This window comes from Winogradskyella sp. PC-19, assembly GCF_002163855.1.
In the GTDB taxonomy this organism is placed as follows: Bacteria; Bacteroidota; Bacteroidia; order Flavobacteriales; family Flavobacteriaceae; genus Winogradskyella.
Genome location: NZ_CP019332.1, coordinates 2,856,991 through 2,914,661 on the forward strand (window position 1 = coordinate 2,856,991; position 57,671 = coordinate 2,914,661).

The window sequence follows — 57,671 nt, forward strand, 5'->3', positions numbered from 1 at the left end:
TTGTTTCAAAAAGTGCAGCTTGAGTTTTTGCGGGCGCACGATTAATCTCATCAATCAGAACAATATTGGAGAAGATAGGACCTTTTTTAAATTCAAATTCCGATGATTTCATATTTAAAACAGAAGTTCCTAAAACATCACTAGGCATTAAATCTGGTGTAAACTGAATACGACTAAAGTCTGTTTTTAAAACTTTGGCAAATAGTTTTGCAGTCACTGTTTTTGCAATTCCGGGTACGCCTTCAATTAAAACATGTCCGTCAGCTAATAACGCAACGATAAGGAGTTCTACAAAATTATCTTGACCAATGATAACTTTTCGAAGTTCAGATTTTATGCCATCTACTGCGTTTTTTAAGCCTTCTAAAGAAATTCTGTTATTAAAATCTAAATTGTTATTTTGTGTTTCGTTTATTTCTTCGTTTTCCATTGGTTATGGGATTTAAAAGTTTCTATTAAGGTATTTAGCCTTTCTAATTGTATGTTGTTTATTGCTGATTGTTGCTGAAGACTTTCTATATAACTAAAAAGTTGCTCGGTATCTTCAACTGAGTTATTACTTCTAGCAGCAAGATTTTTTATGAATTCTGGATTTATTTCAGAGGTCATTAAAAACATATGATTTCTGATGTATTCCAAAAAATGCTGAATTTTATGCTCTGCAATTTCTTTGTGTTTGCTGCTTTCATAATACATGTTTGCAATAGTTCGTGTAAAATCTATGGATTGATTTTTTAAAGGTTTTATAATGGGAATGGCGCGTTGTTTTCGTTTTCCTTCAAAAATTATATATACCAAGACGCCTATTAAAACTAGGTAATAAGCCCATTTAAGCTCTTTGGTGTTCAAAAATAAATACATAGGTGACGTGTAGAATTTTTTTCCAGATTTATAGTGTTGGTCTACATAAATTGGTTGATTAGTATCCAAATAAGATAACAGTCCTGCAGTGTAATTCTGGTTAGGAGCTTCTAATATAAAATAGTTTGTAAAGGTCTGCGGAAAAGTACTTAGAATAATTTGTCCATCACCAAAAGGCTGCTTTATAACGTTTATTAAAGGCGTATTTGCGGAGTCTTTTTCTATTCCAAATTTTTCTATAACGCCAATCACTTTCGTATTAAGTGTATCAATCTTTGTAAAATGAAATAGCGTAGAAGCTTTGCTGACCTTATACTTATTATCACTTAAATTTGAATTTACATGTTGGAGTTGAAACTTGTTTTCAAAATTATTAAAAATGTTAACTGATTCTGTTTCTAGATTTAGGGTGTCTAGTAATTTATACTCAAAATCTACGGCAGAGACAAGTAGTGTATTCCCTTCTGAAGTCCAGTCGAGAAGACTTTCTAATTCTGCTTCGCCAAAGTTTATGCCGCCGTTATAAAAAAGATAAGTACCTTTAATATTATTTTTTTTTAGATATTCATATGGAGGTCTATCTATAGTAACAACTAAGTCTGAAATTTTTTTTAATTGCTCTGTAAACACATAACTACCATAAGGAATTTTATGATGTGTTGCATACGACGGAAACCAATTAATGTCTTTGGGTTTTGTCATCTCAAAAACTACAAGTGCAACAACTGTAAGTAGAATTAGACCGATATATATTTTTCCGCGTTTACCCAATTGTTATAGTTTTGTTTAAAGATTCAAATGGCAATTTTAAGCTTTCAAATTTTACGGCATCAATATTAAACTCACCATACCAAACATAATCGTAGATTTTAGTAATATTTTCAAAATCTGGTTTATAATATGTATTGTCGAGCTCGGTAATATAATCTTCATTAGTTTTTTGTGGTTGCCATTCTATATTATCTGTTTCTGTTAGCTTTTTTAGAGCTAATAAATAGTAGTATCTAATGGCGAGTCTATAGTTTTTTTGTTTGATTGCTTGATGAATTAGAGCATCTATATCTTCGTTTTTAATGATTTGCTCTTCTTCGGAATAGGATATCTGCCCTTTTTCTTGTTGCTTACCAATAATATTATTCGAGTTTACTTTTAAAAAAAATCTTATTAATAAATAAATTAAAATTGCAAGAAGTAAATACGGTAAAACTCTAAAAATAAAATATAAGAATCCAGTTACTGAGCCTATACCAAATATAGATTCCCAGAATTGGCGTAATAAATTTCTTAGCCAACGTACAAACTTGTCAAAAATGTTTTCTTCTTTTTTAACTTCGGTATAGTTAAACTCTTCATCTGCTTTATAGGTTTCTAAATCCTTTTCAGAGATAGTTTGCTTTTCTATATTAGAATCATCATAATAGTCAGGTCGAATTTCCTCTTGGGAGAATGCCAAAAAGTTAATTGAAAACAAAAAAACTATTATAATTATATAGCGCATTTACTCTTCTATTTGTCCAATATTACTTATGCGCTGGTAAGTGCCTGTGAAATTTCTTTTTTCGTTAAGATGAAAGTAAAGAAACGCACTAGCTACGATAAGAACAAGATTCAATAATATTGAAAATAAATTTGAAATCACATTTATCAAAATATACACTGGGTCTTGAAATGTATTAAGGCTTTCCGGATCAATTTCACCTGATAAGATACCAGTTTTTAAATAAGTATATATTGCAGCCGGAACCGAAAAAACCATACTCAAAACATATATGAGTATAAAGAGAACTATTATAGTTCCAATTGATAGCCAAAAATCTTCATTTATCAAATCGTAGCCATAACTGTATGAGCTAGATGCGCCACGTCTACCTTCAAAAACATATATACTAAACACAATAAACATAGGCACCATGACATACAAAACTGGGAAAAAACAGAGCAGCATGGCAACAAAAAGCGTCAAGTATTTTAAAAAACCAAGCCCGAGATAACCCCAAAACGTTTTTGATACATTGTGCTTTATCTCTTGTACATTAACTTCACCAGAGTTTTTGATGTAAGATTTTATGTAATGTAAAGCAGAAGAGCTTACAAATATTAGAGCTATAACCATGGATACCATGTAAGCTAGCGCAGCTAAAAGTAAAAAACCAAGATTGTTAAATCCAAAATCAGTACCACCATAAACATCAAAACTAAGTATGTCACCAGCATAATATGTGTATGTAGACATTGCCACGAGAAATAATACTAATGCAGGTCCAGAGATAGTTAAAATTGTCTTTAGAAATGGCTTAAATTCATTTCGTATAAAACCAAAAGTATCTGATAATAACAATCCAAAATCGCGTTGTTTTTTAAATTCTATATAGTTTTTATTCATTAGTCTTTAATTAATTGATTCTAGCTGAATTTCGTTTTTGTTAATACTAACTTGGTCTAATCTTCGCTGTAATTTTATAGGATAAAAAACGTAATACCATAAGATTAGAGCAAGTGAACCTCCGATTATGAGTATGGCTAGCCAATCTGGCATCTCAGTATGTCTCGTTACAAAACCTTCCAGAAAACCAGCAATAATAAAAAACGGGATGGTACTTATTAAAATTTTAAGTCCGTTTTTTACGCCACGTTTGAAAGATTCAAGGCGTGTGTAAGTACCTGTGAATAATATGCCATTACCTAAAACCAAACCGGCACAACCTGCTATTACAATTACTGAGATTTCAATAGTACCGTGAATCCAAATAGTACGTGCAGATTCCCAAAGTAATCCTTGGTCGTAAAAGAAGTACTGAAAACTTCCAAGCATTATACCATTTCGCATCATAATGAAAAGGCTACCAATACCAAACATAATTCCGTAAGCAAAAGCAAAAAGTGCTACTTTAATATTGTTAAGTGTAATACCAAGAAACATATTAAACTCACCTTGTTCTTTGTAAACTGCCATTGGATCACCCTTTTCAATATTTTCGAGTGTCATATTTACATAACCATCGCTTAGCCCAAAGGTTCTTACAAAATCACCGTCACTAGCAGTAGAATATGCGCCAACAAAAACGAAAAAGGAAAAGGTTAAAAAAGCTATTAGTAATTCGCGATGATGCTGACGAAACATCAATGGAAATTCTGTTTTAAAAAATGAGAATAATCTATTTTTAGACTCCTTTTTTGTTTTATATATCAGTTGATGAGCCTTTGAACCCAACTGGTTTAGATAGCGTTCTGTATTACTGTTTTTATAGAAAGTCTTTGCATAACTGAGATGGTCAGTAATCTCAATGTATATATCAGAAAGCAAATCTGGGTCAATATTGGTTTTATTTGAAATAACATTTTCAAATTCTAACCATTTATCTTTATTTTGCTTTACAAAAGCAGCTTCGCGCATGCAGTCATTCTTTAGGCTACCAAAGAAAAGAAAATATGAATGAATTTCAAATAGAAACTGCCCAAAATGTAGGCATTAATCAAAACGTCGCACATATAGGTGACCGTATGCTTGCTTATCTTTTAGATAGTATTGTAATATTAGCTTACACAATATCGATTTATTTGTTATTGGCTGCGTTAGATTTAGATTTTGGTGACCTATGGGCAATCTATCTATTGGTTTCATTACCAGCGTTTTTGTATTACGTATTACTTGAAACTTTTTGGGATGGAAAAACTGTTGGAAAATTCGTTATGAAAACTCGTGTCGTTAAAATTAATGGATCTAAACCTAGTTTTGCAAATTATTTTGTGCGTTGGATTTTGAGAATTATTGATGTAGTAATGACTTTAGGTGGTTTAGCAACCTTAATGATATTAATAAAAGGAAATGGACAGCGTATTGGAGATATTGCAGCCGGTACAACAGTTATTAGTGAAAAAGTAAAAGTATCTATTGATGATACTATAATGAAAGATTTGCCACTAGATTACATGCCAACTTACAGTCAGGTTACTGTGTTTAACGATACAGATATACAAACTGTAAAAAACTTATACGACGAAGCTATTTATAAAGGCAACCACAATATTGTATTAAATATTAGTGCTAGACTTCAAAAGGTGATGCAGGTTGAAACTAAAGAAACTCCAATTAATTTTATAGCTACTGTAATAAAAGACTATAATTACTACACTCAAAACATGTAATCTATGTTTATCCAAGCCATAGACATCTTAGGAACTATAGCTTTTGCTATATCTGGTGTATTAGTAGCCATGAATAAAAAAATGGATGCTTTTGGCGTATTTATTATTGCGTTTGTCACTGCTGTTGGTGGTGGTACGTTAAGAGATGTTCTTATAGGTGCAACACCTGTTTTTTGGATGACGGATATGACATTTATAACAGTTATTTCTGCAGCTGCATTTTTTGCTGTGGTCTTCAGAAAGTATATCAGACACTTACGTAGATCTTTATTTTTATTCGATACTATTGGTATAGGGTTATATACGGTTATTGGCATCGAAAAAGGCCTAGCTGCAGACTTAAATCCAGTAATTTGTATTGCTTTAGGGACAATGTCAGCTTGTTTTGGTGGTGTTATACGAGATATTTTGTGTAACGAAATACCTGTAATTTTCCGAAAAGAAGTCTATGCATCGGCATGTATCATAGGTGGTTTGACGTATTTTTTAATGCTTCAATTTTTAGAAGAACGAAACTATTTGTTTTTGATTGCTGGAGCAGTTGTTATTATTGTACGCTTACTGGCCGTAATTTTCAAAGTAAGCTTACCCAGTTTGTATAAATCAAAAACTTAGCCTAGACACTTTCTCCAAAAGTCAATAAATTACTATCTGGGTCTAATATGGCAAACTCCTTTTGTCCCCAAGGTTTGGTTTGCAAAGACCCATTTGGATGAATAGTAATATTATTATCTAATAACGATTTGTAGTAATCTTCAATATTTTCTACTCGTATGTAGATTTGTCCATAATTCTCTTTTGGATTTAGTGTTTTAAATTCAAAAAAATGGAGTTCTATATTGTCTTTTTTTAGCATCAAATATTCCTTGTAATCAACGTCTCCTAATTCTTTAAAACCAAGTTTGTTTATATAATAATCTTTGGTTATTGCTTTATTACGCATTGGTAATTTCGGGTGAATATCTGCTAGCATAGATAACGTGTTCGTGTATGGTTTCGTTGCGTGGTTAAGTAACTAATTTAGCAAACAAATCACAGATAGAAAATTCCAGCGAAATTTTAGTAATTCGCTAGTGACTTAGAAATAAACTATTATGCTTTGTAGTGACAAAAGTCATGAAAAAATAATACCAAGTTGAGTAAATTTAATAAATATAAAAGCAAAAAAAATGTGGAAATATATATTAGCTTGGTTTCCAATGATTCTCGTTGCGATTGTCAACGGATTGTTTCGTGAGAAATTTTTAAAAGACCATTTGAATGAATTACAAGCTCATCAGATGTCTACCGCCAGTATGATTGTATTATTTGGTATATATGTTTGGGTATTGTTTAAGATATGGTTGCCAATATCGGTCAATCAAGCAGTTACTATAGGCGTGATATGGTTGGTTCTCACAATAATTTTTGAGTTTTTATTTGGGCATTACATTGCAGGACACAGTTGGGACAAGCTTTTACATGATTACAATCTTTTTCAGGGACGTGTTTGGATATTAGTCCTCATTTGGATATCTATTGTGCCGTATGTAATTTATCAACTGCAAAGGTAAAGGTGAGGAGTATTTGCAAAACGCGATTCTACGTGCCGCAGGCAATTACTCACCAACGGTTTTGTATATGACTCGTAGCTTGTAAATTAGAAAATTATTTTCAGATTAAGCACAAGCCAGATTTTTAAATTTTACTATTAGTCTTTTTTAAAAATTTGGCGACTTTACAAATATGCTATAACTTCGATTAAGCAACTGAATAGCTATGAGTTATATACTGTGTTACCCACCGTTTTTTACAGAAGCTTGTTAGTTTTTCGTAATGCATGAACTTCAATTATTTCGGTGATTAGTAAAGGCAATATATCAATTTTTCTTCTCTCTTTTTTCATTAAGAATATTTAGCCAACTAAAAAAAATGAAATATTTTGTGCTTTTTTAAAGTAAGTATATACTAATAGAGTATAGCGAATAATTTATGACACAAGAAAACAAATTTGTAGAAGTAATTCAAGACAATGAGGGAATCCTATACAAAATGACAAGGTTATATGCCAATGATAAGGATGACCAAAAGGACTTATATCAAGATATCGTATATCAGTTATGGAAATCTTTTAACACATTTAAAGGTGATGCAAAACTAAGTACTTGGATATATCGCATCGCACTAAATACATCGCTGTTATTTCTAAAGAATAAGAAAAGAAAAGGATACAAAACATCACTTGATGATTTAGCACTGATAGATGAAAATTACGACCCAGTTCTTGAAGAACGTCTTAAAATATTATACGCTCACATTAGAGAACTCGGTGAGGTTGATAAAGGAATTGTTTTTCTTTTTTTAGAGGGAAAAAAGTATGAAGAAATATCTGAAATAACAGGTATGTCTACCAGTAATGTTGGAACACGTATGGCAAGGATAAAAGAAAAATTGAACAAACAAATAATAAAAAAATAAAATTATGGAACTCGAAGAAATGCAAGCGACTTGGTCTCAAATGAGCAACCAACTTGATAATCAAAAAAAACTTACCGATAAGTTAATCATGGAAATGACCAAAGAACGTTATAAAAATAAAATAGGTATACTATCAAAGTATGAAGGAATAGGTGCTATCATCTGTTTTATAATGGCTATTCTCCTCATTTCGCGGTTTTCTGTGTTGAATACGTGGTATTTATTGGCTTCTGGTATTTTTACTGTTTGTTATTTAATTGTTCTTCCAGTTATAGTGTTGCTTTCTATTAGAAGTATGAAAAGTATAGACTTAACGAATAACAATTACAAGCAAACTATTATAGCTTTTGCTGAAAAGAAAAGACATTTCCTGTTAACACAAAAAGTTGGTATCTACCTTAATTTTATTCTTATGGTAGTTAGTTTACCCGTTATTATTAAAGTATTTAAAGGAAAGGATATATTTATTACAAACATCAATTTGATTTACTGGTACATTCCCATAATGGCAGTTTTTCTAATTCTATTTTCCATTTGGGGATATGGAAAATACAAAAAGGTAACGTCTTCCGCTTCTCATATTCTGGAAGAGCTTGAAGATACATCTTCTTAAACACCATTCACAGACTAATTTCATTAAAAAATTAACTTCAAAATTATGCTGAAAAATTTCAGCAAGGAATTTCTTACACTAATTTTTAAAATCAAAACTATGAAAACAAATATAATCACAATCTGCTTATTTTTTCTAACACTGACCGTAGTTTCACAGAATATCACAGGTATTTGGAATGGCGCTATTGAAGTGGATAAAGACACGAAATTCAATTTCATATTTAGCATTAAAGAAGATGGAAAAGCGTATCAAACCACCATCGATATTCCAACACAAAGAGTCAATGGAATAAAAGCAATAAAGACCTTGGTTAAAGGTGATAGCCTGATAATCGATTTGTCAAATGTAGGAATGAAGTATAGTGGAAAACTGAATGCTAATCACACCTCAATAAAAGGTAAAATGGTTGAAGGCTTAAATTCTTTCACCCTAAATCTTTTAAGGAATTCGGTGTTAGAAACACCAAAAGTGAATAGACCTCAAGAGCCTATAAAACCCTATTCCTATTTTGAAGAAAATGTAAGTTTCACCAATAAGGATGCCAATATAACACTGGCTGGTACATTTACTCGTCCTAATGGGAATAAAAAATATCCCGTAGCAATATTGATAAGTGGTAGTGGTCCGCAGGACAGAGACGAAACCATATCACAGCACAAACCTTTTCTGATTTTGGCAGATTACCTTACAAAACAAGGTATTGCCGTACTGCGCTATGACGATAGAGGATTTGGTGAATCAACTGGTAATCATTCTAAAGCGACTACTTACGATTTTGCTTTAGACGTTATTAGTGCTATGGATTATTTAAGAACAAGGGACGACGTTGATGTAAATAAAATTGGTTTGATAGGGCATAGTGAAGGTGGCATCATTGCTCCTTTAGTAGCCAATAAAGCCAAAGATGTTGCTTTTATCATTTCTCTTGCTGGAACGGGAATTTCTGGAACAGAACTTTCGGTCATGCAGTCCAAAACGATGCGTCCATTCCCTGTTCCTGATGAGGCAGTTTACGAAAAGGCAATTAGAGAAGCAATTGAAATTGCAAAACAGAATAAGGATGTTTCTGAAATAAAACCTGAATTAAAAGCACATTACAACGAAACTATTGCTCCCATACTCAAAAATCTTGGTGTGCCAGATGGTAAAATGAATGAAATTATTACGAGTTTGGTAGAGATGCGAACGACAAAATGGGTGCGGTATTTTTATGATTATAATCCAGCAAATGAATACGAAAAAGTGAATTGTCCTGTCCTTTCATTAAATGGTAGCTTAGATACACAAGTAGAAGCAAAGATTAACCAAGATGGTCTGCGCGAAGCATTAGTTAAAGGAAAAAATAAAGATTATGAAATCATTGAAATCAAAGGTCTTAATCATTTGTTCCAAAACGCCAAAACTGGTAAAATGGATGAATATTCTGATATTGAAGAGACGTTCTCTCCAAAAGTTCTTAATTTAATTTCTGATTGGATTTTGAAACGTGTATAAGCACAATGAACTGTTTTTGTATGATAAATGCTTATACTATTGGATAAAACATAAGATAATTCGTGTTCGGGATTTTTTTTCAAATGGTGAGTAACTTCCACTGTTTATGGCGAGTGAGGTGCGCCTCACGAGAAGCCATAATCGCGCCTCATTTGTTATACATACAGTTGTGTGTAGTTTCGTGAGGATTTCTCGTAGACTTGACTAAATATACAATAAAATTGGTAGGCGAGATTAACAGTTGACGTTGGTGAGTAATTAGTAGAAAGGGAGCGTTTGCAAAACGCGATTCTACGTGCCGCAGGCAATTACTCACCAACGTGTTTGTGTATGGTTAGTTGCGTGTTTAAGCAACTAATTTAGTAAACAAAAACGGACGCGAGAAAATTCCGAAGGAATTTTCCAAGTAGGCAACGACCAAAGCAATTAATTATACACGGTGTTATATGCAGGCTTTTTATTCTGTATTAAATCAGATATAGCATTCCAAAGTTCAATTCGTTTTTCTAATGATTGTTTCGCTACATTTAGTGTTTCTTTCCATTTTTGCTCATCATCTTTACATAATTCACAAATCATCTCAAGAGATAGAGGACCGTGTTCATCTCCGTCAAGTTCAATATGTCGTTCGAGATAGTAATTTATTTTGCTGTATAGTTTGTTTTCAGAATCTGAATTTTTAAGAATTTCGATAAACATATCTGGAATAACGTCTTCTCGCCCAAACGTAAATGCAGAAGCTACTAGGTGTGGCTTATTTGTTTCAATAATCGAAAATGTGAATTTAACAAAATCAGCTACTCTGTTATCGACATTAACTTGACTAAAACAATAGTTAACTGAATTTCCTAATTCAATAAGTTTAATAAAATCATTGATTTCATTCGTATTTCCATTTACTTGGAACATTGCATCTAAATACATCTCAAAATGACTCTTTGGTTCTCCCAATTCATTAATGTCACTTTCTTCTCCATGAACGATTTCATTTATAAATCTTGATAGTTTTGGGTTTTTTGGTGGTGTCCAGGGTGTTTGAACTTTAGTGAGGTTTAATTGAAGATTTTTTAAAAGAGACATAAAATCCCATACTGCAAATACGTGATTTTCCATAAAAATTTTCACGTCATTAATGTTATGTAAATTTTCATAAAGTTTATGATTTTTCAATTCATTCCTTAATTCAGAAATCTCATTTTCTATATACTCTATTTTATTCATTTTTTAATTTATCTATTAACTCTAAATGGTGTATATCGCAAATTTAATGCTAGAAAATGAAAATGTATTTAATCATAAATAAATATAATAAATGATTAAATAGCTAAAAGTTTTAGTAATCAAGAAAAGTATTTAGCTCTCGGTTGGTTGTTAGTGGGCTTGCATATAACGTCCACTGTGTATGGCGTAGTGAGGCGCGCCTCATGGAAAGCCATTGTTGCGCCTCATTAGCTATACACGCTGTTGTATGTAGTTTCGTGTGTAGTTCACGTAGACTTGACTAAATATACATAAAATCGGCGAGGTGCGACAAACAGTGGACGTTGGTATGTAATTAGTAGAAAGGAAGCGTTTGCAAAACGCGATTCTACGTGCCGCAGGCAATTACATACCAACGGTTCAGTATAAGAGCAGTTGCGGATTCAAATTTGCTTACCTTTAATACTGCAAGATACTTATTTAAACGTAAAAACGGTCTGAGGAAGCCCTCAAACCGCTATTGCTCTTATACAATGTTGTAAGTAGTTTTTTCTAGTTAAAAGAAAACCCAAATAATCTATGATTAAGTAGGAACACTTGACACCGTATTATTATTATTATTATTATTATTATTATTGAATTATAAATATGGATGAATGGATTAAATTATAGTTACTACTTAATCATTATTTAAAGGGGTTACTAACTCTATTTCTTGTTGTTTCCCTTTTAGAGTAATATTACCAGCAGACTTAAATTCTGTATCTAGAAATTTTTGATCAATTTGTTTCATTAAATTATTAGATATTAATATATCAGTGTTCATTTCGTTACAAAGTGATTGTATCCTAGAAGCCGTGTTTAAAACATCCCCAGAATACACAATTTCTCTTTTTACAATTCCCATTTCACCAGTAATAACATAACCAAAATGCAAGCCAGCTTTAAACTGAGGTTGTGCGTTATATTTTTCATCGAAATAATTAGATTTATCTTTTAGTAGCGCTGTCATTTTATAAAAACAACTAATACAATGTGCTCTATTAATTCCGTTCTGTGTCAACCAAGTAATCACAATTTCATCACCAACGTATTGATAAATTTCTCCCTGAGCATCTAATATTCCTGGAGTCGCTATACTAAAGGTGTCATTCAGAAAATTGAAATAGCGCTCCTCACCAAGTCGTTCAGCAATAGTAGTAGACGACTTTAAATCCATAAACATGAAAATACGTTCTTCGCGTTTTGGTCTTAAGTATTTTCCTTTTAGAAAATTGACGAAGGTAATAGGGCCAAACTTATCTCTGATAAATAAGAATAAAATGGTCATAAAAGTAATAACAAGCCAATAGATATAGTTCGTCAAAAAAACCAGATTAAATACTTCTTTAAATTTAAGCGCAAGGACCTCTACATCCATGGTTTGATTTGTGTTACTCAGCTTAATCATTCCTTGTTCTAAAGTGAATAAAATAAAAAACATCAAGGTGTAAAACACCATAATGAAAAACATGGCTTTGAAGTAAGTCATTCTTCTCAGCCAACGCTCCCAAAGAAATACTAAACTGACTCCAACAAATAAACCTGCAACAATTATAATAAGAATACTCGATACTATCCCTTCATTAAATTCTATAGAATCCTTATTGCTGGCATAGGTTTCAAAAAATCTAAATAATCGTATTAAAGTCCAGATTAAGGTTATCCATAAAACGGTTGTTATTTTTCCTTTAATGCTATAATGAGAAATTTTTTGTCTTAGGCTTGCGAATATATTCATGGATGATTTTTATTGATTTGTTATGTCCATTTATTACATTAATGAAAGTCAATGTTATTTTAATTACTAGTTTTCTGTGAAAACAACTACCTAAAACAAATAATAAGATGATTAAATACCTGTAAATTAATTCACATTACTTACAACGTCCACTGTGTATGGCGAGTGAGGCGCGCCTCACGAGAAGCCATAATCGCGTCTCATTTGTTATACATACAGTTGTATGTAGTTTCGTGTGTAGTTCACGTAGACTTGACTAAATATACATAAAATCGGCGAGGTGCGACAAACAGTGGACGTTGGTATGTAATTAGTAGAAAGGAAGCGTTTGCAAAACGCGATTCTACGTGCCGCAGGCAATTACATACCAACGGTTAGTATATGAAAAGTAGGCGATTTCGAAGAACTAAACTCTGCGTAAAGTACAAAGTTTGATACGATCCAAAGGCATTGATTTTACTAATATTTCGCCTATTTTTTTTATATTTTGTTAGCAGCTTTTAATTGTTTTCCAATGGGATAATCCAAGCATTATTCTTTTCATCAATTGTTCCGTTCAATTCCTCCATTACAACTCTTTCAGTTATTGTTATACCTATTTTGCTCATTTCCTCAAACGTGATTATACCATTATTTGGAAAGTTTTGTCTCGTCCTGTGGATATTAAATCGATTTGAAAATTTTCTGTCAAATGCCTTTTCTATACCTTCTTTTCCAATCATAAAACCAATTAGTCCTCCCCAAGTGGCAGTAGGATTATCAGAATCCCAACCTGCAAGAGTTCCTATTTTTATTGTTTCTTTTAAGTCGCCCTCTCCGTAAAAAAGACTTACTAAACTTGCAGCAAAATTTATTCCTGCTGCAAAACAGCCATTACAATATAAATTTCTTGATGTTATGTTATAGCCGTCTTTTTGGTTAACCTGATATCTGTAGTAAAGTGAATCTCTTGTTTGTTCCCAAGGAATACCTGACTTATATAAGAGTCTAGTATAATCATACATTTTTGCTGGATAGGAATCATTTGGCAGTTTTTCTCTTGATTTACTCGACATCCAAAGCAGTTTTTCTTTCATGCTACTATTAGAATTTGTGGCATACACAAGCGAATACATAGACACATAAAATTTTGAAATATCCTCTGCTTCTTGTCTAGCGGTCGTTTGTATAGGCAATTCTGCTATTTTTAATGCTATATCTGGTCTTGTAGGTGAAAATAGTCCAAATATTTCCGTGGTTAATTGGGCATCAATCATATCATAATGTTCATTAAGTTTTGGGTTCCCTGTTTCGGGCGGAAGAACACCAGCTTTCATTAAATCGAATGCTTTTTGATTAGAAACCCATAAATAGTTTTCCTCTTCAGGCTTTATATGTTTTAACCAACCATTTTGTATTTGCTTTGGGGTAAGTATATTAACTTTATTTGTGTATAGAAGATGTTGATACATAAATTCTATATCTGTATCATCATCTGAGCCCCAAATTTCATCACTTTTTTTAAATACAAAATCTATGGTAGACGATAAATCGCTGGGAACTCCTTCGCCCCAAATGCTTGGTTGGTCGGGTTTTCCCCAATCGTCTCTAGTGTAAAAATCGCCTGTTTTTATTTCCCCAAGATTACCAATTTTATCCATTTCTGTAACCAAACCAGACCAGTTAGCAATGCATTGACCTAGCCAAAACCCGTATAATTGGTTTTGGTACTTATCTTTTAAAATACTAATAGTTTGTGTTTTATTCTCAATATGAATAGTTTTTTTTACACTTTTTGAAATGCAAGAATTCAAAAGGAATAAACAAAGTAATATAGAAATAAAGTTTCTCATAATTGCTGCTAACGTCCACTGTGTATGGCGAGTGAGGCGCGCCTCACGAGAAGCCATAATCGCGTCTCATTTGTTATACATACAGTTGTGTGTAGTTTCGTGAGGAGTTCTCGTAGACTTGACTAAATATACAATAAAATTGGGAGGCGAGATTAACAGTGGACGTTGGTGAGTAATTAGTAGAAAGGGAGCGTTTGCAAAACGCGATTCTACGTGCCGCAGGCAATTACTCACCAACGTGTTTGTGTATGGTTAGTTGCGTGGTTAAGCAACTAAGTTAACAAACAAATCACAGATAAAAAATTCAAGCGGAATTTTCGTAAGTCGGCAGTGACCAAGCAATTAATTATACACGGTGTTGGCAATAGTTATTTTTTATAAACAGAAACATTTAAATGTACATTTTTTTATTTGAAATTTAAAAAAGTGTCATTCTTATTTTGAAGTGTTAGGCTAGAACTAGATTTTGATTAAAATTGATGTATAAAAATGATTATGTGTTCAGTAAGACTATATTGGGAAAATCTAATATGTATTAAAGATGTTGGCATTGCCTTTTATGGTATCAACAATTTTTCGGGATTTCTCGATATAGATATTTTAATCTATTTAGTTCGTCTAAAACTTTTATTGCCTTATATTCGGCAATATCACTTAAAGCAGAATCAATTTGGCGCAAATTATAAACCTGCTCAACAAGATGTTTGTAGCGCTCATTGAGTTTTAGCTGATAAGTTTTTATTGAATCATTTGATTTCATTTACTTCGCTTTTAAATAGATAATCCTTGTTATAAAGATTCTAAGACTAAAAATTATATTCTTTCCATTTTCTTGAGCCTTTAAATTATTTTTTATAGACTAGAAAGCCTTTATAATCAATAGATTAAGTAGTCTCATTCGAAGTGATTTAGGTGTTGTTAATTAGTTTGAATGAAGTGATGGAGCGTTCTTTTTTAATATTAAGATAAACTTGCGCCTTCCAAACTTCACCATTCTCTAATAGTATTTCGAATTTGTAATTTTTTCCACTTACCACTTGTGATGCAGCATTAAAAACTTTATTTATTGGTGACTTTATGTTGTTTTCAGAGATTACGTAATCAGCTAATTCTTTGACAGTATCTGTAACTTCTATCGATTTCCAGCCACCAACTAGATTCTTTTGTTTTCTATCCATTATCGTCTCTTTATGCTTTGGTAGAGATGTTTTAGTCTTTTCTTTACATTGTACAAATACCATTAATGCTACAGCGATAAATAATAGTAGAATTACTTTTTTAATCATATTTTATGTTTTAAAAAATGACTGATATGTTTTAAAATTGAATATGAGTGGTTGAAAGGAGGGTAGCCATTCAATGTCGTTTTCTTTTTTTTGTGAAGGAATTATAAAAGCCGTATTTCTTCCAATATGTTCCCAATAAATATGCTTGTTGTCTTTTCTCACTTTTATATACAAATAAACACAGCAACCATCAGCACAACCATACAATGGGGCAATGTTGGTTGCTCCTCCCTCTGGAATTGGTGATTTTAAAAACTCTTCTTTACTATGGTATATATCTATCAGTTTTTCCCCAAGTAAAGCACAAAGAAATGTTTAAACCGTCCTTTCGAAAATAATACTTTATGACTTTTCTTTAACGTTTCTTGTAGCGAATGCCCATCGATAAAAACCTCATCAACAGACACCTGAGCGTATGCTATTGTAGTGGTTACTTTTTCTCGTGTTATGTTGTTGATATTTGCGCCCATAATGCTTTAAAGGGCTTACTTTCCATTTTGGAATGAAAGCCTTATTTTATTTTTTATAAACAGAGACACCTTCTTTAATTGTTTCTAAAACAACGATATCTTTAATATTTTCTTCTTTAACCTTTAATGGGTTTTTGTCTAAAATAACTAAGTCTGCTAATTTTCCAGTTTCTATAGTTCCTTTGTTATTTTCTTCAAAATGTTGATACGCCGACCAATCTGTAATACCTTTTAAAGCTTCATAAGGCGTTAATTTTTCTCCTTCGCCAATCAATTTTCCAGATCTAGATTTACGTTCAACGGTTATACCAACCATTCGCATTAAATTGGGTAAAGCAACAGGAGCGTCTGTATGTATTGTGACTCTTAATCCCTTATTTAAGGCGGTTCTTGTTGGACTGATTTTGTTACCTAACTCATCTCCAATAATTTCCTTATGCCAGTCTCCCCAATAAAAAGTATGTAGCGGAAACAAAGAGGCAATAACATCTAATTCTTTATACGCATCTAATTGGTCTTCTCTAACATATTGACCATGAATCAAAACATTTCTTCTGTCTTTTTTTTCAAACTCATTTGAAACCTTACGCATTGTTCTAATCATTTGATCCATAGCTGCATCACCATTGGCATGTGTCTGAACTTGCCAATTGTTTGCAAAAGCTTTTCTATATAATGACTCTAGAACACTATCTTCAGGTATTGCTGGATATCCTAAATAACCTTCTTTAGCACCATCTGGCGGTAATAAGTAGGGCTGAGTTCTCCATGCCGTTCTACCTTGAGGAGAACCGTCTAACGTTAATTTCATGCCTCCAATACGATATTTTTTATTGTATTTTCTAGAATTCCATTTTGTATTCATAAGCGTATCTACGAACAAATAATCCACATAACTCACTACGTCAAGTTTTAGTTTGTTTTCCTCTGCTTTACCAGCTAAGAAGGCATGATTTTCAAGCATTGCTCTTCCTTCTTGTGCTGTTGTATACCCAAATGATAAAGCCATATCTTGTCCAGATTCGAAAAAAGTTTCTGAAGCCTGTTTAGTTTGTGGTGTTAACGCTTTTGCATAATAAGGTATTGCAGCAAGTTCTTCTAAAACACCATTAGGTTCATTTCCGTTTTCTCTTCTAATAAGACCTCCTTCAGGATCTTTTGTTTCTGAATTAATATTTAAAAGCTCTAAACCTTTAGAATTTACAACTGCAAAATGTCCTGAAATATGTATAATCATTATTGGGAATTCAGTCGACACTTGATCAAGATCATGCTTTGTTGGAAAACGTTTTTCTTCAAGTACACTATCATCAAATCCTGCACCAAAAATCCATCCTGTTAATGCACGATTTTCAGTTGTATTCCACGCTGTTAATATGTTAATAATCGCAGCCATATTATTGGCACCAGCATCTGGTGGCGGTAATATTTGTGCTCCAATAGCTTGTGATGAGAAGTTTGAAAAGTGTGCATGAGCATCTATAAAGCCTGGTAGCATAGTTTTTCCTTGTAAATCAACTTGTTCGGCCTTACCTTCAAATCGAGAAAGAGCATCGGCTTTACTTCCCGTAAAAATAATTTTACCTTCCCGCTGCACTACTGCTTCAACGTAAGTAGGTGTTTCACCTGCCATAGTAATTATGTCACCCCCGTAATATAATGTTTGTTGCAGTTTATAGGGCTCAGCGACCGCTGTTCCTTCTATTGCCTCTGTTGCGTTCTCTTTAGTCTCTTTGCAACTTGTTAGTATGATTACTAACAGTAGTAATAATTTTGATACATGTCTCATTGTTTATCTTAATTTTAGTTATTGTTATAAATAGTAGCACCTTTTTTTATGCTTTTCATAATTTCAATATTATTTATTTCAATTTCAGGTGTTACTAATGGTGCTTTGTCTAGAATCACTAGATCTGCATTTTTTTCCAACTTCTAGTGAACCATTCATATTCGCTTCAACACATTGTTCGACTAATTACGATATTATTTTCCACCCTTGAGATTGTTAGATTTAACAATATTGAATCCTCCTTCAAATATAGTTGCTAGGACCTTAATGTTTTTTATCTCCATAGGATCTACAGAGAATGGACTTTCGTTTAGAATCACAAGATTAGCTCTTTTCCCTTCAGCAATAGAACCTATTTGTTTTTCTAAATTTAAGGTTCTTGCTGCGTCTATGGTAATCGCCTTCATTGCTTCGAACACAGGTATTTTCTGATCTTGTGAAAAGGAGTTTTTCTCTGAGGTAACTCTATTAATCGCTGTCCATGCAATCGTTAATGGTTCCATTGGAGCCATTGAGAAGTCGGAATGAAATGAGACCGGAATGTCCCTTTTTACTAAACTATTGATTCTGACTAAATTTTCGCCTCTTTCTTTTCCTAGTCCATTTTCACTATACTTATCAGCTAGCGCCCATAAGTAATATGGGTTAACTGAAGCTTCGACTCCTAGTTCTTTAATTTCTTGTGCCATATCATCCGTATAATATCCCATATGGTGAAGGGTAAACCTATGGTTCTTTCTAGCATTTCGTTTTTGATCTAATTCAAGAAAATCCAATACTTGCTGAATTCCTTTGTCTCCGTTAGAATGTACATGAATCTTATAGTCATTATCCCAATACATACTAATTTGCTCTTGAAATAAATCTAAAGGCGTCATCCATTCTCCATGGTGCCCATCCGTATAATCATCTTTCATTTGCATGAGTTGAGAATAAATAGCTCCATCAGAAAATAACTTCACTTGTTTTGGTAAAAAATGAATATTATCTGTGTTGTAGGTGTCACTTAATGTTTCCATAAAGGCCATAGCTTCCTCATTACCACCTTTCATTCCAAATAATTGTGTACCACTCGGAATAAGGTAAACATCATAAGGTGGTTCTTTAGCCATTTCTTTTTTTAATAGTGCTATCTCACCATCAAAATCTGCACTAGGAAATCCAGGTTCTGCAACCGTTGTAATTCCATTTTGTTGAATCAATTGGGTCATCATGCCTAGTCCCTCCATATAACGTGTTGGTTCTAGCATGATGGGAGCCATTTTCGGAACTAGTGCAAGCCAACCACCTTCGTAGAAATGTCCTTTATCCCATTCTACTTGAGAATTCCCTTTAAAATCATTTTCAGTAATACCCAATAATTCAATGGCAGCATCATTCAAATAAATTTCATGAAAGGAACGGTGTATTATTCCCACAGGTTTGTCTTTGGTAATGGTATTAATCATGTCTCGAGATAACTCCCCATGCCACAATTGATGATAGCCCCAAATGAAGTACATTTCTCCATCTTTAGCATTTTCAGTAATTGATTTTGTAATAGCATCAATATACGCATCATGTCCTGAAACCCCTTTTTTAGTCCCAGTAGGTAGAACCCAATCGTAGGGGGCTATAATTTCATTTGGAAGCATTGTTGCTGCTAGGGAAGGATGCACATGCGGCTCTACAAAACCTGGCATGAGAGTATTTCCTTTAAGGTTGTGCTTTTTTGAGTTTGGAAATTCCTTTTCGGCACCCGCTAGAGCTCCAACAAATACAATTTCATCGTCTTGGGTAACGATAGCCTCGGCCATTTCAAGACTATTGCCGTCCATAGTGACAATATCACCACCCATGTAGAGCACTGATGAAATTTTTGGATTTGTTTCTACTTGATTATCCTTATTACTATTATTCATCTTGCATCCAATAATAAGGATACTAATAAAAAGACTAAGTGTTATTTTTAGTTTCATGAGTAGATTTTAATTAATATAAATTATTTAATTGATGTTTGTATACTAGTCAACCTTTTTTAAACCAATTAGTAGCTCATTATCTCTGTCAAAAAAAAGCAATTCTAAACCATTATGTTTATAATACTTGACTTGGCTTAAAGCTGAATTAAAATTATTTGGGGTCGTCATTTCTGCACATAGTTTTTTTGTACCCATTAGAGGTCCAAAACTAATTTTTCCTTCTTTTAAAGTTTCTAATTTTCCCCTAAAACGATTACAACCATTAGATCCCATTATGCTCCTGGTATTTGTATTAAGTTCTATTGTAGGTATGGATTTTAAAGCGATATCTTTTAAGTTGTCAATTCCTTTTAATTGGGTAATCATCCAAATATCATTTAGAGGTAAAAAGGGGTCCGTGTCTTTGGATAGTATTTCGATCAGCTTATACTCTAAAAAAGACTTATCAGCAGGTAAATTACTTCTATCTAAAGTATCCACTGAAACTTTTAATTTATAGATATATCCTGGCTCAAAATTAAAACCCTTAATTTCTTGGTAGAAGTTCGTCCAGTCTTCACTTTCGCTATTTTTAACGTTAAAGCATTGCATAGGGCCAACACCTACACAATCTACTTTTGCACTATTAATCCAAATGGTTTGTTCATTGATATTTGTTTCACACGACATAATTAATAAGGCTGGTATTATTAAACATAAATACTTTTTAATATTGGAAGTTTTTAAATTCGCGTTCATTAGTTTAGTGTTTAGCATTGTGTTAATTTTTAGTTATTAAACCTAATACTTCCACTTTAACTCTTTTAGTGAGGAGCATATTACCGTAACCTTCGTAATGGATTTCAACTTTTTTGACAGATTCTTTTTTTTCTGTTTTTATAGGTATTGAAGAAGTACCCTTAGTTAATACACCCGTTCCTTTCGGTGTGTGTTCTTGTTTATCAGACGAACTATAGATAAATATGTTTTTTTTTATCTTTAATGAACCTTGTTTACACCGCAACTTAATTTTTCTTATGTCTCGATTATTACCTAATAAGTTGATAATGTCTTTATCTGCTTTGTAGCTAACATCTTTTTTAGCTAGTACAACCCAACTATCATCATTTTGAGCCATGAAAAAACTCGAATTTATCATGAACAGTGCAAGAAGAATTATATTTCTCATAATTGCTTTTTATATTTATTATAAAAATTAATCATTTATTGATGTTTAGTATTCTGTTTCCTTTTTATTAATGTTTCTTTTTTTGCCATATTTTTACTTACTGTCAATGCGAGTCCCCAAGAATTATAGTAGTTCCATTTAGCGTCCCAAACTAAAGCGGCACCAATTTCCCAATTACCAGGTAGGTGAAAACCATATTCAGCCCCTAATCGTGTCATCATGAGGGTGCTTTCCTTTGCAAATTCGGCACCGACTCCAGCTATTAGAATGAGTCGTTTTCCAGGCTTATATTATAATACAGGAACGCTCGCAATAGGATAGGACCGCTCTAATAATTCTTCATCTCCGTGTTCAATAATAAATGATTCTAAAATAAGGTCATTCTGAAGCCCAATGGCTAATTTATCAGAAAACCAATAATCATAATTTAAGGACCACGAGGCTAATGCCAGCCATTTCGTATCACCATCAATTTTACCTTCAGAAACATGTGTATGACCTAAGCCAATAGTCAGTCTGCTAGCACCCTTATTATCTTTATATTCTTGTTCTTTTAAAACAGAATTATTGTTTTGAGAATAGCCTATTGTATACACCATAAGAACGAAAAACGTCAATAAACTAATCTTCATTGTAATTTTTTATTAATCTAATTTTCCTTCTTTAGCATCACTTTTCATTTCCTCATTCAGTCTAGAGTTTTAATTATTGCCAACGTTTTTGTGTAATGAAAAGTTGCTGTTTTTGTGAACGGCTAATTTTCCGAAGGAAAATTAAAGTTTGTAAAAAATATAGCAACTTTCTTTGAGCTAAAAGTAAGCAATTTTTGATAATTCTTTTTCTAAGTTATTTCTTTCAGATTTTAGGTTCTTAAAAAACTCAGAAAAAAGAACTTTTTCTATATTCTCATATTCATAATCTTTCCAATCGCAATATCGGTCAATTTTTAATGTATCTAAATCTCTAATTATTGTGTAATCTTGAATTGAAGAGCTCCAATATTTTTCCTCACAAGAATCTTTGAATTTAAGTACTTGATTCCAAAACTCATTTAGAAGTTTAATCTTTTCAGAGTTTAATTCTGAGTCTCCTGAAATGGTAGTTCTTTCACTAATTTTATATTCAGGTCGTATTATTTTTCCAAATACTTTATTTCCTTTTTTAGTGAATTCAATTCTTTTATTGACATAAGCTTCGTCTCCAGTCCAATAATCGATTATTAATTTCTCAAATTCTGGATTTTGGGTATTTTCTTTTTTTCCGCTACAAGAACAGAATAAAATTAAAATCAGAATGATAGATGTTATTACTGTCCTCATTTGTCAAATGCACTACAACGTCCACTGTGTATGGCGAGTGAGGTGCGCCTCACGAGAAGCCATAATCGCGTCTCATTTGTTATACATACAGTTGTGTGTAGTTTTGTGAGGAGTTCTCGTAGACTTGACTAAATATACATAAAATTGGGAGGCGAGATTAACAGTGGACGTTGGTGAGTAATTAGTAGAAAGGGAGCGTTTGCAAAACGCGATTCTACGTGCCGCAGGCAATTACTCACCAACGGTCTTGTATATGAAAAGTAGCAGATTTATATGTGCCAATTTTCGATTTAAACAAAGATAGCAGAAAAGAACCGAACTTAAGGTTTGCTCTTAACTGCTATTTTTTATATACGTTGTTGTGCTTAGTATTATATTTAGATGAATTTTTTAGTTTAATTCATCTATTAATTAGAGCATCTTTCCAGATGTTTTAGCTTGAGCATCTTTGCTACGCCCCATAATTGAACCAATTACCATTCCTCCAATTAAACCTAGAGAAATACCTAACGAGCGTTCTAGGTTAGATAAAATTGCAACTCCAAATAGTAAACCAAATACTAATCCTAATCCACCATAAAAAGTTGTGTAATATCCTTTGGTGGTTAAGGAAAATGTGTCTTTTAAATATTTTTGAAAATCACTAAGCGCTTTCTTAAAATATTTTTTTCTCCTCAAAGGATTTGACCTTAAATTTAAACTATCCAATTCCGTTTCTATAGATAGAATTTCATTTTCAGATAAACCTTTCTTTTCTAAATTCGTTATAATTTGAATAAATTCTTGGTAAACCTTCATCTCAGATTTTCTACTTGTCTCAGCTTCTAAACTTTCAAAAAAGTTAATTGCATTTTTTAGTGTCATAATTTTTACTGTTTTCTTGGTTAGTGGCTTAATACAAAAAATATTACACTTAAAACTTTTTTTTTGAAAACATTTAAAAAGTAATATAATCAAGACCTATTACGAAGTTTTCAGTTCCTTAAACTTTCTATGTCAGTCATTAATTCTTCTAGTTTTCTAAATACTCTTCCATAAACAATGTTTAAATCCCATTTATAAATCCGATCTCCAAAATACGCCAGTAACATTAAAATTATGAATACAATAACAATTCCTATTAGTGGGATTCCAAATATTAAATAGATATCAGGAAAACCTATGAGAACTTCATTTACTAATCTTTCTCCTAAAGGCATACCCTCTGCATCTTTAAACCAAAACCCTAAAATCATTGAGATAAATATCAATGGATACAAAAATCTTGAGAATTTCTTATTTACCGAGATTTGTTTATTTTTCCATTGGTTAAATGCCTTTAAGTATTGATAACTACTAACACCCAAATCTATTTGCTCTAAATCATTTAATAGCTTCTTATTGAAATATACAAGAACCGAAAGCATAACAAAAAATATGATACCTGTTATTGGTATTCCTATAAAATATGAGACTAATAAGAAAACAAATGAGAATACAACAATCGCAATCAAGTTGATTCTAAACATACGTTTAAATTTATCAATGATATGAATTGATTTTTGGTTGTAAAGATTGTTAATTTTTGGTGCTACTAAAGCATCACTCTTAAGAAAACCTTCTTTCCAAATATTTTCAATTGATCTTTCCATCTAATATTTTTTTTAATCTAATTTTAATTCTTTTAACACGCACACCAATATTATTTGGGTTAGTACCTATAATTTCTGCAATTTCCTTTTGCGATTTTTCTTCTAAATAAAGCATAATGATTGCTCTATCGATTTCCGATAGTTTTTTAATACCATCGTATAATAAATTGAGAGATTCGTCTGAAAACGCGAAGTTGTCTTCGGTTTCTTCAACAGTTATAGAATCCGATACAAAATGTTGAACATTATTTTTCTTTTTCTTAAGTAATGTTAAACAAACGTTTAATGAAATCCGATACACCCAAGTGCTCCATTGAGATTCTTCACGAAAGTTGTCTTTACTCCTCCAAATTTGTAAACACACTTCTTGGTAATAATCTTCAAAATCTTCTTGCGAGTTGGAATACGCTCGACATAATTTGATAATTATTCCTGCAAATGGTAAAATAGATGTTTTATAAAAATCGCTACTCAATAGTGTTCTTTTTATTGGTTAGTGGCTAAAATTTGGAATTATTACAGACAAATGGCAAAATTGTAAATGAATATTTTTTGAGAGATATTAAGCACAACGTTGTTGTATATGGTTTGTTGCGGATAAATCCGCGAGGATTTTCCGCTATATTGATTTGTCTTAAAGGTAGGAATTTTTCTTTGTTTTAACCAGCTGAGCAATTTACTATACACGTTGTTGTGCTTTCGTTATTCGCTGTTAGAAGCTAAAAGATTTAAAACCAATTCGGTTTGTTGCAATACATTGTCTGTTAATTCTATATACCTTGAAATGGTGTAACGTTCTTGTATCAAATGATTCACTAAATCTTTTGGTAAATCATTTACTTTTACATTTTTCCACAAGAGTTTGTGTGTAGCATTATTATCTAAAGGATTTCCAATGGTTGGATATTTACTTCCAAGGTTTAGCATAAAGTCTAAGAGGAGACCTTTATTACCATTTTGTACAGTTTTTTCAGTTGTTTGAAGTCGATTTAATTCCATAAGTTCTTTTCTTAGGTCTTTATCGAACAAATCTATTTTTCCACTAGATATGAGTAAATTGAAACTATTGGTATTGTAAACATTGGTGACTCTAATTCCAACAAATTCATTATTGTAGAGTTTATAATAACTTTCTAGATTATTAAAATGCCCATTTTCGATACTATCACCAAGTGAGTTAATCCTTTCAATTCTGAGATTGTTTCTTAAAAGACGAGCATTAATTTGAATTGTATCTTTTGTGTAATCATTAATTAAGGCTGTTTTGTATTCGTTTTTTAGAGTTTCTTTTTTTCTGTTTTCATTCCAATTATTAATCTGTAATGCAATCAGAATACCAATTACAACAAGTACAATTTCGCCAATTGCATACTTAAAATACTTTCCAGTTTTGTTTTCCATTAGCAAGTTTTGTCTTATTCTTCTAAAGAATTTTATCATTGGTTATTGGTTGGTTATAATGAAGCATAAACGTTGTTGTGCTTTCGTTATTTTAATTCATTATTTATTAAATCAATCAAATCGAGCGTTCTTTCTTTGTCTTCTTTAAACCATTGAATTATAGCTTGAGTTGAGAGTAATTTTACTTTAATAATATTAACAGTTTCGAAAAGTATATCTTTTTGTAACAAGTTAATGTTTGTTTGCTCTAGTTGTCTTGGGTAAGTTTCATTCATTTTAAAACTCTTAGTTATACTTGGATATGTTAAGTCAATGTTTTTAAGGAAAATTGGATTTATAACTAAATCTTTTACATCGTTATTTTTTTGAACTACCAATTCTCTTCGTTCAATATGTTGGTAATACTTTACAATTTCATCTCGAATTTCTCCATTATTAATGATTCCAATATCACCAGTTGATAATAATTGCGTGTAAGTTGTACGATTAGCTAAAAATGTAGTTCTGTCAAATACACTTCCAAAATAATTAAGAGTTGTGTCATTTAAATCGAACCTTTTATTTTTATTGTAAATTGATACTAGTTTTTGAATATCAAATAGATTCTCATTTTCCTCATTTAAATGATAATCTAAATTGATTAATTGTTGATTTAAATCGTTTACTATGCTTTCTAAATATTTCTCTTGTTTGGCATTATTAACCTGCTTTCCATACCAACTATTTATTTGAAGAGCAATCAAAATTCCAATAACCACGAGAACAATTTCTCCAATTGCGTATTTAAAATACTTTCCATTTTTATTTTCCATAAGCAAGTTTTGGCGGATTTTTCTAAAGAATTTTATCATTGGTTAAAGATTGGTTATAATGAAGCACAACGCAGCGCTATGTGCAGTTCTGCGTTTGGATTTAGTTTTTGTGTATCGAAGATACGATAAAAAGTAAATACAATAGAGCAGACCAAATTGCATTTAGCGACCTGATATGTACAGTTTTCCTCGATGGCACGTAAAAGTGATAATAAGCTATATGCCTAACGCCTACACCTAATGCAATTTGACATAGCGCTGCGATGATGTACATATCTCAAAGGGCGGGAATCGAGGAACGAGATGTAGCAATTTGAGTTCACTTTTGGGTGAATTGTACATCATCGGTTTTGTATATGTTTTGTTGCGTGGTTTAAGCACCGAATTTAGCAAATAAAAACCGAATAGAAAATCCGCGAGGATTTTCGTAAGTAGGCTAGAACTAGCAATAAATTATACACGTTGTTGTGCTTTCGTTTTTTTAATTTACGATTTAATCATTAACTATTCTAATTTAATTGTTTGTCAATCATATCCATAATTTCTACAAACTCATTTCTTAAAGCAGGACCTTCTTCAAAAATCCCTTGTAATGCAAAGCCTATATAAATCATTTGATTTTGAAATTCCCTAGACGGAATAACTTTTAAATAATTGATACTGTCCTTAACACGTTCTTCCTTTGTTCTGGGACGTTTATAAAATGAAAATGTTTTAACAAAATAAGGTTCCACATTTTGAGTAGTGTAATCTAGAGCAAACTGTTCATCATCTAAATAATCAACAATTACATCTTTTAATTTAGCAATTCTAATTTTTAGCTCATAATTACTTATGAGTTCAATTTTACCAGAATTAATTATTGAATTATAAATACCGCTACTGGGATTAAATGTCCAACTCCAATCTGCTTTATTGATTAAAGAATCTTGACTATCGAAACTTTCAAATCTTGGATCTAAATCTATTAACCTATTTAATATACTATCTCTTACTATATGATAGGTGTAGATACTATCAAATTTCACAATGTTTTCTTCTAACTCGGAGCGTAAACTTTGAAGCATTTTTTGCTCTTCGGAATCAATGTTTTGTTGCTGATTCCAATTATTGATTTGCAATGCGATTAGAATTCCAATCACGACAAGAATGATTTCTCCAATGGCGTATTTAAAGTATTTGCCAGTTTTGTTTTCCATAAGCAAGTTCTGTCTAATTTTCCGAAAGAATTTTATCATTGGTTAGTGGTTAGTGGTATGTAATTAGTAGAAAAGGAGCGTTTGCAAAACGCGATTCTACGTGCCGCAGGCAATTACATACCAACGGTCTCGTATAACCGGCAGTTACGGGTTTATATGCATTATTTTTCGGTTTAGGACTGACGTTCGCAATTCCGAGTGGATTCGGATGTAGTCGAATCCGCCGTAATTGCGGTTATACATTGTTGTAGGTAGTTTTCAATTAGTGATTCATTCATTACTACAATATATCAATGTCTATCAAATTCAACAGATTTTACTTTGTTTATAACCTCTGCACTTATCCAATATATGTTTGATAAACCACCTTCTTCGTCATATCTACTGAAAAATAAATATTTACCATCTGGAGTAAGACTCGGACACGTTTCAGCGAATTTAGAATTTACAGCGTCCCCAAGGTTGATTGGTTTTGACCATGTTCCGTCTTTATCCTTAAAACAAACATGAATATCTCTGTCTTTTGTCTCTTCATTTTCTTTTTGAGCATCTACTAGTATAAAGTCTTGAGAAGGGGAAATAAAACCGTGACCTCCATATTCAATTCCAACTTCATGTACTTCGGGAAATTCACCATTCTTATTTGGAGCATAATACATCTTCCATTGTGAAATACTCGTATAAAATAAGTCACCATTCTCAGAGGTATTTGAGTAAAAAACAATGTCATCATTAATTGGTGAATCAAGTTTTATCGCTTCACTCCAAGAATTCTCTAAACGGTTTACATACCAAATATTCTCATCTGAAAAAATTGAGTCATATGCAGTGAAAAAAATCTTTTCACCATTGAGACTAACGAAACCTTCAAGTTCATTTTTTTTCTTTCCTTTTGTAAAGTTTGCTATTTTAGGAGTAGACCATTTTTCGTCTTTGAGTCTTGAGAAATATACAACTTGAGGCTTCTCTTCTTTATTCCCAGAAAAATACATTTCATTCATATCAGGAGAAAACGAAACTGCATATTCATATCTTCCATTTACCGAAACAATTTCAGGAGCGAAAATTTCAGCAGTCGTTCCAGGTGGTTTTTGCCCAAAATATGAAACTTCTATAATTTTTGAATCTGAACTTTTAGATTGATTCTTTTTATTGCAAGCATTAAAAAAAACTACTATTGTAATTGATAAGAGAGATATTTGAAAATTTCGCATGATGTTTAAATTACCTACAACGATTTGTGTAAAATGCGTTTTAATGCATTTTTACACTTTGTTGTAAAACGTTACTTCAATATTTTTCTTTCGTTGACAACCTTGTCAATATTAATTTTAACTTCAGATTTTTGATTCATTGAGAAATCAATTTCATCTACAAAACCGAGGTGCTGTATAATATAGTCCTCTTCTAAAAAAGATCTTTGGCCTCTCATAAAACCCCAAGTATCATATTTATAATTTGATCGATACCTAATCGTTTTATTTGGTTTGATTTCTGCAACTTTATGTGCAGACCTTTCTGGTGACGGTATTTCTAAGAACGATACATTTTTTGAAGAAATTACGTGTATTTCAAATAACGAGTCTTTAATTCTTCTAATTTTTAATGAACCTAATTTCAGAAATAGATGATTTTTAGGATACATTGAAATATAAGATTTGTCTTCCCTGTTATCTTCACTTATAACAATTAAGCCAATTGATTTATTTAGTATGATTTCGGGTTTTAATTCTTTTAATAAGAAAAGTCTGTTTTCAATCTTTAATGCACAAGAAGAATGAGATTCATTCGCCCAGTTATTAAGTAACTTCTATACCCAGAATCGTACGATGATTTCATTCTTCTTTCGCTGTTATCAAATATCCTAATGAGTTCTATCATATTTTAAGACGGGTCAAAATGTTTTACAACGCAGCGCTATGTGCAGTTCTGCGTTTGGATTTAGTTTTTGTGTATCGAAGATACGATAAAAAGTAAATACAATAGAGCAGACCAAATTGCATTTAGCGACCTGATATGTACAGTTTTCCTCGATGGCACGTAAAAGTGATAATAAGCTATATGCCTAACGCCTACACCTAATGCAATTTGACATAGCGCTGCGATGATGTACATATCTCAAAGGGCGGGAATCGAGGAACGAGATGTAGCAATTTGAGTTCACTTTTGGGTGAATTGTACATCATCGTCCACTGTGTATGGCGTAGTGAGGCGCGCCTCATGGAAAGCCATTGTTGCGCCTCATTAGCTATACACGCTGTTGTATGTAGTTTCGTGTGTAGTTCACGTAGACTTGACTAAATATACATAAAATCGGCGAGGTGCGACAAACAGTGGACGTTGGTATGTAATTAGTAGAAAGGAAGCGTTTGCAAAACGCGATTCTACGTGCCGCAGGCAATTACATACCAACGGCCGGTATAAGAATAGTTGCGGGTTTGCGTGGCTAGAATTTCCGAAGGAAAAACAGATGTAGCAAACAAGCAACTACCTTAGTTATAGGACTAAACCGCAATTATTTTTATACATTGTTGTAGCCAGTATTTTTATTCAATTATTCTTTAATCTTCTCTATTGAACAATTTAAGTTTTTTACTTTCGGAATTTCACGAAAGGAACTTACTCTTTAATCAACCTATAAGTCTCTATTGATCCATTATCTCTAGATTTTACTTTTAATAGGTAAATTCCTGTTTTAAATGAGGATAAATCAATTTTTATATTATTGGTGGTTAATACCTTCTTGCCTAGCATATCATATAGTTCTACATTTAGTAAATTGTTACTGATCAAATTAATAAAACCTTTTGTAGGGTTAGGATAGATTTTTACTGTATTTATTTCTTCGTCTATTATACTTAGTGCGCTACATGCTTCTGTAATATCATTACAGCCTGTATTATTATTCGATATAGTTATATTTGAGTTAGAACCATTACATATGTAGTCAATATTACAATTAGTTAAATTACTATTGTTTTGAATGTAAAAATTATTTGAAACTGTTACTAAGGCGTTTAATCCTGTGATATCCGTTAAGCTTGCATTGTTTTCGAGAAAGAAATTACTCCCAATGGTTGCTAAACTAGATAGACCTGTTAAAGAAGTAAGCCCTCCGTTATCTTTTAAGTAAAAACTTAATCCTATAGAAGTTAGTCCGTTTAAGGCGCTTATATCCGTTAAGCTTGCATTGTTTTCGAGAAAGAAATTACTCCCAATGGTTGCTAAACTAGATAGACCTGTTAAAGAAGTAAGCCCTCCGTTATCTTTTAAGTAAAAACTTAATCCTATAGAAGTTAGTCCGATTAAGGCGCTTATATCCGTTAAGCTTGCATTGTTTTCGAGAAAGAAATTACTCCCAATGGTTGCTAAACTAGATAGACCTGTTAAAGAAGTAAGCCCTCCGTTATCTTTTAAGTAAAAACTTAATCCTATAGAAGTTAGTCCGTTTAAGGCGCTTATATCCGTTAAGCTTGCATTGTTTTCGAGAAAGAAATTACTCCCAATGGTTGCTAAATTAGATAGACCTGTTAAAGAAGTAAGTCCTACATTATCTTTTAAGTAAAAACTTAATCCTATAGAAGTTAGTCCGTTTAAGGCGCTTATATCCGTTAAGCTTGCATTGTTTTCGAGAAAGAAATTACTCCCAATGGTTGCTAAATTAGATAGACCTGTTAAAGAAGTAAGTCCTACATTATCTTTTATAAAAACGGAATTATTTACTGATGTTATACTTGATAATGGGCTAAGGTTGGTAGCATTAGTACCCTCTATTTTTAAACTATTATTTAACTGTGTACAATTAGGATAGTTAGTTGAAAAATTGTCAATATCATTTTGACTAGATAAAACAATATCTGAATTTGGACATTGAGAAAAACAGTTAAATGAAATAAAGAAAATTGTTAAAATTGTTAGTGTTTTCATGTTTATTTAAAAATTGGATTATTAAAATATACTATTTATTTTGATGGTAATTTGCAATTCATATTGGCTACAACTAGTTATAAACCTATATTATGACTTGTTTTATCCGTAAGTCTTTCTACTAATTTTCAAATTCTTAAATCTATTTCGTTGGTACCGGAAATCCTCGGTCTTTCATCAGTGCTTCAATCTTAGCATCACGACCTCTAAATAATCGGTAAGCTTCTGCTGGATCCATAGCGTTACGAGGTGCAAACAAATACTTTACTAATCTATCGGCAACGCCTTTGTCATAAAATCCACCTGGAGCTTCTCTAAACGCTTCTGAGGCATCACTTGTTAGTACATCTGCCCACATGTAACCGTAGTAAGCAGTTGCGTAACCTTCGCCAGAAAATACATGTCCAAAATGTGGTGTTCTGTGACGCATTGGTAATTCTTTAGGCATACCAAGTTCGTCTAGTGTTTCGCGTTCAAATTTATCGATATCTATGTCTGTTGGGTCTGCTAAATGTAGCTTCATATCAATCAAAGCAGATGCCAGATATTCTGTGGTACCAAAACCTTGGTTAAAGGTCGATGCTTTCTTTATCTTTTCTACTAAAGCTGCAGGAATAGGTTCGCCAGTTTTGTAATGTACCAAATACTGGTTAATGACTTTGTCTGTCGATAACCAACGCTCTAATAATTGCGATTGAAACTCGGTATAATCTCTAACGCCACCCTGTAATGTTGGGTATTTTACATCGGCAGAGAAGAAGTGTAAGGCATGGCCAAACTCATGAAAAAATGTATTTGCATCGTCCCAAGAAATTAATACGGCTTCGCCTGGAGCAGGTTTTACAAAGTTATTGTTATTAGAAGCTAAAACATTAGTCTGTCCTTCAAAAGAGGTAGAGCTTCTGTAAGTGGTTGCCCAAGCACCAGAACGTTTGCCTTCGCGTGCATAAGTATCTAAATACCATAAGCCAATATGTTTGCCAGAATCTTTATCGGTTACTTCCCAAACTTTTACGTCTTCATGAAATACGGGTACAGAACCTTCCTTGACTGGTGTAAATTTGTAATTAAATAACTCACTAGCCGTAAAAAACATGGCTTCGCGTAATTTATCGAGTTGTAGATATTCTTTTACCTCGTCACTGTCTAAATCGTATTTCTTTTTACGAACTTTTTCGGCATAGTAGCGATAATCCCAAGGCTCAATTGTAATATTATCGCCTAGTTCATTAGCTACGGTTTGCATATCTGCAACTTCTTCTTTTACACGTGCAATAGCAGCTGGCCAAACGTTAAGCATCAAATCCATAGCATTCTCCGGAGTTTTTGCCATACGGTCTTGTAAGCGCCATTGTGCATAATTGTCATAGCCCATTAAGCCTACTCGTTCTTTACGTAGTTTTAATATTTCGGCAATGATTTTATTGTTATCATATTCGTCACCGTTATCGCCACGCGAATAATAGTTTTTCCAAACTTGCTCACGTAATTCGCGCTCAGTAGAATACTTTAAAAATGGGTCCATTGAAGAACGCGTATTCACAATTGCATATTTGCCGTCTTGTCCTTTGTCAGTAGCAATCTTAGCGGCAGATTTTACAAATCCATCTGCTAATCCACCTAATTGGTCTTTGTCAAGGTAGGTGACATAATTTTCTTCGTCATGTAACACGTTATTTGCAAAACTGTTATAAAGACTTGATAGTTCTTTGTTGATTTCGGCATAGCGTTTTTTCTTTTCGACATCTAGGTTGGCGCCATTCATTTCAAAACCTTTGTAAGTTAAGTCAACAACACGTTGTGCTTGTGGCTCTAAAGGAGTTATCTGAGATGCATCATAAACCGCTTTTACACGCTGAAATAATTTTTCGTTTTGAGAAATTTTAGAATTAAACTCTGATAGTTTTGGTGCTAATTCTGCTTGGACTTCTCTAAATTCAGGTGAAGACATGTTAGAACTCATGATACCGTAATAGGTAAACACACGGTTTAGTGCTTTACCAGAGCTTTCCATTTTTACAATGGTGTTTTCAAAAGTTGGTGCTTCTGGGTTATTTGCTATGGCGTCAATCTCTTCAAGATTAAGTGCCATACCTTTTTCTACAGCATCCTTAACGTCAGCGACATTCATTTTGTCAAATGCAGGTACGCCTTGGTAATCGCCTTCCCATTCTTGAAGTAAGATATTGTTTTCGGTCATTTGATTTTCGTTTTGACTGGTCTCTTCTTTACAGCTAGACACTAGTACGATACTGCAAATAGCAATCGTTTTTATAGATTTTGAAATCATAAGGGTTGAGTTAAAAAAAGTTATGTTGTACAAGTTATAAAAATTGAAATATCGAAATCTTAATTATTCTATAATTTCAACAGTCTTAATATAAACGCTCTTTACTGGCCATTCGCCTTCGTCGGTTTCTACAGCATTGATTTTATCGACGACAGCCATACCAGAAATAACTTCGCCAAAAACGGTGTAATCGCCATCCAAAAATGGCGCGCCACCTTTTCTGTTGACAATAAAAAATTGATAAGGAGAAGCTAGTTTATAAGGGTTTTCTATTTCGCTACTTGGCATAGACACAGCACCGCGTTTGTGTGTGTAGCCACGTTTGGTATCTGGCGGTAATAAGTAACGTCCAATTTTTTTTCGACGCTTGGCGATATTCATACCATCGCTACTGCCACCTTGAATTATAAAATTAGGTACCACACGATAAAACTGCGTATAATCAAAATACTTTTGTTCTGCTAAGAATATAAAATTAGCGCGATGAAAAATCGTTTTTTCGTAAAGTAAGATGTCTATATTACCAAAATCGGTGACGATACGTACCTTGTTTTGTTTATGAGAATTACCATATTCTCTAAAGAAGTCCATGGCATTGTCATCGCTTAATTTTGGGTATTCACGTAAATCTTTTTGCTTTTTTACAGGTGTGTTTTTTTTCTCGACGTTGCTGTCAGTAACTTTGGTATTTTGTTTTGAAGTTTGCTTATCTTCACAGCTCATAATTAAGCAAACACAAAAGAAAAGAAGAATTCTCATAAATGGACTTTAATACGTTTTTAGAATCAATTGTAAATATAAAAGATTTGCCGCTTTTGGGAGAAGAAGCGCATGCAAAACTGTCGCCACCATATCGACTAGAACTTGCCGAAAAGTATAAGGAAAAGCGAAAAACAGCACCCAAAGCTGGTGTTATGGCATTATTTTATCCTGATGATAAATATATTACGCATTTGGTTTTTATACTCCGAAAGTCATACAAAGGTGTACACTCTGCACAAGTTGGTTTCCCTGGTGGAAAGGTAGAGGATACAGATACCGATTTACAAGAAACAGCATTGCGCGAAACAGAAGAAGAAGTTGGTGTGCCAATACATCAAATAGAAGTATTAAAAACACTATCGCCATTATACATACCGCCAAGCAATTTTATGGTACATCCTTTTTTAGGTATTGCAAAGCAGCAATTACAATTTATAAAACAAGAATCTGAGGTTGAAGATATTTTAGAAGTAAAACTTGCAGACTTTTTAAACGAAAATAATGTTGTAAATACGAAGGTGCCAACAAGTTATAATGTTGAGGTTGAAGTGCCTGCATTTACATTAAACGGTCATATCGTTTGGGGTGCCACTGCAATGATGCTTTCAGAAATTAAAGTATTATTAAAAGAGATACTCTAAGCAGGTTATTTTATTACATTTGTTATCCGATAAATGTGAAATGATACTATGGGTTTATTCAAAACCAATCCTTTTGGACATATACTTTTTGTAAAAAAATGGCTTATCAGAATTCTTGGTTTGTTAACACACAGGCGTTTTAGAGGCTTTAATGATTTACAAATTGAAGGTTCTGAAATCATAAAAAACTTACCTGATACCAACGTACTTTTTATTTCTAATCATCAAACATATTTTGCAGATGTTATCTCGATGTTTCATGTGTTTAATGCTAGTTTGAGTGGTCGTTTAGATAATATAAAAAATGTAGGTTATTTATGGAATCCTAAGCTAAACATGTATTATGTAGCAGCAAAGGAAACTATGAAATCTGGTATAATACCAAAGATATTTGCTTATACAGGTTCTATTAGTATTGAACGTACTTGGCGTTCTCAAGGTAAAGATGTTAATCGTCAGGTGAAAATGAGTGATATTAGTGCTATAAAAAAGGCCTTGGACGATGGTTGGGTAGTGACGTTTCCACAAGGGACAACAACACCATTCAAACCTATTAGAAAAGGAACAGCTCATATCATAAAACAATACAAACCTGTAGTAGTGCCTATCGTTATCGATGGTTTTAGACGTTCTTTTGACAAAAAAGGGTTACGTATCAAAAAGAAAAACATATACCAATCTTTTGAAGTCAAACAGCCTTTAGAGATTGATTACGATAATGAATCGATTGCAGATATTGTTGAAAAAATAGAATACGCAATTGAGCAACATCCTTCATTTTTAAAAGTAATTCCTCAAGAAGAACTTGAAGAAAAAGAGCGTCTTAATAAAGAGCTTCGAGATTGGTAGAATTTAAACGCTAGTAATTAATCTGCTGCTAAAAGCTTTTCAACTTGTGTTTTAAACTCCTCTTTTTTATCGACACTTAAAGCTAGACTTTTATATGCTCTTTGGATACCATATAAGCCAATCATAGTATTTGGTTCTTTAAGATGGATGATAAGATTATGGCTTTCAAGGTTACCAAGTAAGGACATTTTTTTAATCTCTGATTTTTCTTCTAAATCTTTTGAACTTATTTCGATAGAAGCAATAGTCTTTATATCTATTTCAGTTTCTTTCATGATACCATAACGAAGGTATAATTTATTATTCTCGATAACAATTGGTCTTTTTAAAATTGACTTTACAAAGCCAATGACTTGCAATCCGGTGTAGGTACTAAGAATAGTCAAAATCCATACTCCAATTATATTAGACGATTGTCTAAGTAAATAGTGTACTCCGACAGTCTCGACAGCAATTATTAGTATAAAAGCTATAAATAAGCCAATGCTTCCGCTGCTTTTGTGATACGTAAATTCGTTAGGATTAAGTTTGCGTTTTTTCCAATTAATTAATCCATAGTAGATGACTGCAATCTCAGTAGCAAATGGAATAGCTAAAAATCTTGGTAAAATGTCACGAGACGTTTGTTTTAGTATGGTATAAAAATCTGCTTGCGAGTTTGCTTGTCGATTTTCTTTAAATGTCTTAACTGTGTTTCTAACCTTTAATAGAACGTAAGCCACAACAAATAATTCAACAATAGGTAAAACCCAAGTTTTAAATAAGCTTAATAAGCGCTGATTTTCTTCAGGGATAATATATGAAGCTAAGATAATACCTGCTATTGTAACTGGTATTACCGTTAGTTTAGGAATGTTTGTTTTACGAATTAGTAAAAAATAAATCAACGGAATTGTTAGCAAGACATCAATGGTTATCAAAGGCGATAATCGAGATGTTTCTAAAGCAAAAACTGACGATGTTCCAAATAAATAAAGTGATAAAAATGATAACGTAACAAAACCAAAAACGGATAATTTTCTTTGTAATGTCATTCGGTTAAATTTAGACTTCTAACTTTTTTAACTCTTTGTAATTTTTGTTTAAACGTTTTAAAAGTATACCATAAAGTAAGTAATAAACACCGTAGAAAAAGGCAATGATACCTGCTGTAACTAATACAATTACAATACCTAAAGTTGCATACTCTGCGAAATGTGCGTTGGCGTTAAATTGTTCTGCACCACCTTCGGTATTAACATAACCAATATAAAGTCCTACACACGAAAATATACCAGCCACAACTAAGTTAAATAGGACATAGTACTTAACTGTACGTCTTGTTTTTAATATTGACTTTATAAGTTTTCTTACACTATCGGTAGCAGTTATATTTTTATAATTCTTATAAAAGAAATAAACAAAAACAGCTATAACAGGGAAAGTTGCATAAGACATGATTTCAATCCATTGAGGAAACTCTATCTGACTTTCAATTTTTGGATTTAATAAAATAAGTAATAACCCAACTCCAAACTCAATAAGACTGATGTAAAAAATCCATTTTACTATGCTCGACGATTTAGCATGCGACATTTTATAAATCTCGTCGTATGACAATTCCGGATATTCCACTGGATTGCTTTGCCAATCTTTTTTTAATAATTCTAATTCATCCATAACGTTACGGATTTAATATTGCTTTTAATTTTTTCTTTACACGATTCATTTTTACACGTGCATTAACCTCGGTAATACCAAGGGTTTCGCTGATTTCTCTATAATCTTTATCTTCAAGATATAATAGTACTAGTGCTTTTTCTATATCATTTAATTGGTGTACAGCCTGGTACAACAATTTTAATTGTTCTTCTTCTGTGCTATCGTATTCTTCAGCTTTAATCTTAAACTGATATGCATCAAAATCCGACGTTTTGATTCGACGTTTAGACTTTCGATATAAGGTAATGGCAGTGTTAAGACCAACACGATACATCCAAGTACTGAATTTTGAATCGCCTCTAAACTTAGGATATGCACGCCATAATTGTATGGTTATTTCCTGAAATAGGTCATTATGTGCATCCTGATTATTGGTATAAAGCCTACATACTTTATGCACAATATTCTGGTGTTTTTGAAGCTGCTCTACAAAGCTATGTTCCAATTCTTTGTCCAATAGTTTCTGGTGGTTGATTTAGTTATTCTGTAAGTCATCAAAGTTATAGATATGTTACAGTTTATTGCATGAATTTTGTAATTAAATGCAATTCGTCATTAGATTACTACAGTTCGGTAATTAATAATTCTGTAAACATAAAAAAGTGAAGATGTTTGCTTCATCAATCAAAATGAACAGTAAATCATCAAAAAATGAATTCATCAATCAAAAAACGAACACAATTAATCACCTTTCTCTTTTTAACTTTTAGCTTTTTTGCATTAGCCCAAACAACAATCTCAGGAAAAGTTATTGACACTAAAGGAAATCCTATAGCTGGAGCTAACGTGTATCTCGATGGTACTTATGATGGAGCAACTACAATAGAAGATGGTACGTTTTCTTTTGAAACTGAAGAAAGTGGAGTCCAAGCTTTAGTCGTCTCATTTCTATCTTACGAAACAAAAACCCTAAGCTTAGATGTGTCTCTTTTAAATAAGTTAGAAATCAAACTTCGTGAAGATGTCAATACCTTAGATACGGTAGTTTTGTCCGCAGGAACTTTTGAAGCTAATGATAATAGTAAGGTTTCAGTTTTAAAACCTTTGGACGTTGTAACTACAGCTAGTGCACTAGGAGATTTTGTTGGTGCATTACAGACGTTACCTGGTACTTCTAATAATGCCGAAGATGGACGATTGTTTGTTCGTGGAGGTGATGCAAACGAAACTCAGATTTTTATCGATGGTATCAGAGTCTTTACGCCATACACACCAACTACAAACAATTTACCAACACGCGGTCGTTATTCGCCCTTTTTGTTTGATGGCATTACATTTTCTACAGGTGGATATTCTGCCGAATATGGACAGGCCTTATCAAGTGTACTTTTATTAAATACTATTGATGAGCCAGATCAAGAAAAAACAGAAATAGGAGTAATGACTGTAGGAGCTACTTTGGGAAATACTCAAAAATGGGAGAAGTCTTCGGTTAGTGTCAATGCGTCTTATATAAATTTAGCACCATACTTGGCAGTATATTCTGACCGAAACGATTGGGAAAAACCTTTTGAGGGCTTGTCAGGTGAAACTGTTTTTAGAAGAAAATTCACGAATGGAAATTTAAAGTTTTATGCAGCTTTTGACACAACAAATTTTGAGCTAACTCAAGAGGATATTAATGAGGCTGATGGCTTACAATTCAAATTAAAGAACAGTAATTTTTATACAAATGCATCTTATAAAGGCATTTTAGAAAATAATTGGAGTATAACTACAGGATTAAGTTACACGCATGCAAGAAATAAAATTGGAGTAGAAGTCAATGACATTGATGATAAAGAAAACTCTTTTCATGCCAAGTTGAAATTAAAAAAACGTTTCAATAGCCGATTTAAATTAAATTTTGGTGTAGAACAATTTTTAACAGACTTTACTGAAGATTTTTCTAACCCATCATTTAATGAATCCTACGGATTTAATAATAATATTACTGCTGGATTTGCAGAAGCAGATTTGGTGTTCTCAAAAGATTTAGCCCTTAAGGTCGGATTACGTGCAGATTATAGTTCAATCTTCGAAAGTTTAAATATAGCTCCAAGAGCAGCTGTAGCTTATAAAGTATCTGACAACTCGCAATTATCCTTAGCATATGGTAACTTTTATCAGAATCCAAATGCTGGTGCTCTAAAATTCACTCAAGATTTAGAACCACAAATGACATCGCATTATATTTTTAATTACCAGTATGTCAATGATGGTCGTATTTTTAGAGCAGAGCTATACCGTAAAAATTATGAGAACTTAGTCAAATTTGATACTCAACTCGAACAGTTTGATAGTAACTTTAATTCAAATGGTAGCGGTTATGCTCAAGGATTAGATGTTTTTTGGAGAGATAATACAAGCATCAAGAACTTAGATTACTGGGTTAGTTATTCGCTTTTAGATACGCAACGTGACCATCGTAATTTTTTGAACGCAGCACAGCCAAATTTTGCAAGTAAGCATAATTTTTCAGTGGTTGGTAAGTATTGGGTAGAGGGTTTAAAGAGTCAAATAGGTTTAGATTATGTGCATGCTTCTGGTCGTCCATACACAGACCCAAATACCAATCAATTTTTAGGTGAGCGTACCAAAAGTTTTAATAGTGTTAGTTTTAATTGGGCATATTTGATAAGTCAACAGAAAATTTTATACTTTTCTGTAAACAATGTTTTTGGCTTTAAAAACATTAATGGTTATCAATATTCAAACACACAAAACCCAAGCGGAAATTTTAGTAGACGCGCGTTAACGCCAGCTGCTGACCAGTTTTTCTTTGTAGGATTCTTTTGGACAATAAGTGAGAATAAGACTGATAATCAGCTTGATAATTTGTAATTTTCATTGAGCTCAATTTTGCCACATGACAAATATCATATTTTTTGAGAACTATAACTTTTAGCTTTATAGTATCAAATTATAGAAATCATGGAAGTAAAAAAGAACCCAAACGCAGATGTTGGAAGAAACAGCAGCTTATTCTTTGCTGTAGGACTAAACATAATGTTGTTATTAACGTATTTTGGTTTTGAGTACAAAACCTATGATACTAACTTAACAGAGGCAGATATACTAATGCTTAATGAGCAGTTAGAAGAGGATATTCCTATAACAAATATTGAAATAACGCCACCGCCACCGCCACCAAAATCTGTAGTGACACAAGCTATACAAGTTGTAGAGGATGTGGTTGATATCGAAGAAACTATAGTCGAAAGTACCGAGATTGGACAAGATGATATTATCGAGGCTGTTGTAGAAGTAGAAGATGTAAGCGTAGAAGAGGTTGAAGAGGATATCGAGGTGCCATTTGCTGTTATTGAACGTATACCAGTATTCCCTGGATGTAAAGGTAATAATGAACAATTGAAAGCTTGTTTTCAGCAAAAAATGAATGAGCACTTACAGAAGAATTTTAAATATCCTGAAGTTGCTGAAGAATTAGGAATTACAGGCCGTGTATTTGTGTTCTTCTTAATTGATAAAAACGGAAATATTACGAAAATAAAAAGTCGAGGACCAGACAAATCTCTAGAAACTGAAGCTGAGCGTATCATTAGTATTTTACCAAAAATGATACCTGGTAAACAAAGAGACAGAAATGTTGGTGTACCTTACAGTATTCCTATTAACTTTAAGTTACAAGGAAACTAAAAATATTGGTTGGTTACAATAGTTAATCTCGTTAATATTCAATTTGATTGGTTGATATTAACGTGATTTTTTACTTCCATTTAATATTACAACCCATACTTGGTTTTTGATTTGTACTTATAGATTTGTTTTCAACTAAAGCATTCATAGCATTACGTATGTCTTCTCCAGTAACTGGAATACCGTTTCCAGGTCTAGAATTATCTAATTGTCCAGTGTAAACAAGTTCTAGATTATGATCAAACAAAAAGAAATCTGGCGTACATGCGGCGTCGTAAGCTTTAGCTACCATTTGGGTTTCATCATATAAATAGGAGAAAGGATAGTTGTTATTTATGGCATTTTGTTTCATTAATTCTGGGCCATCTTGAGGATAATTATTTACATCATTACTAGAAATTGCAATGCAATTAATCCCTTTTTCAGAATAATCATTTGCAAGTTGCACCAATTGCAAGTTTACATGAATCACAAAAGGGCAGTGGTTACAAATAAACATGACCAACGTTCCTGCAGTACCACTTAACTCATCAAGAGATTTTGAAACATTATCTATGGTGTCAATAAGTTTAAAATCTGGAGCTTTTGTACCCAACGGTAACATGTTTGAAGGTGTTAATGCCATTTTTTTATTAATTTTAAGGATATGGAAAAGATAATAACATTTAAAGATTTTACAAAAATAGATTTGCGTGTCGGTACAATAATTGAAGTTAATGATTTCCCTGATGCCAGAAACCCAGCTTATCAATTAACAATTGACTTTGGAGACTTAGGTATCAAAAAGTCTTCTGCTCAAATAACTACACTTTACAGTAAATCAGATTTACAGAACCGTCAAATTGTAGCGGTTGTAAATTTGCCAAAAAAGCAAATCGCCAAGTTTATGAGCGAATGTTTGGTAATGGGCGCTGTAAAAGAAAATGACGTATACCTTTTGCATCCTGAAACTAAAGTTATAAATGGGAATGCTGTAAATTAAAGTTTACCAAACATGGAAAAAACTACAAATCCTCTCTAAAAAATATAGCGTTTATTAACAGTCTATTAGTACCATACCAAAATGCTCTAAAGTTGGTGTTGTCTGTGAAAGCGACAATAGTTCCGCGACCATAATTACCTATTTTTAAAGGCACTGTTTTCGAAATACTGTCTAAGTTCTGTTTAGAGATATATCCACTTAATAAAGGGTTTTCGGTGTACTGTATCGGATTATTATAACTATTCTTGTCTGGTTTTACAAACAACGTTGTGTTTCTAAACATCGGTAGCGTATTGTTTTTGTAACCAAAGTTTATTGGATGAGAACGATCGAGTTTTGCTTCAAAAATAGCACCACCAATAACTTGCGCACCTCTAAAGTCACTTGCTTGCTCACGTGATATATTTTTGGCAACAATTTTTGGTATTTTAAACTCCAGCTTAAGAAGTTTTTTAGAGTTTATATAGTTTAAGGCACGACGGTAACCAATAAGTGTTCCGCCATTTCTAATCCAAGATTGTAGTTTTTTGGTATTACCTTCATTAAGACCAGAACCATTAACCATTATTATAGTATTGTAACGACTAATATCTGCTCTCGAAAAGTTTTTAGTATCCAGTTTGGTTACATGTATATCATAGCGCGTGTCTAGTAAGTGCCATATTTCTCCTGCATCATAAGACGTCATGCCGTCACCTACAAGTAAAGCTATTTTTGGTGATTCTAATGACCTAAAGTTATTACTACCTAAATCAATACCATCATTTAATCCTGTTGAGACTGCGTCAAGATTTAGGTGACTTTCTTTAGCTAGTTTATTCAATGTTGTATATAATTCAGCTTCAGATATTTTTTGATTTTGTACAGGTATCATTAATGTCCCGTAGTCATAAGATTTTCCGTTTGCTCTGAACTGTTTCTGACTAACTTTGGCTCTGATGCCTTTTTGTAAAAGTGCGTATAAGAATTTTGGTGTGTAATATTCATTCCATTCAGTCAGATAAGCATAGTTACTTTTTGAAGAAGTACCGCCTGTTTTGAGTTTTAAATCAGATACTACAGCGCCAGCTTTGCTAGTTGAGGTTTTTGCATAATCTAGATTAAAGGCTAGAGGAAAAGACCAAGCAGAAATATCATAAAATAAACTGTCTTGAAATTTTATGCGCTTTTCGAACATGGCATTAATCAATCGCGTATTGTTTTGATTTTTTGGAACAACATAGCTATAACCTTTTTTGAAACGTTTTCCATCGACTTCAAAATCCGAGTCTATATCATGAAATCTAATATTATGACGCTTTAAAATTTCAGCCATATGATAGGTGCGCGCTGCATCTTTTTCATCACCAAAAACAATAGCGTCGTTACCTTCTTTTTTAGCTTCATTTCGTGCATTTTTAAAGAAGTCTGACTGGTATTGTAAAATATCAGAGCGCATACTGTTAGCAGCATCTAAGGTTGAAAGTGCTGCTGTAAATTGATTTCTAATCGTAAAAGGAAATGTTAGTAATCCATTTACACTTTCTTGAATATGTCCACGCGAGCTCGCTTGCTCAAATAAAATTCCAATGCCTCCATTAATATCCGGAAAGGTTGAACCTTTTCCGTAATAGAAATCATCAAAACTTTCTTCTGAGTAATATAAAGAGCCAATCTTATCCAAAGCTTTGGCGTGATAAGTTGCAATTTCTTTTGTTAGTGCTTGATTTAATTTAGGAGTCAATGGATGTGTACGTGACGGAATTCCAGGCTGAAAGAAAAAACTAGAATTTGTTCCCATTTCATGATGGTCGGTTAAGATATTTGGCATCCAATCATGAAAAGTTTTAATGCGAGCACGAGACTCTGGAAGCTGAACAGGAAGCCAATCTCTATTCATATCAAACCAATAGTGGTTTGTGCGACCGCCAGGCCAAATCTCACTGTATTCTCTATCATTTGGGTCAGGATTTAAGTTCTGACTTCTGTTTGTATTTGCCCAATAGGCAAAACGTTGTAAGCCATCTGGATTAAAAGACGGGTCAAATAGAATTACCGTATTATCAAGGATATTATTAATCTTTTCGCCTTGAGCAGCAGCTAAATAATAAGCAACTGCTAAAGCTGCATTAGAACCACTTGGCTCATTACCATGGATAGAAAATCCTTGGTACACAACTATTGGTCTATCTGAATTTGCATTATCAGATGTCGTGGCATTTATATGAGCTTGTTTTATGCTTTCAAGATTTGTATGATTTTTGGGAGATGTGATTTTTAATAACAAAAGCGGTCTGTCTTCAAATGTTTTACCTCTGTTTTCAATAGTTATTCTATCCGAAACTTCAGCCAATGCTTGCATATACTGCACAAGCTTATCGTGGGTAATGTGCCATTCGCCAACTTCGTGACCGATTATACTCTTGGGTGTTGGAATCTCAGAATTGTAAGTTACACCTTGAGGTAAATAATAAGATAAATCAACTTTTTCTTGAGCAAATAAGGTTGTAGAAACTATAGTAAATACAAGTAATAGGATGCGACGCATATGTGTTAGTTTGATTAGTTGTCTTAAAGTTATAAAAATAAAAAAAACCGTTACAGAGGTAACGGTTTTTAATACTATTTAACAAGCTTATTTTTAGATATCATCAAAGCTAATATCTGTAAAGCTATCTGTAGAGGTGTCTTCAGGAGTTTTTGCTTCTTTAGCTACAAACTCATTATCTTCTCTTTTGTAATCTTTTTGATGGCGTTCACTGATGACTTCAGTTCCTTTTTCGTTAACTATATAGTCTGTCATATCGCCTAAAATCTCTCTAAATTCAGTAAAGTCTTCTTTGTAAAGGTAGATTTTGTGTTTTTTATAATGAAAAGAACCATCATCATTTGTAAATTTTTTACTTTCTGTAATGGTTAAGTAATAATCGCCTGCTTTCGTCGCTCGCACATCAAAGAAGTAAGTCCTACGTCCAGCACGTAATACTTTAGAGTATATTTCTTCTTTATCCATCATTTCGTAATCGCCCATAATTTAGGTTAGAGTTTTAAATTCAATCCAAAAATCTAAAAAAAAAGAATAGTAACCAACAAATAATTACATTTCTTTTTCTGAGCGTTGTTTACGATATAGGTCTTGATAATAACCTTCTGTTTTCTTGAGTGTTTGGTGTGTTCCTGACTGAATTATTTTACCATCATCTAAGACAATAATTTTATCAGCATTTTTGGCTGAAGATATACGATGACTAACAATAATAGTCGTTTTGTTTTTTGAGATACGTTCTAGGTTTTTTAGAATTTTTTCTTCAGTCTCCGTATCCACTGCCGAAAGACAGTCGTCAAAAAGTAAAATCTCCGGCGATTTTATAATGGCTCTAGCTATAGAAACACGTTGTTTTTGTCCACCAGAAAGCGTAATTCCTCTCTCTCCTAAAACGGTATCATAACCATTTTTAAAGCCTACAATGTTTTTATGAACTTTGGCATTTTTTGCAGCTTCAATGACTTCGTATTCAGTAGCATCTTCCTTACCAAACTTAATATTGTTTTTTATAGAATCAGAAAATAAAAAAGCATCTTGAGGTACGTAACCTGTACTTTCTCTCAAACTGTAAAGGTTAATGTCTCTAATTTGTTTAGCATCTATTAATATTGAACCTTGTTGAGTATCGTATAATCGTCCTATTAGGTCTAATATTGTTGATTTTCCTGCACCTGTCATACCTAGAATAGCTAGCTTCTCACCAGATTTAACTTTGAAGCTAACGTCTTTTAAAGCTGTAATATTTGTGTCTGGATAAGTGAAGGTTACATTTTTAAATTCAATAGAACCTTCAATATCTGTTGGATTTTGGGTATTATTTTTTATTTCTGGTTCAGTTTCTAGAAACTCATTTATACGTTTTTGCGATGCCTCTGCTTGTTGAACAATTGAGGTTACCCAACCAACGGTAGCAACTGGCCATGTCAGCATGTTAACATAGATAATAAACTCGGCTATTGTCCCAATATTTTCAATTTCTCCATTAATGTATTGTTTTCCGCCTATGTAAATAACTAATAGGTTACTGACGCCAATTAACAATATCATTAAGGGAAAAAAGAAAGCTTGAACCTTAGCTAAGTCGATTTGTTTTTGCCTATTTTCTACGGAAAGTGTCTCAAATTCAGTATTTACACTTGGTTCTATCGTATAGGATTTAATAACCGAAATACCGCTAAATTGTTCTTGAGTAAATGACGACAATCCAGATAAGGATTCTTGTACAATTTTACTACGTTGGTTAATTAAACGGCTAAGTTTATAGATTATAAATGATAATACAGGCAATGGGAGCATTGTGTATAAGGTAAGTTTTGGTGCAGTGCTAATCATTTGTGTCAAAGCCACAGTAAATAAAGTCACTGTGTTTATAGTATACATAATAGCTGGTCCAGCGTACATACGTACTTTACCTACATCTTCACTTATACGATTCATTAAATCACCAGTGCGATTTGATTTATAAAAACTTAATGATAATACTTGATAATGTTTGTAAACTTCATTTTTAAGGTCAAACTCTATATAACGCGAAACATTGATAATGGTTTGTCGCATTAAAAATGTAAATAGACCAGCAATAAGTGCAGCTCCAACAATATATAGTCCAGTTTCGAGTAAGTCGCTTTTTGCAGTTGCGATTTCAATTGTACCTTCTAAATATTTTTCTAAAATATTAATAGACTTACCTATAAGTCGAGGTGTAAATAATGCAAATATCTTAGCTACTATTGTTATAAAAACACCAACAATTAATCTGTAGCGGTATTTGTAGAAGTATTTATTAAGATGTTTTAAGGCTTTCATTAAAAAGTAAAAGAAAACAAAGCTATTGTTATAATCTTATTTTTCAGTTAATATTTTGCTAATGCTTCAATAATAATATATTTTTGCATGCTGTTTTTAAATATAATGCAACAGCGCTAAATCAAAAAATACTCATGACAACAGACGTTATTGACTCAAAAGACCTAAAAAAAGCTGATCCAGTTTTTGGGCAAATGTCATTTGATGACCACGAGCAAATTGTTTTTTGCAACGACAAAGATACTGGTTTAAAAGCAATAATAGGAATACATAATACAGTTTTAGGACCTGCACTTGGCGGTACTAGAATGTGGCAATATAATAGTGAATGGGATGCATTAAACGATGTTTTACGTTTGTCTAGAGGTATGACTTTTAAGTCTGCCATTACAGGTTTAAATCTTGGTGGAGGAAAAGCCGTTATTATTGGTGACGCCAAAACACAAAAAACGCCAGAATTAATGCGTCGCTTTGGTGAATTTGTTCATTCTTTAAGCGGAAGGTATATAACTGCAGAAGATGTAGGTATGACAACTGGTGATATGGATACAGTTAGAGAAGTAACACCTTTTGTAACTGGTATTTCTGAAAGTAAAGGTGGTGCAGGTAATCCTTCGCCAATTACAGCATATGGCGTTTTCATGGGGATGAAAGCTGCTGCCCAATTTAAGTACGGTTCAGATATTTTAGAAGATAAAAACGTATTTGTTCAAGGTATCGGAAATGTAGGTGAAGCTTTGGTAGAACATTTAGTAAATGAAGGTGCCAATGTAACGATCTCTGATATTAGTCAAGAGCGTTTAGAAGAAATAAAAACTAAATATGGAGCTACTATTTATGGTGGTAACGATATTTATTCAGAACACATGGATATTTATGCACCATGTGCTTTAGGAGCTACCATTAATGATGATACCATCTATAAAATTAAGGCAGATATAATTGCTGGCGCAGCTAATAACCAATTAGCAGACGAAATAAAGCACGGTAAAATGCTACAAGAAAGAGGTATCGTCTATGCTCCAGACTTTTTAATCAATGCTGGCGGTATTATTAATGTTTATGCCGAGTTAGAAAACTATGACAGAGCAGAGATAATGCGTAAAACCGAAAATATTTACAATACAACTTTAGAAATTTTAGATAATGCCAAAGTTAATAATCTAACAACTCATAACGCTGCATTAAATATAGCAAAAGAGCGTATCGAAACTAGAAGAAGAGAAAACGCGAAATAATTTTTTAGAATAGTAAGAAATACTATTTTTGCAGGGTGAAACTGAAACTAGTTTCACCCTTTTTAATGATTTAAAAAATAAGTTCTTTACATATGCTCAATAGACGACACATTCGTATTAAAGTTATGCAATCTTTATTTGCATTTAAAGGCACAGAAAGTGATGATTTCAAAAAAGACGAAAGATTCCTTTTTCAAAGTATAGACAAAATGTCTGACTTGTATTTCTCTATGTTAGCCTTGCTTATTGAGTTACAAAAGAAAGCCAATTCTAAACTAGAACTATCTCAAAAAAAACTTCTTGCTACTAAAGAAGATATTAATCCAAACCGAAAGTTTGCCGATAATGCAGTATTGCAGTTTGTAAGTTCTAATACAATGTTAAAAGAAGTTATAGAAAAGCGTAAACTGAACTTTTGGGATTTAGACTTCGAGTATGTCGATGTCATTTATAAAGCCGTTTTAGAAAGTGATTTGTATAAAAATTACATGGCAAAAGGTCCTTCTGACTTAAAAGAGGATAAAGATTTTATCATAGATATCTACACTGAGATTATTGCGCCAAACGATAAACTTTACGATTATTTTGAAGACCAACAAATCACATGGGTAGACGATTTACCAGTAATTAATACTGCAATTGTAAAAACATTCACAAAACTAAAGTTAACAAAACCCGAAACATTTCTGATACCGGAATTATATAAAGATGAGGATGACAGGGTTTTTGCCAAAGATTTGCTTTACAAAACTTTACTAAATAGAACAAAGTTTGTCGAAGAAATAGCTGCAAAAACTACCAATTGGGATGCTGATAGATTGGCAAGCTTAGATGGTGTTTTGTTGCAAATGGCATTGTGCGAATTTCAAAAATTTCCTTCTATACCTGTAAAAGTTACGATTAACGAGTATTTAGAAATCGCCAAAGAATATTCTACACCAAAGAGTAGTGTGTTTATTAATGGTATTTTGGATAAGATAGTAAAAGAGTACAAAGAAAATAATGTACACAACAAAATTGGACGTGGATTAATGTAAAACCCCTTTAAAAATCATAGTTTTCTATCTGTTAACAGTGTATTAAAAGTTTTAATTGGATAAAATTATTATTACATTTGGCGATAGATTTATTACTATTTAAAATTAATTTTAAAAATACAGCAATGAAAAAAGTTATTTTAGGTCTTAGTGCATTGTGCATGATAGCCTTTACGTCTTGTAAAGATGACGCAACAAGTAAGGTAAATTCTGATAATGTTGCACTTGCAGCAGAGCGTGATGCTAACGCAGGAAACTTACCAATGATTAAATTCAATAAGGAAACACACGATTTCGGTACTATCGAAAACGGAACACCTGTTGAAACAGTGTTTAAGTACACAAACACTGGTAACTCTATGTTAGTTGTTAGTAATGTAAAAAGTACTTGTGGTTGTACTGTACCATCTAACTATACAAAACAAGTAGCTCCAGGAGAAACAGGAGAGTTTGCAGTAAAGTTTAATGGTAAAGGAAATGGTAACAAAGTTACTAAAGCTATTACTATGACTACTAACACTGCAAAAGGAAACGAGCAAGTAAAGATTACTGCTTTTGTAGAAAAAGACCCTAACGCAAAAATGCCAGCTACTGCTAGCACATCGCCACAGTCTTTATTACAAGCTCAGCCAAAAAAGTCTAGTACTCAGCCAGGTCACGAAGGTCATAACCACGATTAATAAGATTTCATGGGAGAAGGTATAGGTTCATTTTTACCATTTATAGCAATGTTTGCTGTAGTGTATTTCTTTATGATTGCACCACAAATGAAACGCGCTAAAAAAGAGAAAGCATTTGCAGCTGCATTAAAGCGTGGTGATAAAGTAATTACTAAAAGCGGCATGCATGGTAAAGTTGCAGAATTAAACGATAAAGACAACAGTTGTGTTATCGAAACATCGGCAGGGAAAATTAAGTTTGACCGTTCTGCAATCTCAATGGAAATGAGTAGCAAATTAAACGCGCCAGTAGCTAAGAAATAGTATTGGTAGTTATATATAAAAAAGCGTCACTCGATAGAGTGACGCTTTTTTATTGTTTAATAAATACCATGCAATGTTGCCAAGGTAAATTAGATATGTTTTTTAGTAGCTTAAAACCTGATGCTTCAAATTCCTTTACGGCCTGTTTCTCTGTCATTTTATGCAGCCTTTTCATCGGTACGTTATCATCTTCGCCACGGTATTCAATAAGATATATTTTACCATCTTTTTTTAAGGCTTTTTTCATAGAATCTAGCATTTCAACAGGAAAGTTAAACTCGTGATAGACATCAACCATTAGGATTTTATCTATTGTATTTTCTGGTAAGTTGGAGGTCTGTTCAGCACCTTCAATAAGCTTAATGTTGCTTAGCTTCTTGGTTTTATTTTCAAGCTCAATAGCCATTAGCATTTCCTTCTGAATATCAACAGCATAAACACTTCCATTCTTTGCTAAAGGTGCCATTTTAAAAACATGGTAGCCAGAGCCAGCACCAATGTCTGCAATAACATCAGACGGTTTTATGTCTAAATTATTAATAAGCTTTGTTGTGTTTTCTTCTGCTTCACGTTCTGGACGCTCTAGCCAACCGATACCTTGATAGCCCATGATATATGCAATTTCTCTACCCATGTACCATTTGCCGATGCCGCTGTAATCACCAGATTTATATGTGTAGGTTTCGGATGTAGTTTTAGTTTGACTGTAAGTTGTATGGAATCCAAAACATAATACGGCAAGTATAATAACTTTAGAAAATTGCATAACTCTAATTTTTAAGTAAAGTTATGGAATAGAAGAGAAGCGTTGGTTTGGCTTAACTAAGATTTAGCAATTTTTATACTTATCATTAAGTCCAACACCATTAAGAATCATAGGTATTATTTTTTCTAAACGCGATATCTTTGTTGCCTCGCGTTTTGCAGATGAAATGTATTCGCAATATTCTCTTTGTTTTCCTGGAGTTAATGCGCTAAAGGCTAATTGTAGATCTTGGTCGTCGTTTAGGACAGTTTTTAACTCTTGTGGGATGACTACTGTTTTGCCTTTACGAACAACTTTTATTTCTTTGCCAGCACGTTGGTTTTCTATGGCTTCTTTGACGTAGGCTAAGACCAAAACTGTATTAACCTCATCAAAAGCATTAAAGCGCATTTGACGTAAACCTTTGGTCTTGTTTTCTTGAGCATTGACTAAAATATTTTGCTTGTCTTTGAGAAACACACCATTAAAAAACCAAATGCAAAAATGATTTTTAAAAGCACCCAAACCCAATACATTTTTGCCATGTAGTTCGTAAACTGGAGCAGACCATTTTATAGCTTCATTAAGCTCAGTTTTTAAAACAAGTGATCGCAAAAATTCAAGTTCTTTTTGCCAATGATTATTGGTTTTTATGTATTCTTCGACGGAGTTGACTTTTTTCATTTGATAGTTTTTGAAAAACGAAGAATTTTTTAGTTTTTATCCTCTATTTGTATTTGTGTGGGTTAGTACTTAACTCAGCAAGTACACACCAAGCTGAAAAATATGCGAGAGACGATTTTAGCGAACTGGAGTGAGCAATTTACAGTAGTAGTTGAGAACTAACAATTACTTTTTGCCAATGTAGTAATGTATTATTTTTTTATTATTTTTTTAATTTCAGTCCCATTTTGCGTTCGAATCTTCAAATAATAAATACCATTAGTCAATTTACTTAGGTCGATTAATGTTTCTTTTGTACTTAAAATGAATTGACCTAAACTATTGTAAATAGAGGATTCTTCGATATTTTCTACATTTTTTAATGTTAAATAATTATTAACTGGATTGGGATAAACCAAAATATTTTCAACTTTAAAATCATCTGTTTGTAAAGGGAAGTTTTGAACTATTAAATTGTCAAATGCTAATATAACATCGACATCTGTTTCTACTGTAAAAGAGTTCACTCCAGTCCAATTTAATTCAACAGAAACAGCATCTCCAGCAATATTTGCAACAACTACTGAATTGGTACCTCCTGAGGGTGTAAAAGTAAATGTATTTGCAGGGGTTCCAGAACTGCCATCTAATGCCAAAATAGAAACTATATTTATTGCTTGGTCAAATGTAAAGGTGATTAATGAAACCTCATTACCTGTCCGTACTACGTTTCCACTCGAACCACCTGTTCCGCCTATGTCTTCAAATAGAGTAAAGGTATCTCCAATGAAGGTGGTAAGAATACCATCCTTAGTTTGGGTTACAGTGTTTCCGTTATCAACCGGATTGGGGTTGTCCCAATCAAATATTGTTTGAGCATAAGAAATGTTTAATAAACAGAATAATAGAATAAAAAGAATTGTAGTTTTTTTAGTCATGATATTTTTTTAAAACTGAGTAGGTAAATATTTATAGAATTTTGTGATTTTGCAAATTTATAGTGGTGAAAGTTTTTTTTAATTCTTTAAAACACTAAAATTAATTGGCTTTATTGCTTTATAATGAAGTTGTTTATTTTAATTTGTAATGTTAATTTTATAAAGTACTTAGCTTTTTTGTTTTACCGCTGTCAACTCCGCAATCATACAAATCACTTCTGTCGCTTTAATCATGCTCTCAACAGGCACATATTCATAACGTCCATGGAAGTTATGACCACCAGCAAATATGTTTGGACACGGTAAACCCATATACGATAACTGTGAGCCATCAGTTCCGCCACGAATAGGTTTTATAAGTGGTTTTATACCTAAAGCTTTCATAGCTTCTTCAGCAATATCTACAATGTGCATTACTGGTGTTACCTTTTCTTTCATATTGTAGTATTGGTCTTTGATGTTTATTTCAAAAACTGGCTTGCCATATTTATCATTGAGGTTAGTCACTATTTTTTGCATCAGCGTTTTACGAGCTTCAAACTTGTCTTTATTGTGGTCTCTAATAATATATTCTAGTTTGGTAGATTCTACTTTGCCATTAACCGCATATAAATGAAAGAAACCTTCATAATCTTCAGTATGTTCTGGTGTTTCGTCTTTTGGTAAAGCATTCATAAATTCGTTAGCATAATACATGCTATTTACCATTTTGCCTTTAGCATAGCCTGGATGTACAATCTTTCCGTTGACTTTAACAACAGCACCAGCCGCATTAAAATTTTCGTATTCTAATTCGCCAATTTGGCTGCCGTCCATCGTGTATGCCCAATCCGCACCAAACTTTTTGATATCAAATTTATGTGCGCCACGACCAATTTCTTCGTCTGGTGTAAAACCAACTTTAATAGTACCGTGTTTAATATCTGGATTATTGATAAGGTGTTTCATCGCTTCCATAATCTCAGTAATTCCGGCTTTATCATCAGCGCCTAAAAGCGTTGTGCCATCAGTAGTGATTAAGGTTTGTCCTTTGTAGAGTAAAAGGTCTTCAAAATAATCTGGAGACAGTACAATGTTTTCTTCAGCATTTAAAACCAAATCTTGTCCTTGGTAATTTTCTACGAGTTGCGGTTTTACATTAGCACCAGTATAATCTGGTGTGGTATCAAAGTGAGAAATAAAACCAATCACAGGTACATCATGGTCTACATTACTTGGTAAGGTTGCCATGATGTATGCGTTATCGTCTATGGATACATCACTCATGCCCATCTCTTTAAGCTCATCGGCAAGCTTGTTTGCCAAATCCCACTGTTTTGCTGTACTTGGTGTGGTGTCTGAGTTTGGGTCAGATTCTGTATCTATGGTAACGTAACTTATAAAACGATCTATGAGGTTTTGTTTATTTATCATTTTGAATTGCTTTTCTTCAAAAATAGAGAACGAATAACGAAGTCGCAAGTGCAGATTTGGTTTCTTTTTATTTGCTATTAATTGATGTATTTTTGCACTGCAAAACTCAACGCATGTACAAGTCTATAATTCGCCCAATACTTTTTAAGTTTGACCCAGAAAAGGTACATTATTTCACATTTGATTTAATTAGAAACTTATCTAGGATTCCAGGTGTAAAAAGATTGTTCAGAAGTCTGTATGTAATAGAAGACCAGCGTTTGGAGCGAGAACTCTTTGGACTTAAATTTAAAAACCCTGTTGGTTTAGCTGCTGGTTTTGACAAAAATGCAGTGCTGTATAACGAATTGGCAAACTTTGGTTTTGGATTTATAGAAATAGGAACGGTTACACCAAAAGGTCAAGTAGGAAATCCAAAACAACGTTTATTTCGACTTAAAGAAGACAAAGGCATCATAAACCGTATGGGCTTTAATAACGAAGGTCTTGAAGCTGCAATAGAACAGTTGAAGAAGAATAAAGGTAAACTCATTATCGGCGGAAATATTGGTAAAAACACCCAAACCAATCCCGAAGATTATACCAAAGATTATCTAGAATGTTTTAATGCATTGCATCCATACGTTGATTACTTTGTATTGAATGTAAGCTGTCCTAATGTTGGAAGTCATGCTAAGCTTAATGATAAAGATTATTTATTAGAATTGATTGGCTCGGTACAAAAAGCAAACACCAATTTTGATACCCAAAAACCGATACTACTCAAAATTGCGCCAGACTTAAACGATGGCCAACTAGACGAAATCGTGGATTTAGTAAATGAAACAAATCTCGATGGTGTTATAGCTAGCAATACATCAACAGACCGAAATGATTTAAAAACTTCAGATGAGCGACTAACAGAAATTGGTAATGGCGGATTAAGCGGTCAACCCATTAAAGCGAAGTCTACACGTGTCATTAAATATTTAGCAGATAAGAGTAACAAGGCTTTTCCTATAATAGGCGTAGGTGGTATTCATTCTGCAGAAGACGCTCTTGAAAAAATAGATGCTGGCGCCGACTTGGTACAAATCTATACAGGATTTATTTACGAAGGACCAAGCTTAATTAAGTCTATAAATAAGGCTATTTTAAAACATTCGTAATTTTGAATTGGGACACGCTATTTTTATTCATGTCCGCTACAGCAGCTTTGGCTATTTCGCCAGGTCCAGATAATATTTATGTTTTAGTACAAAGTCTTACGAATAGTAAATCTCATGCATTAGCAACCGTTACTGGGTTGATGACAGGTTGTATTGTTCATACAACGTTATTAGCTTTTGGTGTCTCTGCAATAATTAAAGCGAATGAAGACTTATTTCTGGGAATCAAGATATTAGGCGCTGTATACTTACTGTATCTTGCATACAAGGTTTATAAGTCTGATAGTAAAATCTACATAAATACTGTAAGTAATGAGAGGAAAAACCACAAGCAACTGTTTATTCAAGGTTTTTTTATGAACGTACTAAATCCTAAAGTGACAATCTTCTTCTTGGCATTTTTTCCATCTTTTTTGTTTAGTGAAACTTTAAGTACTGTAATTCAGTTTTATGTTTTAGGTGGATTATTTATTCTGGTTTCGTTTTTTATTTTTTCTTCTATAGCTCTTATGGCGAGTTTTATCAAAGAGTACACATTGAGTCATAAAAACTCAGGTACGATTTTTAAATGGTTGCAGATTGTTGTTTTTATTGGAATAGCGATTTTTATTTTACTTTAGTTTTATGCTAAGGTTTAAGTTTATACCCAAATTCTCATTTATTATTCTATTTGCATTTGTAGTATTTACAATTGTTGGTACTCAGTTACATGAATTAGGTCATATTGCTGTAGCAAAATACTATGGATACGAAACAGAACTATATCATGATAGTATGACTTATTATCATAAAGGAATAATGCAAGATGCAGATTATATCAAGCTCGAAGAGCTTTACAAAAGAAATAAAAATTTAGAGTATGAGGAATTTTCTCAAAATGTCAAAGATGAAGTAGAAGTTTTAAATAAAAATTTAGATAAAAAATATCCTGAGCAAATTAACAATAGTGGCTTGTATGTTACCATTGGAGGACCAGCACAAACTATACTTACATCAATAATTGGTTTTGTTATTTTATTACATAAACGCAGAAAAAGATATGACTTCAAACTACTCGATTGGATTGCTGTGTTTTTAGCACTCTTTATTCTTCGTGAGGTTTTTAATTTTTGTAATGCGATGTTTTCCTTTTTATTTTACAATCAGACAGACTTTGCAGGAGATGAGTTTGGAATTTCAAGTACATTAGGATTAAATCAATGGCTATTGCCAAGTGTTATGTTAGTTATAGGTTTAGTATTGTCGCTATATGTAATCTTTAGACTAATACCAATTAAATATCGTTTTAGCTTTATTATTTCAGGCTTTATTGGTGGACTCTTAGGCTACTTTATTTGGTTTGGGTTTTTAGGCGAATGGGTTTTTAGATTCTTCTAATATCGTACTATGAAATCGTTTTCGTAAGCCTTATATTTGAACTAATGAAAAACCCCGTAAAACTTATCGAATGTCCAAGAGATGCTATGCAAGGCATCAAAGATTGGATTCCTACTGAGAAGAAGGTACAATACATTCAGTCGTTATTGCGCGTTGGTTTTGATACTATTGATTTTGGGAGTTTTGTATCTCCTAAAGCCATCCCCCAAATGGTAGATACTGCCGAAGTTTTAGCACAATTAGATTTAAGTAAAACTACAAGTAAGCTCTTAGCAATTATTGCAAATACAAGAGGCGCAAATGACGCTTCTACACATGCTGAAATTGATTATTTAGGTTTTCCGTTTTCTATTTCCGAAAACTTCCAGATGCGTAATACGCACAAAACTATAGCGCAATCTGTAGTTACGCTTTCAGAGATTTTAGAGATTGCAGATAAAAGCAATAAAGAAGTGGTGGTTTACATCTCTATGGGATTTGGTAATCCTTATGGCGATCCATGGAATGTCGATATTGTAGGCGAATGGACCGAAAAGTTAGCCAATATGGGAGTTAAGATTTTATCCTTGAGCGATACCATTGGTAGTTCTAATCCTGAAAATATCAACTATTTATTTTCTAACTTAATTCCTAAATACCCAAGTATAGAGTTTGGTGCACACTTACATACCACACCAACGACTTGGTTTGAGAAAGTGGATGCTGCTTATAAAGCAGGCTGTTGTCGTTTTGATGGTGCTATACAAGGTTTTGGTGGATGTCCAATGGCAAAAGATGAACTAACTGGTAATATGCCAACCGAAAAAATGTTGTCTTACTTCACACAACAAAAAGCACATGATTTAAGCGCTATGGCTTTTGAAAGTGCTTATAATGAGGCTAGTAAAATCTTCAAAACTTACCATTAATCGTGTAAGTACTTTCGTTATCACTTTCTTTTAAAATGCACAATTACAGTGTTTTATAAATTTATTTAAAATAAGTCTAAATAAATTTTGTGTAATTAGAAATACGTATTAAATTTGCATTCGAAATAAATAATTATTTATATCAAGTCTAAATAAACTTTAAAATCAATTCAAAAA

General features: G+C 32.8%; 59 protein-coding genes (1 of these 59 running past the window's edge). 19 read left to right on the forward strand and 40 right to left on the reverse strand.

Annotated features, from left to right (window positions below; translation table 11 throughout):
- The 5 genes in view from BTO05_RS13295 to BTO05_RS13315 are tightly spaced (at most 6 nt apart) and all read right to left on the reverse strand, a layout consistent with a single transcriptional unit that may run on beyond the window.
- On the reverse strand, positions 1-430 hold the 5' portion of the coding sequence (locus tag BTO05_RS13295; protein WP_087493137.1) for an AAA family ATPase. Its footprint begins 578 nt before the window's first position; the window shows 430 of its 1,008 coding nt (coding positions 1-430); it begins with the start codon at positions 428-430; the stop codon falls past the left edge of the window.
- Positions 412-1,632: a DUF4350 domain-containing protein gene (locus BTO05_RS13300; RefSeq protein ID WP_087493138.1), complete on the reverse strand. Its 1,221-nt coding sequence runs from the start codon at positions 1,630-1,632 to the stop codon at positions 412-414. Before BTO05_RS13300 ends, BTO05_RS13295 begins: the two co-directional genes overlap by 19 nt.
- Complete coding sequence (locus tag BTO05_RS13305) at positions 1,625-2,359, reverse strand: DUF4129 domain-containing protein (RefSeq protein ID WP_087493139.1); 735 nt, start codon at positions 2,357-2,359, stop codon at positions 1,625-1,627. The genes BTO05_RS13300 and BTO05_RS13305 overlap by 8 nt, the downstream gene beginning before the upstream one ends.
- Positions 2,360-3,244 carry a hypothetical protein gene (locus tag BTO05_RS13310; protein WP_087493140.1) on the reverse strand — a complete coding sequence of 295 codons (885 nt, stop codon included), beginning with the start codon at positions 3,242-3,244 and terminating at the stop codon, positions 2,360-2,362.
- A gap of 6 nt (positions 3,245-3,250) precedes the next feature.
- Entirely contained in the window at positions 3,251-4,255 is a 1,005-nt protein-coding gene (locus tag BTO05_RS13315) for a stage II sporulation protein M (protein WP_087493141.1), read from the reverse strand.
- A 35-nt stretch (positions 4,256-4,290) separates the two neighbouring features.
- Here BTO05_RS13315 and BTO05_RS13320 point away from each other — a divergent pair, with 35 nt between their 5' ends.
- Together BTO05_RS13320 and BTO05_RS13325 are read left to right on the forward strand one after the other, a co-directional pair.
- Entirely contained in the window at positions 4,291-5,007 is a 717-nt protein-coding gene (locus tag BTO05_RS13320; RefSeq protein ID WP_087493142.1) for an RDD family protein, read from the forward strand.
- A 3-nt stretch (positions 5,008-5,010) separates the two neighbouring features.
- A complete protein-coding gene (locus tag BTO05_RS13325) occupies positions 5,011-5,622 on the forward strand; it encodes a trimeric intracellular cation channel family protein (protein WP_087493143.1) in 612 nt (203 codons plus the stop codon).
- 1 nt (position 5,623) lies between these two features.
- On the opposite strand, the gene BTO05_RS13330 is transcribed toward BTO05_RS13325, so the two are convergent.
- Entirely contained in the window at positions 5,624-5,980 is a 357-nt protein-coding gene (locus tag BTO05_RS13330; protein WP_087493144.1) for a bleomycin resistance protein, read from the reverse strand.
- A 196-nt stretch (positions 5,981-6,176) separates the two neighbouring features.
- Here BTO05_RS13330 and BTO05_RS13335 point away from each other — a divergent pair, with 196 nt between their 5' ends.
- The 4 genes from BTO05_RS13335 to BTO05_RS13350 all read left to right on the forward strand — a co-directional run bounded on the left by BTO05_RS13335 (position 6,177) and on the right by BTO05_RS13350 (position 9,574).
- Positions 6,177-6,560 carry a hypothetical protein gene (locus BTO05_RS13335; RefSeq protein WP_087493145.1) on the forward strand — a complete coding sequence of 128 codons (384 nt, stop codon included), beginning with the start codon at positions 6,177-6,179 and terminating at the stop codon, positions 6,558-6,560.
- Positions 6,561-6,978: 418 nt separating this feature from the next.
- Positions 6,979-7,464: an RNA polymerase sigma factor gene (locus BTO05_RS13340; protein WP_087493146.1), complete on the forward strand. Its 486-nt coding sequence runs from the start codon at positions 6,979-6,981 to the stop codon at positions 7,462-7,464.
- A 4-nt stretch (positions 7,465-7,468) separates the two neighbouring features.
- Positions 7,469-8,077: a hypothetical protein gene (locus BTO05_RS13345; protein WP_087493147.1), complete on the forward strand. Its 609-nt coding sequence runs from the start codon at positions 7,469-7,471 to the stop codon at positions 8,075-8,077.
- 99 nt (positions 8,078-8,176) lie between these two features.
- On the forward strand, positions 8,177-9,574 hold the full coding sequence (locus BTO05_RS13350; RefSeq protein ID WP_157662593.1) for an alpha/beta hydrolase family protein: 1,398 nt from the start codon (positions 8,177-8,179) through the stop codon (positions 9,572-9,574).
- Between the two features lie 426 nt (positions 9,575-10,000).
- Here the strand turns inward: BTO05_RS13350 and BTO05_RS13355 are convergent, their stop codons facing one another.
- The 23 genes from BTO05_RS13355 to BTO05_RS13470 all read right to left on the reverse strand — a co-directional run bounded on the left by BTO05_RS13355 (position 10,001) and on the right by BTO05_RS13470 (position 34,362).
- Complete coding sequence (locus BTO05_RS13355; RefSeq protein ID WP_087493149.1) at positions 10,001-10,795, reverse strand: DUF3050 domain-containing protein; 795 nt, start codon at positions 10,793-10,795, stop codon at positions 10,001-10,003.
- Between the two features lie 658 nt (positions 10,796-11,453).
- A complete protein-coding gene (locus BTO05_RS13360) occupies positions 11,454-12,554 on the reverse strand; it encodes an adenylate/guanylate cyclase domain-containing protein (protein WP_087493150.1) in 1,101 nt (366 codons plus the stop codon).
- A gap of 500 nt (positions 12,555-13,054) precedes the next feature.
- Complete coding sequence (locus BTO05_RS13365) at positions 13,055-14,386, reverse strand: ADP-ribosylglycohydrolase family protein (protein ID WP_087493151.1); 1,332 nt, start codon at positions 14,384-14,386, stop codon at positions 13,055-13,057.
- A gap of 565 nt (positions 14,387-14,951) precedes the next feature.
- Positions 14,952-15,146 (reverse strand): Lacal_2735 family protein, encoded by a 195-nt coding sequence (locus BTO05_RS13370; protein ID WP_087493152.1) that lies wholly within the window; start codon positions 15,144-15,146, stop codon positions 14,952-14,954.
- 148 nt (positions 15,147-15,294) lie between these two features.
- On the reverse strand, positions 15,295-15,672 hold the full coding sequence (locus BTO05_RS13375; RefSeq protein WP_087493153.1) for a cystatin family protein: 378 nt from the start codon (positions 15,670-15,672) through the stop codon (positions 15,295-15,297).
- A 516-nt stretch (positions 15,673-16,188) separates the two neighbouring features.
- Positions 16,189-17,931, reverse strand: a complete 1,743-nt coding sequence (locus BTO05_RS13385) for an amidohydrolase (RefSeq protein WP_087493155.1) — start codon at positions 17,929-17,931, stop codon at positions 16,189-16,191.
- Positions 17,932-18,125: 194 nt separating this feature from the next.
- Positions 18,126-19,889 (reverse strand): amidohydrolase, encoded by a 1,764-nt coding sequence (locus BTO05_RS13390; protein ID WP_087493156.1) that lies wholly within the window; start codon positions 19,887-19,889, stop codon positions 18,126-18,128.
- 45 nt (positions 19,890-19,934) lie between these two features.
- Positions 19,935-20,630 (reverse strand): DUF4377 domain-containing protein, encoded by a 696-nt coding sequence (locus BTO05_RS13395; protein WP_087493157.1) that lies wholly within the window; start codon positions 20,628-20,630, stop codon positions 19,935-19,937.
- 22 nt (positions 20,631-20,652) lie between these two features.
- The gene (locus BTO05_RS13400; RefSeq protein WP_087493158.1) at positions 20,653-21,009 is read right to left on the reverse strand and encodes a hypothetical protein; all 357 of its coding nucleotides are present in this window, start codon (positions 21,007-21,009) and stop codon (positions 20,653-20,655) included.
- Between the two features lie 86 nt (positions 21,010-21,095).
- Positions 21,096-21,281 carry a hypothetical protein gene (locus tag BTO05_RS13405; protein WP_087493159.1) on the reverse strand — a complete coding sequence of 62 codons (186 nt, stop codon included), beginning with the start codon at positions 21,279-21,281 and terminating at the stop codon, positions 21,096-21,098.
- Positions 21,282-21,350: 69 nt separating this feature from the next.
- A complete protein-coding gene (locus tag BTO05_RS13410; RefSeq protein ID WP_157662594.1) occupies positions 21,351-21,692 on the reverse strand; it encodes a hypothetical protein in 342 nt (113 codons plus the stop codon).
- Between the two features lie 177 nt (positions 21,693-21,869).
- The gene (locus BTO05_RS13415) at positions 21,870-22,379 is read right to left on the reverse strand and encodes a hypothetical protein (RefSeq protein ID WP_087493161.1); all 510 of its coding nucleotides are present in this window, start codon (positions 22,377-22,379) and stop codon (positions 21,870-21,872) included.
- A gap of 411 nt (positions 22,380-22,790) precedes the next feature.
- Positions 22,791-23,243: a hypothetical protein gene (locus BTO05_RS13420; protein ID WP_087493162.1), complete on the reverse strand. Its 453-nt coding sequence runs from the start codon at positions 23,241-23,243 to the stop codon at positions 22,791-22,793.
- Positions 23,244-23,353: 110 nt separating this feature from the next.
- The gene (locus BTO05_RS13425; protein ID WP_087493163.1) at positions 23,354-24,010 is read right to left on the reverse strand and encodes a hypothetical protein; all 657 of its coding nucleotides are present in this window, start codon (positions 24,008-24,010) and stop codon (positions 23,354-23,356) included.
- The gene (locus BTO05_RS13430; protein ID WP_087493164.1) at positions 23,994-24,485 is read right to left on the reverse strand and encodes an RNA polymerase sigma factor; all 492 of its coding nucleotides are present in this window, start codon (positions 24,483-24,485) and stop codon (positions 23,994-23,996) included. The genes BTO05_RS13425 and BTO05_RS13430 overlap by 17 nt, the downstream gene beginning before the upstream one ends.
- 227 nt (positions 24,486-24,712) lie before the next feature.
- A complete protein-coding gene (locus BTO05_RS13435) occupies positions 24,713-25,411 on the reverse strand; it encodes a DUF6090 family protein (RefSeq protein WP_198295280.1) in 699 nt (232 codons plus the stop codon).
- Positions 25,412-25,497: 86 nt separating this feature from the next.
- Positions 25,498-26,223 carry a DUF6090 family protein gene (locus tag BTO05_RS13440; RefSeq protein WP_157662595.1) on the reverse strand — a complete coding sequence of 242 codons (726 nt, stop codon included), beginning with the start codon at positions 26,221-26,223 and terminating at the stop codon, positions 25,498-25,500.
- A 509-nt stretch (positions 26,224-26,732) separates the two neighbouring features.
- Positions 26,733-27,422, reverse strand: a complete 690-nt coding sequence (locus BTO05_RS13445) for a DUF6090 family protein (RefSeq protein WP_087493167.1) — start codon at positions 27,420-27,422, stop codon at positions 26,733-26,735.
- 290 nt (positions 27,423-27,712) lie between these two features.
- Positions 27,713-28,636 carry a PD40 domain-containing protein gene (locus BTO05_RS13450; RefSeq protein WP_087493168.1) on the reverse strand — a complete coding sequence of 308 codons (924 nt, stop codon included), beginning with the start codon at positions 28,634-28,636 and terminating at the stop codon, positions 27,713-27,715.
- A 71-nt stretch (positions 28,637-28,707) separates the two neighbouring features.
- A complete protein-coding gene (locus BTO05_RS13455) occupies positions 28,708-29,067 on the reverse strand; it encodes a hypothetical protein (protein ID WP_087493169.1) in 360 nt (119 codons plus the stop codon).
- 974 nt (positions 29,068-30,041) lie between these two features.
- The gene (locus BTO05_RS13460; RefSeq protein ID WP_087493170.1) at positions 30,042-31,349 is read right to left on the reverse strand and encodes a T9SS type A sorting domain-containing protein; all 1,308 of its coding nucleotides are present in this window, start codon (positions 31,347-31,349) and stop codon (positions 30,042-30,044) included.
- Positions 31,350-31,491: 142 nt separating this feature from the next.
- Entirely contained in the window at positions 31,492-33,639 is a 2,148-nt protein-coding gene (locus BTO05_RS13465; protein WP_087493171.1) for a M3 family metallopeptidase, read from the reverse strand.
- Positions 33,640-33,702: 63 nt separating this feature from the next.
- On the reverse strand, positions 33,703-34,362 hold the full coding sequence (locus BTO05_RS13470; protein WP_232459750.1) for a peptidylprolyl isomerase: 660 nt from the start codon (positions 34,360-34,362) through the stop codon (positions 33,703-33,705).
- 38 nt (positions 34,363-34,400) lie between these two features.
- On the opposite strand from BTO05_RS13470, the gene BTO05_RS13475 reads away from it, so the two are divergent.
- Both BTO05_RS13475 and BTO05_RS13480 read left to right on the forward strand, forming a co-directional pair.
- Positions 34,401-35,042 (forward strand): NUDIX hydrolase, encoded by a 642-nt coding sequence (locus BTO05_RS13475; RefSeq protein WP_087493173.1) that lies wholly within the window; start codon positions 34,401-34,403, stop codon positions 35,040-35,042.
- Between the two features lie 48 nt (positions 35,043-35,090).
- On the forward strand, positions 35,091-35,891 hold the full coding sequence (locus BTO05_RS13480) for a lysophospholipid acyltransferase family protein (protein ID WP_087493174.1): 801 nt from the start codon (positions 35,091-35,093) through the stop codon (positions 35,889-35,891).
- A 17-nt stretch (positions 35,892-35,908) separates the two neighbouring features.
- Here BTO05_RS13480 and BTO05_RS13485 read toward each other — a convergent pair whose 3' ends face one another.
- Genes BTO05_RS13485 through BTO05_RS13495 form a run of 3 tightly spaced genes read right to left on the reverse strand, consistent with a single transcriptional unit; the run spans position 35,909 to position 38,049 of the window.
- The gene (locus BTO05_RS13485; RefSeq protein WP_087493175.1) at positions 35,909-36,925 is read right to left on the reverse strand and encodes a hypothetical protein; all 1,017 of its coding nucleotides are present in this window, start codon (positions 36,923-36,925) and stop codon (positions 35,909-35,911) included.
- A gap of 10 nt (positions 36,926-36,935) precedes the next feature.
- Complete coding sequence (locus BTO05_RS13490; RefSeq protein ID WP_087493176.1) at positions 36,936-37,550, reverse strand: hypothetical protein; 615 nt, start codon at positions 37,548-37,550, stop codon at positions 36,936-36,938.
- A gap of 4 nt (positions 37,551-37,554) precedes the next feature.
- A complete protein-coding gene (locus BTO05_RS13495; RefSeq protein WP_087493177.1) occupies positions 37,555-38,049 on the reverse strand; it encodes an RNA polymerase sigma factor in 495 nt (164 codons plus the stop codon).
- Between the two features lie 194 nt (positions 38,050-38,243).
- Between BTO05_RS13495 and BTO05_RS13500 the strand changes: the two genes are divergently transcribed.
- Together BTO05_RS13500 and BTO05_RS13505 are read left to right on the forward strand one after the other, a co-directional pair.
- A complete protein-coding gene (locus tag BTO05_RS13500; RefSeq protein WP_087493178.1) occupies positions 38,244-40,415 on the forward strand; it encodes a TonB-dependent receptor in 2,172 nt (723 codons plus the stop codon).
- A 90-nt stretch (positions 40,416-40,505) separates the two neighbouring features.
- Positions 40,506-41,231, forward strand: a complete 726-nt coding sequence (locus tag BTO05_RS13505; protein WP_087493179.1) for an energy transducer TonB — start codon at positions 40,506-40,508, stop codon at positions 41,229-41,231.
- A 70-nt stretch (positions 41,232-41,301) separates the two neighbouring features.
- On the opposite strand, the gene BTO05_RS13510 is transcribed toward BTO05_RS13505, so the two are convergent.
- A complete protein-coding gene (locus tag BTO05_RS13510; RefSeq protein WP_087493180.1) occupies positions 41,302-41,856 on the reverse strand; it encodes a thioredoxin family protein in 555 nt (184 codons plus the stop codon).
- 21 nt (positions 41,857-41,877) lie between these two features.
- On the opposite strand from BTO05_RS13510, the gene BTO05_RS13515 reads away from it, so the two are divergent.
- Complete coding sequence (locus BTO05_RS13515) at positions 41,878-42,213, forward strand: tRNA-binding protein (RefSeq protein WP_087493181.1); 336 nt, start codon at positions 41,878-41,880, stop codon at positions 42,211-42,213.
- A gap of 22 nt (positions 42,214-42,235) precedes the next feature.
- Here BTO05_RS13515 and BTO05_RS13520 read toward each other — a convergent pair whose 3' ends face one another.
- The 3 genes from BTO05_RS13520 to BTO05_RS13530 form a co-directional block, all read right to left on the reverse strand.
- Positions 42,236-44,740 (reverse strand): M14 family zinc carboxypeptidase, encoded by a 2,505-nt coding sequence (locus BTO05_RS13520; protein WP_087493182.1) that lies wholly within the window; start codon positions 44,738-44,740, stop codon positions 42,236-42,238.
- 93 nt (positions 44,741-44,833) lie between these two features.
- Positions 44,834-45,223 carry a PUR family DNA/RNA-binding protein gene (locus BTO05_RS13525; protein WP_087493183.1) on the reverse strand — a complete coding sequence of 130 codons (390 nt, stop codon included), beginning with the start codon at positions 45,221-45,223 and terminating at the stop codon, positions 44,834-44,836.
- 66 nt (positions 45,224-45,289) lie between these two features.
- Positions 45,290-47,044, reverse strand: a complete 1,755-nt coding sequence (locus tag BTO05_RS13530) for an ABC transporter ATP-binding protein (protein WP_087493184.1) — start codon at positions 47,042-47,044, stop codon at positions 45,290-45,292.
- 134 nt (positions 47,045-47,178) lie between these two features.
- Between BTO05_RS13530 and BTO05_RS13535 the strand changes: the two genes are divergently transcribed.
- The 4 genes from BTO05_RS13535 to yajC all read left to right on the forward strand — a co-directional run bounded on the left by BTO05_RS13535 (position 47,179) and on the right by yajC (position 50,302).
- Positions 47,179-48,282 carry a Glu/Leu/Phe/Val family dehydrogenase gene (locus BTO05_RS13535; RefSeq protein WP_087493371.1) on the forward strand — a complete coding sequence of 368 codons (1,104 nt, stop codon included), beginning with the start codon at positions 47,179-47,181 and terminating at the stop codon, positions 48,280-48,282.
- 125 nt (positions 48,283-48,407) lie between these two features.
- On the forward strand, positions 48,408-49,319 hold the full coding sequence (gene nusB / locus BTO05_RS13540) for a transcription antitermination factor NusB (protein WP_087493185.1): 912 nt from the start codon (positions 48,408-48,410) through the stop codon (positions 49,317-49,319).
- A 125-nt stretch (positions 49,320-49,444) separates the two neighbouring features.
- Positions 49,445-49,999: a DUF1573 domain-containing protein gene (locus tag BTO05_RS13545; protein WP_087493372.1), complete on the forward strand. Its 555-nt coding sequence runs from the start codon at positions 49,445-49,447 to the stop codon at positions 49,997-49,999.
- A gap of 9 nt (positions 50,000-50,008) precedes the next feature.
- A complete protein-coding gene (gene yajC, locus BTO05_RS13550) occupies positions 50,009-50,302 on the forward strand; it encodes a preprotein translocase subunit YajC (RefSeq protein ID WP_087493186.1) in 294 nt (97 codons plus the stop codon).
- A 49-nt stretch (positions 50,303-50,351) separates the two neighbouring features.
- Here the strand turns inward: yajC and BTO05_RS13555 are convergent, their stop codons facing one another.
- The 4 genes from BTO05_RS13555 to pepT form a co-directional block, all read right to left on the reverse strand.
- A complete protein-coding gene (locus BTO05_RS13555; RefSeq protein WP_087493187.1) occupies positions 50,352-51,068 on the reverse strand; it encodes a class I SAM-dependent methyltransferase in 717 nt (238 codons plus the stop codon).
- A gap of 63 nt (positions 51,069-51,131) precedes the next feature.
- Positions 51,132-51,731 carry a YdeI/OmpD-associated family protein gene (locus tag BTO05_RS13560; protein ID WP_087493188.1) on the reverse strand — a complete coding sequence of 200 codons (600 nt, stop codon included), beginning with the start codon at positions 51,729-51,731 and terminating at the stop codon, positions 51,132-51,134.
- Between the two features lie 191 nt (positions 51,732-51,922).
- On the reverse strand, positions 51,923-52,648 hold the full coding sequence (locus BTO05_RS13565) for a T9SS type A sorting domain-containing protein (protein WP_087493189.1): 726 nt from the start codon (positions 52,646-52,648) through the stop codon (positions 51,923-51,925).
- A gap of 168 nt (positions 52,649-52,816) precedes the next feature.
- Entirely contained in the window at positions 52,817-54,061 is a 1,245-nt protein-coding gene (gene pepT, locus BTO05_RS13570; protein WP_087493190.1) for a peptidase T, read from the reverse strand.
- Between the two features lie 113 nt (positions 54,062-54,174).
- On the opposite strand from pepT, the gene BTO05_RS13575 reads away from it, so the two are divergent.
- Genes BTO05_RS13575 through BTO05_RS13590 form a run of 4 tightly spaced genes read left to right on the forward strand, consistent with a single transcriptional unit; the run spans position 54,175 to position 57,494 of the window.
- Entirely contained in the window at positions 54,175-55,209 is a 1,035-nt protein-coding gene (locus BTO05_RS13575) for a quinone-dependent dihydroorotate dehydrogenase (RefSeq protein ID WP_087493191.1), read from the forward strand.
- A 29-nt stretch (positions 55,210-55,238) separates the two neighbouring features.
- A complete protein-coding gene (locus BTO05_RS13580; protein WP_087493192.1) occupies positions 55,239-55,829 on the forward strand; it encodes a LysE family translocator in 591 nt (196 codons plus the stop codon).
- A 4-nt stretch (positions 55,830-55,833) separates the two neighbouring features.
- Complete coding sequence (locus BTO05_RS13585; RefSeq protein WP_087493193.1) at positions 55,834-56,586, forward strand: hypothetical protein; 753 nt, start codon at positions 55,834-55,836, stop codon at positions 56,584-56,586.
- A 44-nt stretch (positions 56,587-56,630) separates the two neighbouring features.
- Positions 56,631-57,494, forward strand: a complete 864-nt coding sequence (locus BTO05_RS13590; RefSeq protein ID WP_087493194.1) for a hydroxymethylglutaryl-CoA lyase — start codon at positions 56,631-56,633, stop codon at positions 57,492-57,494.
- Positions 57,495-57,671 lie beyond the last annotated feature (177 nt).

Excerpts from the sequence above, each read along its gene's own strand:
- BTO05_RS13305 (WP_087493139.1), bottom strand. The coding sequence starts at position 2,359 with ATGCGCTATATAATTATAATAGTTTTTTTGTTTTCAATTAACTTTTTG.
- BTO05_RS13310 (WP_087493140.1), bottom strand. The coding sequence starts at position 3,244 with ATGAATAAAAACTATATAGAATTTAAAAAACAACGCGATTTTGGATTG.
- BTO05_RS13315 (WP_087493141.1), bottom strand. The coding sequence starts at position 4,255 with ATGCGCGAAGCTGCTTTTGTAAAGCAAAATAAAGATAAATGGTTAGAA.
- BTO05_RS13320 (WP_087493142.1), top strand. The coding sequence starts at position 4,291 with ATGAATGAATTTCAAATAGAAACTGCCCAAAATGTAGGCATTAATCAA.
- BTO05_RS13325 (WP_087493143.1), top strand. The coding sequence starts at position 5,011 with ATGTTTATCCAAGCCATAGACATCTTAGGAACTATAGCTTTTGCTATA.
- BTO05_RS13330 (WP_087493144.1), bottom strand. The coding sequence starts at position 5,980 with ATGCTAGCAGATATTCACCCGAAATTACCAATGCGTAATAAAGCAATA.
- BTO05_RS13335 (WP_087493145.1), top strand. The coding sequence starts at position 6,177 with ATGTGGAAATATATATTAGCTTGGTTTCCAATGATTCTCGTTGCGATT.
- BTO05_RS13340 (WP_087493146.1), top strand. The coding sequence starts at position 6,979 with ATGACACAAGAAAACAAATTTGTAGAAGTAATTCAAGACAATGAGGGA.
- BTO05_RS13345 (WP_087493147.1), top strand. The coding sequence starts at position 7,469 with ATGGAACTCGAAGAAATGCAAGCGACTTGGTCTCAAATGAGCAACCAA.
- BTO05_RS13350 (WP_157662593.1), top strand. The coding sequence starts at position 8,177 with ATGAAAACAAATATAATCACAATCTGCTTATTTTTTCTAACACTGACC.
- BTO05_RS13355 (WP_087493149.1), bottom strand. The coding sequence starts at position 10,795 with ATGAATAAAATAGAGTATATAGAAAATGAGATTTCTGAATTAAGGAAT.
- BTO05_RS13360 (WP_087493150.1), bottom strand. The coding sequence starts at position 12,554 with ATGAATATATTCGCAAGCCTAAGACAAAAAATTTCTCATTATAGCATT.
- BTO05_RS13365 (WP_087493151.1), bottom strand. The coding sequence starts at position 14,386 with ATGAGAAACTTTATTTCTATATTACTTTGTTTATTCCTTTTGAATTCT.
- BTO05_RS13370 (WP_087493152.1), bottom strand. The coding sequence starts at position 15,146 with ATGAAATCAAATGATTCAATAAAAACTTATCAGCTAAAACTCAATGAG.
- BTO05_RS13375 (WP_087493153.1), bottom strand. The coding sequence starts at position 15,672 with ATGATTAAAAAAGTAATTCTACTATTATTTATCGCTGTAGCATTAATG.
- BTO05_RS13385 (WP_087493155.1), bottom strand. The coding sequence starts at position 17,931 with ATGAGACATGTATCAAAATTATTACTACTGTTAGTAATCATACTAACA.
- BTO05_RS13390 (WP_087493156.1), bottom strand. The coding sequence starts at position 19,889 with ATGAAACTAAAAATAACACTTAGTCTTTTTATTAGTATCCTTATTATT.
- BTO05_RS13395 (WP_087493157.1), bottom strand. The coding sequence starts at position 20,630 with ATGAACGCGAATTTAAAAACTTCCAATATTAAAAAGTATTTATGTTTA.
- BTO05_RS13400 (WP_087493158.1), bottom strand. The coding sequence starts at position 21,009 with ATGGCTCAAAATGATGATAGTTGGGTTGTACTAGCTAAAAAAGATGTT.
- BTO05_RS13405 (WP_087493159.1), bottom strand. The coding sequence starts at position 21,281 with ATGATGACACGATTAGGGGCTGAATATGGTTTTCACCTACCTGGTAAT.
- BTO05_RS13410 (WP_157662594.1), bottom strand. The coding sequence starts at position 21,692 with ATGAAGATTAGTTTATTGACGTTTTTCGTTCTTATGGTGTATACAATA.
- BTO05_RS13415 (WP_087493161.1), bottom strand. The coding sequence starts at position 22,379 with ATGAGGACAGTAATAACATCTATCATTCTGATTTTAATTTTATTCTGT.
- BTO05_RS13420 (WP_087493162.1), bottom strand. The coding sequence starts at position 23,243 with ATGACACTAAAAAATGCAATTAACTTTTTTGAAAGTTTAGAAGCTGAG.
- BTO05_RS13425 (WP_087493163.1), bottom strand. The coding sequence starts at position 24,010 with ATGGAAAGATCAATTGAAAATATTTGGAAAGAAGGTTTTCTTAAGAGT.
- BTO05_RS13435 (WP_198295280.1), bottom strand. The coding sequence starts at position 25,411 with ATGGAAAACAAAACTGGAAAGTATTTTAAGTATGCAATTGGCGAAATT.
- BTO05_RS13440 (WP_157662595.1), bottom strand. The coding sequence starts at position 26,223 with ATGGAAAATAAAAATGGAAAGTATTTTAAATACGCAATTGGAGAAATT.
- BTO05_RS13445 (WP_087493167.1), bottom strand. The coding sequence starts at position 27,422 with ATGGAAAACAAAACTGGCAAATACTTTAAATACGCCATTGGAGAAATC.
- BTO05_RS13450 (WP_087493168.1), bottom strand. The coding sequence starts at position 28,636 with ATGCGAAATTTTCAAATATCTCTCTTATCAATTACAATAGTAGTTTTT.
- BTO05_RS13455 (WP_087493169.1), bottom strand. The coding sequence starts at position 29,067 with ATGTATCCTAAAAATCATCTATTTCTGAAATTAGGTTCATTAAAAATT.
- BTO05_RS13460 (WP_087493170.1), bottom strand. The coding sequence starts at position 31,349 with ATGAAAACACTAACAATTTTAACAATTTTCTTTATTTCATTTAACTGT.
- BTO05_RS13465 (WP_087493171.1), bottom strand. The coding sequence starts at position 33,639 with ATGATTTCAAAATCTATAAAAACGATTGCTATTTGCAGTATCGTACTA.
- BTO05_RS13470 (WP_232459750.1), bottom strand. The coding sequence starts at position 34,362 with ATGAGCTGTGAAGATAAGCAAACTTCAAAACAAAATACCAAAGTTACT.
- BTO05_RS13475 (WP_087493173.1), top strand. The coding sequence starts at position 34,401 with ATGGACTTTAATACGTTTTTAGAATCAATTGTAAATATAAAAGATTTG.
- BTO05_RS13480 (WP_087493174.1), top strand. The coding sequence starts at position 35,091 with ATGGGTTTATTCAAAACCAATCCTTTTGGACATATACTTTTTGTAAAA.
- BTO05_RS13485 (WP_087493175.1), bottom strand. The coding sequence starts at position 36,925 with ATGACATTACAAAGAAAATTATCCGTTTTTGGTTTTGTTACGTTATCA.
- BTO05_RS13490 (WP_087493176.1), bottom strand. The coding sequence starts at position 37,550 with ATGGATGAATTAGAATTATTAAAAAAAGATTGGCAAAGCAATCCAGTG.
- BTO05_RS13500 (WP_087493178.1), top strand. The coding sequence starts at position 38,244 with ATGAATTCATCAATCAAAAAACGAACACAATTAATCACCTTTCTCTTT.
- BTO05_RS13505 (WP_087493179.1), top strand. The coding sequence starts at position 40,506 with ATGGAAGTAAAAAAGAACCCAAACGCAGATGTTGGAAGAAACAGCAGC.
- BTO05_RS13510 (WP_087493180.1), bottom strand. The coding sequence starts at position 41,856 with ATGGCATTAACACCTTCAAACATGTTACCGTTGGGTACAAAAGCTCCA.
- BTO05_RS13515 (WP_087493181.1), top strand. The coding sequence starts at position 41,878 with ATGGAAAAGATAATAACATTTAAAGATTTTACAAAAATAGATTTGCGT.
- BTO05_RS13520 (WP_087493182.1), bottom strand. The coding sequence starts at position 44,740 with ATGCGTCGCATCCTATTACTTGTATTTACTATAGTTTCTACAACCTTA.
- BTO05_RS13525 (WP_087493183.1), bottom strand. The coding sequence starts at position 45,223 with ATGGGCGATTACGAAATGATGGATAAAGAAGAAATATACTCTAAAGTA.
- BTO05_RS13530 (WP_087493184.1), bottom strand. The coding sequence starts at position 47,044 with ATGAAAGCCTTAAAACATCTTAATAAATACTTCTACAAATACCGCTAC.
- BTO05_RS13535 (WP_087493371.1), top strand. The coding sequence starts at position 47,179 with ATGACAACAGACGTTATTGACTCAAAAGACCTAAAAAAAGCTGATCCA.
- nusB (WP_087493185.1), top strand. The coding sequence starts at position 48,408 with ATGCAATCTTTATTTGCATTTAAAGGCACAGAAAGTGATGATTTCAAA.
- BTO05_RS13545 (WP_087493372.1), top strand. The coding sequence starts at position 49,445 with ATGAAAAAAGTTATTTTAGGTCTTAGTGCATTGTGCATGATAGCCTTT.
- yajC (WP_087493186.1), top strand. The coding sequence starts at position 50,009 with ATGGGAGAAGGTATAGGTTCATTTTTACCATTTATAGCAATGTTTGCT.
- BTO05_RS13555 (WP_087493187.1), bottom strand. The coding sequence starts at position 51,068 with ATGCAATTTTCTAAAGTTATTATACTTGCCGTATTATGTTTTGGATTC.
- BTO05_RS13560 (WP_087493188.1), bottom strand. The coding sequence starts at position 51,731 with ATGAAAAAAGTCAACTCCGTCGAAGAATACATAAAAACCAATAATCAT.
- BTO05_RS13565 (WP_087493189.1), bottom strand. The coding sequence starts at position 52,648 with ATGACTAAAAAAACTACAATTCTTTTTATTCTATTATTCTGTTTATTA.
- pepT (WP_087493190.1), bottom strand. The coding sequence starts at position 54,061 with ATGATAAATAAACAAAACCTCATAGATCGTTTTATAAGTTACGTTACC.
- BTO05_RS13575 (WP_087493191.1), top strand. The coding sequence starts at position 54,175 with ATGTACAAGTCTATAATTCGCCCAATACTTTTTAAGTTTGACCCAGAA.
- BTO05_RS13580 (WP_087493192.1), top strand. The coding sequence starts at position 55,239 with ATGTCCGCTACAGCAGCTTTGGCTATTTCGCCAGGTCCAGATAATATT.
- BTO05_RS13585 (WP_087493193.1), top strand. The coding sequence starts at position 55,834 with ATGCTAAGGTTTAAGTTTATACCCAAATTCTCATTTATTATTCTATTT.
- BTO05_RS13590 (WP_087493194.1), top strand. The coding sequence starts at position 56,631 with ATGAAAAACCCCGTAAAACTTATCGAATGTCCAAGAGATGCTATGCAA.